Origin of the sequence: Nocardia carnea NBRC 14403 (assembly GCF_000308515.1) — a bacterium.
GTDB lineage: Bacteria > Actinomycetota > Actinomycetes > Mycobacteriales > Mycobacteriaceae > Nocardia > Nocardia carnea.
Window position 1 is genome coordinate 1 of sequence record NZ_BAFV01000123.1, and the last position, 55405, is coordinate 55405.

Below are 55405 nucleotides of genomic sequence, written 5' to 3' on the forward strand. Positions count from 1 at the left end.
GGAGGCCGTCGAACAGCTCGCCGACAAGATCGGCTACCGGATCGACTACGAGGGCGGCGGCCCCTCGGTGCAGCGCGACCGTGGTACCCGCTCCCGGCTGGTCGCCGCCAATGCCGCCGCGCACGAGTTCTATATGTCCCGGCTGCGCGGCCCCGACGCCACGATGGCCCGCAAATATCTCACCGACCGCAATTTCGACGAGGCCGCCTGGACCCAGTTCGGCTGCGGTTACGCCCCCGACGGCTGGGACACCCTCACCAAGCACCTGCTGAACAAGGGTTTCGAATTCAAGGAGCTGGAGGCGGCGGGCCTCTCCCGGCAGGGCCGCCGCGGCCCGATCGACCGATTCCACCGGCGGCTGCTGTGGCCCATCCGCAACCTCGGCGGCGATGTGATCGGTTTCGGAGCGCGCAAACTCTTCGACGACGACACCATGCCGGGCAAATACGTCAACACCCCGGAAACGTTGCTGTACAAGAAGTCCCAGGTGCTGTTCGGTCTCGATCACGCCAAACGGGATATCGCCAAGAGTCATCAGGCCGTGGTTGTCGAGGGCTACACCGATGTGATGGCCATGCACCTGGCCGGTGTGAAAACCGCCGTTGCCGCCTGCGGGACCGCCTTCGGTGACGACCACCTGGGGATCCTGCGCCGCCTGCTCATGGACGATAATTTCTGGCGCGGTGAGATCATCTTCACCTTCGACGGTGACGCCGCCGGTCAGGCCGCCGCCCTGAAGGCCTTCCTCGGTGATCAGAAAGTGGCCGGGCAGACCTATGTGGTGGTGTCCCCGGACGGCCAGGATCCGTGCGAGATGCGGCAGCATTCCGGTGACGCCGCCCTGCGCGATCTGGTCGCCCGCCGCGAACCGCTGTTCGATTTTGCGCTGCGCCAGGAGATCGCCAAACGCGAGGACAGCCGCACCCGCGCCCTGACCTACGACAGCCAGGTCGAGGTGATGCGCTGGGCCGTACCGATCGTCGCCCAGATCAAGGACCACGGCCTGCGTAAACGCTATGCCACCCAGCTCGCCGAATGGACCGGCTGGCAGGACCCGCAGCTCGTCTACCGCCGGGTCGACGAGGAGGCCCGCAAACAACGCGGCGCCGCGGCCGCACCCGCCCGGGCGCCCCGGGTGGAGCACACCGGCCCCACGCCGCCGGCCGCCCGCCCCGATCCGCGCGACCCGGTGCTGCGTTCCCAGCGCCAAGCCCTCGCCGCCGGACTCCAGTACCCGGAAATCGCGGGCCCGGCGTTCGACGCCCTGGAAACCGACGCCTTCACCCACCCCGCCTATATCGCGGTCCGCACTCTGATGGCCGAAGCGGGCGGTGTCTGCTGCGGACTCTCCGGCGCCGACTGGATCGCCGCGATCACCGACCACACCGACGACCTCACCCTGCGCGCACTGGTCTCGGAACTGGCGAGCGAACCGCTGCCGGTGAAAACGAGCAACGATATCCCGCGCTTCATCACCGGCGTCCTCGCCAGCACCCAGGCCGCACTGGTGGGCCGGCAGATCGCGGAACTGAAATCCCGCCTGCACCGTGTTTCCTCCACCGACGACCAGGACACCTATATGGCGCTGTTCGGTGATCTGGTGGCACTCGAGCAGTACCGCAAGAGCCTGCTCGACCAAGCCATGGGCAGCGGCGAATTCGCCGCCACCTGATATTTGCCGCCTACCGGACCGGCTCTACCGCCGGCGCAGCTGATCGTGCGGCACCATGACGGTGGTGCGCTCGTCCAGCGGTTCCATCGGCTCCAGCTTCGGCTGGGTGCTCAACTTCTCCGATAGCTTCTGCCGGCTCACGTTCACCAGCTTGCGGGTCACCGGGCTTCCTGCGACGGCTCGCGCACTGGCACTGATCTGCTCATAGCGCGCTCGCCCGGCCTTACTGCCCATTACATAACCGGCAGCGATACCGATGATCAACCGCAGCATCTCGGTTCGAGCTCCTCCCAGTAGTCCGTGCCGCCCCATCCTGCCCGACCGCACCGACACCTGTCGATCCGACTCCACCACAGCCACGCCGCTCGCACCCACTTTTTGCCCCGCCCACCGAGCTCGACCCCGCGATTTGGGCCCGCGCCCACCCATACGCTAGAGTTTCACCTCGGTCAGCCCGGTACGGGCGAGACCGCCGAGCAATCCCCTATAGCTCAATTGGCAGAGCAGCCGACTGTTAATCGGCAGGTTACTGGTTCGAGTCCAGTTGGGGGAGCAGAAACCAAAGGTCAGGCCGATTTAGTCGGCCTGACCTGCTTCTTTTTCCGGCGTACAACCCCAAGAATATGCCAAAATTTCCGGCCGAACTTCCAATCAGCTGACCGCCTTGGGGGTCGTTCGTCGCAAATTCAGTTCCTCGGCAGGACGCGCAAAGTATGCGCAGCAGGGAAACGGCTGGTGATCGCGGGTTCGTATCCAGCTTGACTGTTCGTGGTGTGTCCGCATGGATCTGTTCTGTGGTGCCTCCGTCGCGTTCAGGGCGGGGCGTTACGTCCGTTGCATCACCGGCAACGCGTCCGGCTCCACGTCTGTCTCGACAGCCTGTGCAAACTCATGGAGACGGGCTCGGTCGAGGACCCGGGCCCAGAACGGATCGCCGAACTCGAAAACGCTATGCGGTATTCGGTTTGGACAGGTCCGGGGCGGACTGAAAACTCCGCAACCCGGGTCCGCTCAGTAACGCCGGTCCTGGCGTCGGCGTCGCGACCACCGATGCCCAGATTCGGCAGGCGCGGTTCGATCGGTTTCTCTCACGCGGTGGGGGTGCTCAGCGGGGGACGGGTTCTGCTCAGATCGAGGCGCGTCCAAGTTGCCGGAATGCCCTCTCAGACCTTCTCCACCCGCACAGGCCGACCCGCCAGAAGTTGGTTCAGGTCGTCGGTGTCGGAGGTGAATACGGTGGTTTCGGACCCTCTGGCGGACTCTCGCTCGGCGACAGCCGCGAGGACGGCGTCGATGGCGTATTTGTGCCCGTGTAGTCCGGCGTTCCGCAACATGTCCCGCGCAGATGCGATTACGTGGTCATCGGTGTGTACCACGCGGATTCGTGACAACGTCCAACTCCACAGGGCCTGCTTGGATCCGTCTCGCGGGTTCCACGCTTCCAGCGTGGTCAGGGCTGACGTGACGATCGGGATATCGAGTTGCGGTGCGGTTTTGATCAGCGCGGCGATCTCCCGGTCACCTTGGACTGCCTTGGCCAATGCCTCGGAGTCGAACACGAAGACACGTTGCCGTGGCTGATGCGCTGCCGCTCGTCGTGTCCGGTTCACGCGGCACTGCCGGGACGTGCGCCGTGTTCGTCATGCCATTCGTCGAGGGCGGCGATCCGATCGAGCGCGGCCTGCTGCTCTTCCTCCGACAGTGGACCGTATTCTTCCTCGATCTGTTCGGCCAGCTCCCGCAGCCGGTCCATGGCATCGCGATGTGCGGCAGCGGCAGCGATGTAGCCGGACACTCCCCGCGAGTCGACCCGGCCCTTGATCGATTCGACGAGTTCTTCCGGCACGGTGACGGTGATCTTCCGGGTTGCCATACTTTAAGTATGGCACACGGGTGGTGTGCTCGACGGCGTAAGCTTCGGATTGTGATCCAGCCTCGTCCCGACGCCGAGGACGGGCCGGTATTTACGGTGCCGCTGCCGAGCGGCCGACAGATCGGCGTCGTCTGGTGACAGCCCTCACCCAACACGTTGCTCCGGTTGGCCGGGTGTCTACGTATCCGGCAGGGTGAACAGGAGACGATCGAGTTGCGGCACGGTGTCATCGAGAATTTTCGTGATCTGGGAGTACCGATCGCGTAGTACCGGCGGGCTGTGTCCAGAGGAAGCGGCAGGGGGCGGCGAGAGCCCGGAAGCAGTGATGCCAACTCGGTGAGACGATTGCGGGCGAGAGCGCGCGCCGACGCGAGTTGATCAGGACTCATGGAATCGAGGAGTTCGCCGAGGCCGTTCCACCGGGTCTCCGCGACGATCGCGTAGGCGGCCCATCCCTCTCGTCCGGGAGGGTTCTTGGAGAGCCCAGCGACTATTCGCGAGGCGAGGGTATGGTCTGGTTGGTGTCGCCGACCGACAACCGTATCCAACCGAACCAGGGTGCGAGTTCACGTTCGGCCTCGCCGACCCGATCCGATCCGATCCGATCCGATCCGGAAGGATAGGTACAGGTGGCAGTACGAGTTCGCCGCCGGTTGACGTGACCTCATCGAGAATTGCTTCGAGGAATGCCCGGTCGTGCTCTCTGAGTAGTTGCAGGGGGCTGTGGAATATCGCTGCCGTTACGCCCCTCTCGGTCCATGGCCGCGATACGAGCGAGATCGAGTAGATCCGCGGATCGGATGAAGGTTTCGGCAACGGTTCCCGTGGCCCGGGTTCCTGAACTGGAGGATATCCAGTTCGTGTGGGCGGCAAGGATATCCCGCAACACGGGTATCGGGAGGTGGTTGAGTAACGGTCTCAGTTCTTCAGGTCTTGCGTACTGACCGAGGCCGCGGGCTTTGATGTATTCGATGCACAGAGCCGCTCGTTCATCATCGCCATCATCTTCGTCGAAGTATCTCTCATCGTAATTCCCGGGCAGTGCCCGATCCGGGTCTACGAACAACCGGTCGGATTGTTTCTGATCGTAGGCCTCGAGCTGGCCAGTCCCCGATAACGCGACCACCCGGTTTCAGAGTCGGTGTCGTTTTGTTGGTTGGTGTTCAGTTGATGTCGCAGCCCACGGGATGGAGGGTGTGGGTGCAGGCCGCAGCGTACTCGGCCGGGGTGCGCTGGCCCAGCGCCGAATGCCGGTGCCTGTGGTTGTGCTCGTGCTTGAAATCCGGGATCACCACCCTCGCTTCGAGCAGGCTGGTCCAGTGGTTGCGGTTGAGGTATTCCATGGGCAGGCGCCGGTTGAACGATTCCACGTACCCGTTGTTCCAGGGGCACCCGGCGGAATATACGAGATCCCGACCCGGTCTCGGCAAAATGTTTGCAGCGCTGCCGAAATCATTTCCGGCCCGTTGTCCAGGCGTAGCACCTTCGGCGCCCCGTGGACGGCGAAGACCCGCTCGAGTTCGGCGACCAGACGCTCGCCGGTGATCGACCGCTCGATCAAGTGCAGTAGGGATTCGCGGGTGTGCTCGTCGATCATCGACGCGATCTTCACCCCCCTGCCGTCGACGGTGGAGTCGAACTGGAAATCCAGCGCCACACCACCTTCGGCGCATCCGCATCCGCCGCCGGCACCGACGAGGCGCCGGCTCGTTTACGCGGGTGATGCGCCCGCACCTGCAGGCCTTCTTCCCGCCAGAGCCGGTGGACTTTCTTGATGTTCATCCGGTGGCCTTCGTCGAACCGCAGCACTGCCCAGGCCCGGCGGAACCCGTGACACGGGTTCTTGGCCGCATAATTCCGCAGCCAGGCCCGCGTCGGCGTCGGCGTCTGCCGGTGTTTGCGTGGCCGGGCACCGGCGGTAAGTCGAGCGAGCGAGCCCAATGACCTTGCACGCGAACCGTTCCGACATGCCCATGACCTCGCTGAGCATGTCCACGGCCCGTCGCTTGGCCGCTGGGCCTAGAATTTTCCCTTCGAAATCTCGCGCAGGGCGTCTTTCTCCAGCTCCGCATCGGCCAGCAGCCGCTTCAATCGGGCGTTCTGTTCCCGCAGCTCCTTGAGTTCTTTGGCGGCGCCGGTGTCCATGCCTCCATATTGGCGACGCCAGTTATAGAGTGTCGCCGCCGAGACTCCCAGGTCAGCGGCGATTTGCTCGCTGGTCAAGCCTTCCGCGGCCAGTTCATCGGCGCGCCGCAGCTTGCGCACGATGTCCTCCGCGGAATGCCGTTTCCGTCCAGCCATGGTTCCCATAGTCCCTTCTGGCGCTGATCAGGGCCAACGAGACTCTAATTCCGGCTGGTCGCATCCAATGGGGGACGGGTCACCACCAGCGAACCGACCCGCCCACGCGAGCCGTTCAACCTGTCCCTCGCGGAAGTCGACTTCACCACCCTCGACCTCGCTGCATGAGTGAGCAGGCATGCAATGGGTCAGGCCTATTGCGCGAGTCCGCCAGCACCGGGCGCCGGAACGTTCCATGCGATACCCGCTCCATCGAGCGTTGCCCGCAACTCGGGGTTCGGTTGCTCGGGGAGGTTGATGTGGTCGACATCGGCTAGTGTCACACCACCGTGAACTTGGGCTTCGGCGAACTGTTTCTGTCGAAACGACTCCCCGCTGTAGTCTCGGTTGATTCCACGCAGCGGCTCATCCTGCTTGTCCGGGGCGGACAGTGACGTCACACCGAACGACTCGGGTTCTGGATCCGTGAGGGGCGACGGAGCAGTTCTCATCTGGCCACCGAACGATTGGCCCGAATAATAGTCGGAATCGCCGATGCAGGCCGTGACACGCTCGCGAACGTCGGACTTGAGCACCACTTCGACTCGTCCGTAGTTCGAGAGCATGTCCGTTTCCGGTAAACCGGCAGGTCGCTCACCATCTATCATCACGTATCCATAGACCGGGCGTTGGTCCGCGGGAAGGTCCTCCGGATGACCGAACCAGTTCGCCTCGTTGCGGAGCCGCCTTGCAGTGGGCTCCGGTTGATAGCGGCCTTTGTCGACAAAGGCCGTGAGCGATTCCGGAGTCATCCGGATGGCAACTGATTTCCCAGCGAATAGGCTGTTCAGCTCGGACTTCATGTGCCCGCGAAGTTCTGGAAGACTGATGCGGAGTTCATTGGCGAGATCGACCATTTTCCTGTGGATGCCGTTGTACAGCCCGAGGTGACGGGCGACGGCTGGCGTCCTGGATTCGGGATACCGCTCCCAAAAGTCTTCGTTGCGCCGCGCGACTTCGGCTTGACGTGCAGGGTTACCGTATGATGCGGCGCCGAAATCGTATAGCCGATTGTATTCGTCGATCATCGGCCGGTCGGGTTGCCGGAAGACGAGCCGAGAGTCTCCGTTTGCGCGGATTCGGTCCCCGCCTGCGTGATCGGCCTCGGGCAGTAGATGCGCTGCTCTCCGCGGTACGCCGGCGACGTCGTCCCCGACACGTTTCCTGTAGCATTCTGCCAATGCTGTCATGTCGCGGGCCAAGCGATTTGTAAGATCGCGGAGCGCTGCAGCAGCTTCGCGGTTCATCCACCATCCGTCCGGGTAGTGCCTCAAAAATTCCGGCGTCAAATCCTCGCTCGGATGCCAGCGCGGGCTAGAGCGCCCTGGGACCCTGCAATGACTGCCGCCGGGAGATCCCTCCTTTGGAATTCCCGCACTCCGATGCATATGATCTTGGGAATCGTATTACAGTTCAATGAAAGCGAGAAACACGTTGTTCATCCCTCAGAGTAGCCCTCGCCACCTGTCGATCGCGGGCGCGGTGATATCCGGTCTCGCGGCCGTGGCGGTATCGACGACCGTCGGCGCGGGGCCTGCTCGAGCCCTGCCACCCGGAGACGCATTCTGCTCAGAGATTCCGGTCGACAGCCGTCTCGATATCGAATGCACGAATACCGATTTCGGCCCGGCAACCGCCGGAACATTTGTCATGTGCAGTGACCTTCGCCCGCTGGTGCAGGAGGTACGGATTCGCCCCGAATCGACAATCCGGTTCAGCCAGGACTGCGGCCCCGGGGCACACCCGATCTCGTGGAACGTGAACGCCAAAACCGACCATCAGCGCGACCGTGAACGCGACGACGAAATCGACCGTGAACGCTACTCTGACGACGATCACATCTAACGCCGCAGCTCGGTCACCGAGCGGCTCCCGTGACGACCGCGACCGCTGGCACGGCTACCGAACCATCAAATCCAGGGGTCCCGCCGTGCTTACGTCGCGTTTCGTGCCACTCGATCACCCTGCAGTTTATCGTTCTCGACCTGGCCCGACCCGTCTCGCCGGCTTCCGGTCAGCAGCGGTCACACCATTGTCGGTAGCCGCATCTACCAGCCAGCAGCGTCTGCGAGCTGGGCTGCGTGTCCATGCCTTCCGCGGGCCAGGCTCAGTAAGGTCCACGCCGGTGTGTGGCGGACATCCCGCTCCGGACGAGCCCGCTGCGAAGGCCGCCGCGATTGTGCCGACCGCTAACTGTCGGATCTCTATACTGCTTCGATCATTTCGATAACGGTGAGTCCGCTCTGCTGGTCGAGGTATCGGTTGGTGACCTGAAATCGCGTGCCAGGCGGAAAGAGGACCTCATCGTCTTCCTTTTTACCAACGGGACGTATGTCAGATCACTGCCGGTTTTACTCTGGATGCGCATCTCGAAATCTGCTCGCTCCCTGTGTTTGGGCACACCGTCGAGATTGCGTGCGGTTGAGGTAAAGGCTACTTCGGTAATAGTTTCCCCTTTCTGGTATCGATCGAGTACCTCCGGTAGAAGGTTGTTGACGTGCCGAACAACGGAGCCCTGGAACTTCGGAACCCTCCGGAGCGCCCTGGTAGCACCGTCGATCTTCTGCTGAATGGCGGGTGTGGGCGGAATATTGTGTTTGTTCCGAGGAGTCGCTTGGATATCCCGGTATACAGTCCAGCGCAAGTGCAGGTCGAGTTCCAGGTAGTCATCTGATTCAGGCGAAACTTGAGCGCAGAGTTCTTCCCATTCGAGTCGAAATGGCCGTGAATCCGGGTCGTTCCAGTCCGGCGGTTTTTCGGGCCATATCAGTGTGGAGCTCAGCTCTGAATCGACGTGACCGGAATGGGTCGCGGATTTTTGTGCGACAGTGGAGCAGGGGATGGTATCGGCGTAGATAGCCTCGGAACCTTGTTTGGAGCTATAGGTCAGCTCGTGCGTCATACTAGTGAACAAGCCGGTCAGCTTTGACATTTCATCTCTATCGCACCGTCGAGCCTCCGGCTTGTCTCATCCGGCTGGCCCGTGTACACGCTCGAGCGCATCAGAGGAATCGGTATCGGATTTACAGAGGGGAGCTAATTCCTGGCGAGGATGCCTACCGCGGCGAATCGCAGGGAGACCGGCGGATCACCCAGTCACGGTCACTTCAAGCCCGCCATCAGGGAACCTCCACTATCCGTCTCCGCCTTCGAATCCTTCGCGGCTGGACACGCGGCGTTCTCCGCAATCCGACCTCGGCCGGCTGCTCATCGGATTCATGTATTCGAACGTGGTCGAGGTGTTCGACAAGAGCATGCGCATACCTTCCTCGGGGTCGATGCCATCAAGGCTCGAGTGTCGATCGCGGTGGGTAAACCACGCAAGGGGAGAGGCCGATCCTGCCCATTGCCCATACTTTGCAGTATGAGAACGTAATTCCGGTGCTCGGGATCGTAGCCATCCGACTCCCGCATGGTTGGCGATGCCGGTGGTGTCGATGGCGCGGAAGCCGGTAGACTTCGTGATCGCAGATCGGTGGGCAGTATTGCGACCCGTCGGCGGACTGTCGGCTCCGGTTCAGCCTCGATCCACCGAAAGATTTGGTTTTTGGGTAGGGGTAGCTGCTGGTCTGCCCAGACCTTTCCACTGTTGCTCCTGGGCGTAGGGGTTTTCGCGGTGTTCAGGCGGTCGAGGTCCGGTGATGGCGGCGTGCCACAGACTGCCGCCAGGGGTAGGCCCAGGGCCAGTGCGCGGGCAGGTGTAGGACAGGTCGGCGTTGCGGGCGGGTGAAACGAGCGGGAACGTTGATGATCTTTCGGCGAAGGGTCACCCCTCGAGCGCGACCCAGTTGCGGATCAGCGAGCCGACCGGCGGCCCGAAGCAGGTTGTGGGCGATCGCCGCGCACAGCGCCCAGGCCGAACTCGAGCCGAAACGCTTTGCACCAGAAGGCCGTCGATCAAATCGCCGAACACGGTTTCGATGACGGCATGGCGGCGGTGAATGAGATCGGCGTCGACGACCGGTTCGGTCGAGTCGGTGAAGAACGGGTGATACCGCCAGACCGGGAACAATTTGTCTTGGCGCGCGGCGTCTTTGACGCGGCGTACAATCAGCCGGGCGGTCACCGCTTCGGGCACGGAAGCGAACCCGGTATACGAGATTTCGGCGACCTCAGCATCGGAAATCCATTCCCCGGTATCCGGATCCTGCACCGCACCTGGATACTCCACCGGCGTCCACGCCCGATCACCGATTGCGTCGATCGCGCGCCGCAGGGCCCGGTTCTTCGTCAACACCACCGAGAGCCGGGCACCTGCGCGCCGACAGGCCGCGATGACCGCGCGGCCACCGAAAGCGGAATCAACCCGAACCAGGATCTCCCCGCTCCCCCATGCCCCGCGGGCGCAGGCGATGGCTTGGGCGACCATCCGGGCGGCGCCTTTGGCCGCAGATCGACCCGCTGACACAGCCGGGACAAGTGCGCACCCAGCACCGACGCCAACTGTCGTCCGTGACCGAAAGTGAACTCACGCAACAAAGTGCCGACCGCCGACGGCGCATACACCCGATGGAACACTCGCGACATTCCACCGCTGCGCAGCACATCGACATCATCGATGCTGTCCTCACCAGCGCACATCCCCGCGATCAGCGTCGTCAACTTCGGACCCGGGTTCGCCGCTGCGGAGCGGATCCGCGGCTCGGTGATCGCTACCTCCTGCGCCCGCAGTTCACCCAGCCCGGTCTGCTCGCCCAGCCGCATCACCGGCACCAGTCCGGCCAGTGACACGAGACTCTGATCATCGAACACCGCTGACTCCGCGGCGAGCCTATGCAAACTTGCACCCGAAGTGCCTTTCCGAGCCGGACCGATCACTGCCCCGACAACAGTGATCTTCCCAGCTCAAAGGGCATTTCTCCATCCACGCCACCCCAACTCGGCAGTAACCGATCGGTGGATCGAGGCCAAGAGATCGGTCCAGAGTGAGTTTCCGGAGGCAGCGGACCGGGCAAGCCAGGGTCAGTGGTGCTTGGTGGATATCGGCGCGCCGTTAGTAGCGGGTCCGCAAAACGTTTGAGGGCGTGCAGCCATGCGACGCCCCGCTCGACCGGCCACCGGAGCTTCCTCAATCGGGAGCCGTGGCCGGTGCTGCGCCGGGCGTCGGTATGCATCGCGAGGGGCCGACGCCCAGGCAATAGGGCGATGCCGCAGCATGCCGGTGTCGGCCGTTACCCCGGGTCGGCTCGGTCATCCGGCTTCCCGAGTGAAGGGGGCTCGCCGTCTACGAGGTGGATTGTTGCGCCGGCGGAGTGCGCTTCGAGAGCCGCGGAAACATCGATCCCCTTCCGTCCAGCACTTTCGATCGCTTCTTCCGGAGCGAGGAAGTCGAACCCTGTGACTTCTTTCTCGTCGACATCGAATTTCATCCCCGACACTCCAGTGCCGGCCGACGCATCGAAGGTCGCCAGGTAGATGTAGTCCGTCAACGGATGATCGCGTCCATGTCCGGGATCTGCGGATTTCCTGTTGGTAGCGAGCAGGCGTTCGATCCTGACGGTTTTCCCGATCTCTTCTCCGAGCTCTTCTCGAACTTCTCGTCGCGCTGCGTCCTCTGGCTGTTCCCTTTTTCGTGGGCCGTTGTCGACGAAGTCTCCGGGCATGGTCCGCTTGCGTTCGTATGGAGACTGCAGCATCAGAACTCGACCATGCTCATCCATGATGACAACCTTGGCTGCCGCCAAGTTCTCGGGGTCGAGGTTCCCTTCGTCGAACTGTCGCCGGAACCATGCCCTGCGGCTGTCGGCTGTGTATTTACCGGCAGCCGCGGACGATGTGGGTGCCGCGGGCGCCCCCTTGGAATTCGGGGTGCCGGCATGAGAGAGGTCACCTCCGGTGGAGGTTCGATCGGCAAGCACCTCAGGCCCCGGCCGTTTCCCCGGCTCGAGACCGGACACGTCGATCTGACGCCGGCCCATCAGATCCTGATCGGGTATCGCCTCCGTGGCTCTCTTCGCGATTCCCCCGGCCTCCCGAATCGGATCATTCACCGCGCCGGCCGCGTCGGGGATGATCTTTTTAGAGAGCTTCGCGGCAACACGCTTGCGGAACCAACCAGCGAGATCTCGCCCGATCACCGCGCGATCACACCGCAGCAAGACTCCGAGAAGCATTCACACTTGCCGAGCTGCAGTATATTCCGATACAGCACTTCGGCGGCCTCGCTCATCGTCGTGAGAGCGAGGCCGATCATGCGACGGCGGGCCGGACTGGGTGTGCTCTCGAGCCGCCGCGCCCAGGAAATGATGTCGTGCCGCCGCATGAGCCGCTGCCCTGGAGGTCGGCGCAGCCGGTTGCCGGTCGCCCGCAACACGGCATCGGCGTGAATGTCGTTCTTGGACGTACTCTCTTCCCGTAATCGGTGGATCAGAGATCGAGTGTCGACTGCTGTGGGTCACCACGCAAAGAGGAGGCCGGATCCTGCCCCACTCCAATATTCGGGAGTTCCGGAACAAAATTTCGGATTTCGGATACATGATTACCGAACCTCTTACACGGCGGCCGAGAAGTGTGCTGTCGATGACACGGAGGCTGGAAACAGCGGGCTCGTAGATCGTTGCGCACCGCGACCGACCGTGCTGGTCCTTCCCGAGCGTGCGCGGCCAGGTCTTCCCACCTGCAGATCTACAGGTCGATCGCTGGCAGGGATCAGGAAGAGGCCAGCGCGATGAACCCGCTCACCGAGCTCGGTCAGGTCCCCAGTGACTCGATCGGGTGCTCGAAGTCAGCCATGCTGACCTCGACGATGGCAAACGGCTCCACCTCGCCGGTAGCGCGCAGTTCGGGGGTTCGGGGGCCTGTCTGTGGTTCTGGCCAGCCGGTAGGAGTCGGGAGCTCACCCGACTCGAAGTGCTTTCGGTCCAGTACATGGACGTGGCCAGAGTATCTCATCTGCGATTCGGGTTCGTCGGCAATCGCTGCGCGATAGGTTATAGTGCCGTCGTCGTTGATTTGGTAACCACATCGCGCGCGGCCCTTGAAAAGCGCCAGGAAAATCGGAACATCGAATCTGGTGTCGGCGCATATGGCAGGTTCACCATCGGGATATCGGCGACCGCCACTGTCGATCCAGTTCATCTGGCGTGGTTCGAGTTTGAAGATGGCATCAGCGCTGCCGTGGAAGACGATCCGGTCGCCATAGATCGACGACAGATCTTCGAGGGCTCGACGGCCTCGCAACATGATCGGTCCATTGCGATCCGGCTCAGGAACAGCGGGGGGGACATGAGACCGGCTCTCGCTTGCGTGATCGAATGAAGACCCGATTCGGTGTTCGAGTTCACCGAACACCTCTCCGACGGTCTTCAACCCACGCGCTGAACCTGTGGTGTGTGCCGCGAGTTTGCTGCATAGATTCCGAAAAGCGCAGTCCAGTCGTTGGACAGCGAAAATCATTCCAGTGCTGGGGGATTGCATGAAGTGTCTCGAGCGCCTTCCTCGCCTCAGCGGCCTCCCGTCGCCGGTGCGCCGATGTGGGCACCTCGATATCCGCCGCATCGTTGCCTTGCACCTCACTGCCCATAGGGCGCAAGGCGATCAGCGATCGAGTTTCGGCTGCCACAGTCGAATACGCAATCGAGGCACCGGTCCCTGCCCCGCACCGATACTTCGGAACACCAGAACATAATTTCGAGCCTTGAGTACGACGGGCTCCCATCGGCCGCCGCATCCTCGCGGTGGGGAGAATATCGTTCTCATGCTGGTCCTCGCGATCGGCCTCGCCACCAGGTGCCGGTGTTCGCGCCACGAAGGTTCGAGAGGCCGATGGCCGGGCCCGCACTCGCGGAGCGCGATGGCGCTCACTGCAACCAAGCTCGGGCAGTCATAGTCCGAGAGTGCGCGGGCGAGCGCCCGTGTCGACAGCTTTGCCGGGGAGCCGATCTGGTCGATTGCGCATCGGCGGCTCACGCGGTGCCGCCGACCACCAGGCCGCGGGTTCGAAGGTGAGGTTCGGCCCGGCCTGCGACCAGACCGCGGCGATCTCGGGATCGAGCAGAAACCCTTGCTGCGCAACAGCCTACGTAGCCCGGCGAGGGCATCGGCGAGGTGTAGCGGGTGGAACGGTGGTCGGCCGTGTGCGGTGTAGGTGAGACTGCTGATGCCGTATTCCTCGGTTTCGGGAATGTACCCGCCCGCCAGTTCCGCATCCCAGCCATCGGCGGTGGCGGCGACGGCCGGGTCGTAGCCTCCGGTTTCGAGCACATCGGTCGATTCCACGATCCCCTTCTGGTGCGGATCAGTTCGGCGCGCGGGTTCATCCGCCGTAGCGTCGCCTCCACCGCGCCGACCATGGTGTCGAGCCGGGCAAGCTCGCCCAGGGAGAACCCGTCACCGCGACGCGCCGCCCGTCCCCAGTGGCCCCGGGCATGTCCGGTTGTGGTGCGTGATCGCCGATCGGACCACGTACATCGAGTGGCCCGAACACCTCGGAACGATCCGGACAGCTTCGGCGGGGTCGTCGGAGTGGCGGACAGCGGCGATCACCGTTCGGTCACCACCGCGGTCCGGTTCAACACCACCCAGTACTGGTCGCCCATCCGCCAATTCGAGCCGTTGGTGGAGTACGCGTCGTAGCCCTGCGCGGCGGCGAAGCGGCCCAGGTCCTCGTAGACAGAATACGCATTCCCCAGCTTCTGGATCTGTGCCGCTGTTTCCGGTGTCGGATCCAATTTTTTGAGCCGCATCCTCTCGGTGAAGATCGCGTGGCGCGCTGCCTCCTGTTCGCGACTCAACTGGGTTATATGTGCGGTTTTGCTATCAGGACGCAACGCCATTCTGATCACACCGTCAGGGTTGTTGTCGGCATAGTCGAGCGCGGACCTGTACAGGTTCGTGGCGTAGGTGCCGTTCCCGGTCGCGAGAAATGCCTCGGGTGAGCTCGAGGTATGCGGCCCGTACTTGAAATCGTGGGCGTACCTCAGGTCGGTGACACCGCGGAACAGTTGCTGGCCACCGGCGGCGACAACCTCGTCCACACCGTGTGCGTCGGTCAGCGTCGGTGGGCCGTCGAAACCCTGTACCCGGTAGATCTCGGCGAGGCCGGGGTCGCTCCGACCCTCGAACCACTGGTCCAGTTTGGTACGAACGACCGCGCAGTCCAACCTGTCCAGCAGATTCCTCCCGCGCGAGTAGTTCGATCGGGACAGCTGCGGCAGGCCGCTGCGCTCACGCCGGGCGAACAAATTCGAAAAGGCGCCGCGCATACCGTGGGGGTTGTCCGCGGCATCCAGTTCCCGTGCGGCGTTCATGGCCGCTTCGCTGATCAGGCGGGTTCTGCCGGCCGAAGCACGCGTGCCCGCTCGCAGCACGCATGCGAGCCGGTTTCCGATCGACTGCATTACGTCGATCAACGAGCGAGACAGCACAGAGGTCCTCGGGCCGGTGCGGTCCGATCCGCGGACCGCCTTCGCCGCATTATTGCCCAGCGGTAGCCGTCTCGCTGTAAAGAGATCAGTTCAGAATGTGTTTGCGGAGGCATATGACCGAGCAGGCCAGGTTCAGTAGTGTTTGGTGGATATCGGCGCGGCGTTCGTAGCGGATTCGTCTCCTCGGCGGGGCACGTCGAACATGGGAACGGGGACGACCTGCGGTTTTCGGGTGGCCGACTGGTGATCGAAGCCGACTACCAACTGTAGGCCGGACCCGGTGACCATGTAGACATCTGGAACTGCAACGGCAGGTTACTGGTTCGAGTCCAGTTGGGGGAGCAATATCAGTATCCCGACCAGCGGTTACATCCGAAAGGTCGAGAGCAATTCGTGCCGCAGTCGCCGGAACCGTAGATGGATCGCTGTAGATTTGCACCGCGTGTGTTGGTTGCGCTGAGCGGAATGTGTCGTGTCCGCCCGCTGAGCGTTGAGTTTTGTTGAACCCGACGTGACCGGCAGGCCGGGGCTTACAGGGCCTATGTTCCGGACCCGCTCGGAGTGGACCTACCGCAGATCGGCCCGGGCGCTCAACAGGCTGCGGAAGCGCGGACCGACATCTACCTGGCAGGCCTGACCTCCTACCGTGAACCGAAACCGCACATCGACGAGTGGATCATCGGGTTCGCTCAGGCCGCCGAGCAAGCAGCGCAAACCGGAGTGAAGCTGGCCCGGGACGCTTCCGCACTCGACGAGCAACTGCTGCAACGCCTCGTCGAGCACCGTCGCAGGCAGGGCACCAGCCCTGATCTACCCCGGCGAGGCGCGGTCGCCCTGAAGATCCTCGCGGACCTGTCCATTCACCCCGTAATCACCACGGAATCTGCCGCCGCCCGGTATGGCGTCTCGGCCGTCGCCGCCCACCGTGCCCTCACTGGGCTCTTCGACGCTGGAGTGCTCGGTCGCTCGAAAAATCACAAGGGCAAAATTGTTTGCTACACCGCCGATGCCCACCTGGGCCGATTGCGTATCGATTCACCGGAATAACTCCGGGCTCGGACAGCCACACCACTGCACCGGCTCCGCAAGGTTCTGGGAAGTGTCAGCGTAACCGCATCGGTATTCCCGCGACGGCCAAAACGACCGACTCCGACGCGGCGGCTATGCGAGAGTTGACCGTTCCCAGGAGGTCTCGGAACAATCGTCCCGAGGCCGAGGCCGGGACCACGCCGCTGCCGACTTCGTTGCTCACCGCGATCACCGGAACCTCGCAGGCCTGCCAGGCGGTGACGAGGTCTTCGATATCGGCGTGGACGGGTGCGAGATCGGCTCCCTCCCAGATGTTGTGGGCGTCGAGGCGGGCGGTCAGCCAGGTGCCGAGGCAGTCGACGAGCAGGGGCTGGGTTGCGGTGGTGAGTGCTGTGGCGACATCGTCGGTTTCGAGGGTGGTCCAAGAGGCGGGGCGGCGTTCGCGGTGCAGGGTGACGCGCCGGTCCCATTCGGCGTCGCCGTCGCGGGTGCCGCCGGTGGCGACGTAGGTGACGGCCGGGTGCGCGGCGAGCAGGTCTTCGGCATGCCGGGATTTGCCGGAGCGCACGCCGCCGAGGACAAGGGTGCGGTGAGGAGCCGGGCGGGGCGGTTCGCCCGCGTACAGCACTTCGCCGTCGCGGCCCGGCCGGGCGCCGTGGGTTCGCAATCGTCGCTCCAGTTCGTCGATCGGTGGATTGTGGTGGCCCAGGTGGACGGCGACCACATCGGTCGCGGCGGTGACGGCCGCGGCGTCGCGCAATCCGGTGAGCAGTTCGGCGAATTCGGGGAGGCCGAGGTGCTGGTCGGAAAGTTCGGACCGGTCGCCGAAAGTCTCCTCCAGGAACACTGCGTCGTAGGCGGCGTCGCGGACCGCGTCGAACCACGATGCCGGCCAAGGCCCGGTATCGCACGCCCACAGCAGGCGTGCACCGCCGGGGGCGGTGAGGTCGTAGAGGACGGTGTCGCCGTCGTGGAAGACCCGGTGCCGGGCGGGCAGGACGGTGATCTCGTAGGCGCCGGCGGACAGGCGGTCCCCGGCTTGCACCGGGCGGAATCGCACCGGGTCGTCCGGCCCGACCCATGGGCGGCAGGCGTCGAGTGCGGCGGCGGGGCCGATCACCTCGAGTTCGAGGCCGGTGTCGATCCAGGACCGGAACAGCAGGGCTTGCGGTCCGAGATGGTCGGGGTGGGCGTGGGTGAGCAGGATATGACGCACTCCGGCGAGGGTGCGGCCGAGGCGCACGGCGGCCCGCGGGGCTTCGGGACCGCAGTCGAGCAGCAGGACGTCGTCGACGAGAGCGGAGGTCTGGCCGCGGATCTGCCCGCGCGCGGCGGCGTCACGGCAGGATTCGCAGCGGCAGAAGGGGGAGGGCCAGCCGTCGGCCGCGCCGGTGCCGAGCAGGACGATCTCCATCAGGGTGACTCCGTTCCCTCGGCGCTGCGCAGAGGCAGGACCGCGCGGCCGTCGCGGCGGTCGAGCACTTCGACGCGCGCTCCGTAGACCTCGGCGATGCGTTGGACGGTCAGCACCTCGGCGGGCGGGCCGTCGGCGACGATTCGACCGCGGTCGAGCAGGATCAGGCGTTCGCCGTAGTGGGCGGCCGACGTGAGGTCGTGCATCGCGGCGACGACGGTCAGTCCTTCCTCCCGGCGCAGCGAGTCGACGAGGTCGAGCACCTGCTGCTGGTGCCCGATATCGAGCGCACTGGTGGGTTCGTCGAGCAGCAGGACCCGGGGCTGCTGGGCGAGCGCGCGGGCAAGGACGACGCGCTGCAATTCGCCGCCGGACAGTTGGGTGGCCGGCCGTGCCGTGAACTCCTCGAGTTCGAGGCGTGCCACGACCCGGTCCACGATCTCCCGGTCGTGCCGGGTCTCGCTGCCGAACCGGGGGATATGCGGTGTGCGGCCGAGGTGGATGAGCTCGCGCACGGTGACGCCTTCGGGGATCACCGGGCGTTGCGGCATCAACGCGACCGCGCGGGCCGTCGCGCGGCGCGACGACCGGCCCGGGATCGCCTCCGCCACCCGGATTTCGCCGGTGGCGGGCACCAGTCCGGCGAGGGCGTGCAGCAGTGTGGTCTTGCCGGAGCCGTTGGGGCCGACCAGCGACACCCACGCGCCCGCGGCGATCGACAGGTCCACCTCGTGCAGCACCTCGATACCGCCACGTTCGGCGCCGACGCCTACGCAAGCCACCGCGGGCAGACGATCCCCGGTCACGACGCCCCCCGGCTCCGGCGCAGCACGAACAGGAAGAACGGCGCGCCGACAGCGGCCGTCACCACACCGATCGGCAGTTCGGCGGGGGACATGACGGTCCGCGCGATCACATCGGCGAACACCAGGAACGCCGCACCGGTGACCAACGACAGCGGCAGCAGCAGGCGGTGCCCGGGCCCGGCGAGCAGCCGCACGGCATGAGGCACCACGATGCCGACGAAGCCGATCAACCCGGCCGCCGAGACGACGGCGGCGGTGCCGAGCGTGGCGACGCAGACCAGCACCAAGCGCGCCCGCGCCGGAGTGATGCCCAGGCTCGCCGCCTCGATATCGCCGACCGCCATCACATCGAGGGTGCGCCGGTGCAGTGCGATAACCACCACGCTCACGAGCACATAGGGCAGCACGACGAGCACTTCGGACCAGCCGTCGGTGGTCAGCCGTCCGAGCATCCAGGAATAGACCTGGCGCAGAGTGTCGTCGTCGAGCTGCATGAAAAAGGTCTGCACGGCATTGGCGAAGGCCGCTACCGCGACCCCGGCCAGAATGACCACCACTTCCGACCGGACACCCCCGATCGTCCGCCCCAGGGTGTAGGTCGCGGCGACGGCGAGCAGGCCGCCGGCGAAGGCGGCAACGGGGACGCCGGCGAAACCGGCCGCGCCGCCGACGACGATGGCCAGCGTGGTCCCGAGCCCGGCGCCGCTGGACACGCCGAGCAGGTAGGGGTCGGCCAGCGGATTGCGGAAAACGCCCTGGTAGGCAGCTCCGGCGATGGCGAGCATCGCGCCGACGAGGATGCCGAGGACGGTACGCGGCATCCGGATGTCCCACAGGATCGCCTGCTGCCGCCGCGACAGACCGGATTCGACGTCCACGAACGGCAGCCGATCGGCCGTATCGAGCAGCACGCCGTGCGGGGTGAGTCCCGACGGGCCGACGAGAATGCTCACCGACACTGCGACCAGCAGCGCGAGCAGCGCGCCGGCTGTCACCAGCGCGTGCCGCCGTGAGATCGCGATCAAGAGGTCGGACGTCCGGCCGGAGCGTCGGCCGCCGCGATCGTGGCGATCTCGCGCACCAGATCCACCACGCGCGGCCCCCACCGGCTCGCGATGTCCTCGTCCAGGACGTGCACGTGACCGTCGCGGACGGCGGCCAGTTCGCCCCAGCCCGCGCGCTGCGCGACGGTCTCTGCGGTGACGCCGCAGCATTGTCCATCGGCCAGGAAGATGACGTCCGGGTTCTGTTCGAGGATGTACTCCGGCGACAGCTGCGGATAGCCGCCCCCGCCGGTGGCGACGGAGCGTAGGCCGAGCATGGCGTAGATCTCGCCGAGGTAGGTGTCGTCGGTGACGGTGTAGTAGGTGTCGTCCAGCTCGTGGTAGTAGCGCAGCGGAGTGTCGCGAGCCGGTACCGTGGCGACGATCTCGTCGATATCGGTGCGCATATCGGCGACGAGTTCGGCCGCGTCGCCGATATGCCCGGTGGCGGCGCCGAGCTGTTCGATCTGGGTGTAGGTGTCGTCCAGGGTGCGCGCGGCGGGCAGGATCAGCGTTTCGACACCCGCGCGCCGGAGTCCGGCGGCCAGGTCTCCGGTGTCGGCGTTGGCGATTACGAGCTCGGGGTCGTAACCGAGGACTGCCTCGACATTCGGGGTGTATCCGGACAGGTCGGTGCGGGGAGCTTCGGCCGGGTGATCGGAACGATCGTCGACGGCGACCACCTGCTCTCCCGCGCCGATCGCGTACAGCATTTCGGTGGCGGTGGGGCTCAGTGACACGATCGCCCGAGGGGGCCCGTCCGGGCCGGTCCCGCCGGTCGAGGATGCCGGGTCGGGGCTGCCGCAGGCCGCGGTCAGCAGCATCAGTGCACCGAACCCGGCGGCGATCAACCGGCGGCAGGTGCCGCGCCGGCGACCGCTGAGCTGCCGGTGGGTTGTGAGTGGCACGACCGTCCTCCGTCCCGTCCTTCGTCCGAGGACAAGTACGCCACCCGCGACGCCGGCCGACCTGACTTACCCGGCGCAACGCCGAGCTCACAGTTGCGGGACAGTGCCGGATTCACACCGGCTTCACCGTGACGCCGCGGTACCCGGCCGGGTTCGGCAGGGCATTCGCAGCGTAGTTCACCCGGGAGACCGGCCGGCCGCGCTGGTCCCCGACACGGTGGATGTCAGATCTACACCCGTCGTCGGCTGCCTGCGCCCGCCGCAAGGAACCGCCGCGACGATCGTGTCGCCGTGGCGGTCCCCAGCGGGGTTCAGGATGCGGGTTGTAGCGGGCCGATGTAGGTGCCCGGGTGGGTGGCGCCGTCCTGACGTTGCACGCTCACACCCGCCGGCCACGGTGTTTCGATCGGGGTGGTGGTGTCCGGCGGGGTGACGACGAGCGTCGCCGGGACCCAGCCGTCCGGGCCGTCCGGCAAGTAGGTGAGCACGCTACTCACTGCGGAACCCGGCTCCACGACCACCGGTGCGAAATCCACGTCCTGGCGGGGCAATTCGTATACCGGGCCGAAGGTGGGATCCTCCGGGCCCACCAGGTCGGCACCCGGGAACCCCTGTACCGCGCAGGCCTGCGCGGAGGTATTGGTCAGCACGACCTCCATCCGGGCCTGGCCGGGGGAGTCGGACGGTCGCTCGCGGGTGCTCAGGTCCAGTGTTTCCGCGGTGCACAGCACCGGTGCGGCCGTAGCGGTCGCCGTCGGGATGATCATCGCCGCCAGGGCTGCCGTCGCGGCGCCGGCCGATCCGGCGACCCGCCATTTCGTCGAAGTCATAGTTCCTTTCGGTTCACGAAACATCACCGGTCCATTCGAACAGATATCGCCCGGATGGGCGGGTCGGATCCCACCCGAGTGGTGGCTCGGCCCGATGGCTTGCGGCGTCGGCGGGATTTCGCGGTTTCCATCCGGCCGGGTGGGGCGAGCCCAGATACTGCTCGAAGGTGCCGATCCGTTGCCGGCGGGCGGCGCGGACGCCGATGCCCTCCTCCGAGGCGAGGAGTTCCGGTACACCGGACGTATCGCCGGCACCGCGCGGCACGTGTCACCGAGGAGAAATATGACCGACGGCAACGACTCGGACACGCTACGGCGAGACGTCCGATACCTGATGGACCGGACCGCGATCCTCGATTGCGTCGCGGGCCATGCGCGCGGCTGTGATCGCCACGACCCCGATCTCGTCACCGCCGCCTACCACCACGACGGGATCGACGAACACGGCGCTGCGGTGAATGCGGGGCCCGGCTACGCCGAGTGGGCCAACCGGACCCACGCGGCGACCTCCCGTGTCCACACCCATCACATCACCACCCACACTTGCGAGATCGACGGCGATACCGCGCATGCGGAGAGCTATGTCCTGGTCGTACTGCTCGGACTCGACGGCCGCAGCGCCCAGGTGATCACCGGCCGCTACCTCGACCGGCTCGAACGGCGCGAGGAGCAGTGGCGCATCGCCTTACGGCGCTCGACCGTCGAGACGATGTTCGCCGCGGACGCTTCGGTGCTGCAATCGGGCTTCTTCAAGAAGGCCGGCTATCTCGTCGGCACCCGTGACGAGTCCGACCTCTCCTACCGGCGCCCGTTGTCCATGGACGACCCGGCTCCGGCACGCTGGTGACCCGGCATACAGGGCCCAGTGCCGGCCCGCCCACTCGTGGACCGGAACAGCCGGCGCGCGAAGCCACGAGGATCGTCAGCCAGCAGCGGTTCGGTGGCCCGGAAGTGCTGGAAGCCGGGCGGGCTCCCGTACCGGTCCCCGGACAGGGGGAAGTTCTCCTGCGGCTGGGGGCCACCGCGGTGAATCCGGTCGACTGCAAACTCCGGGCGGGCCGGGTGCGGTTTCTCGGTGATCCGCCCTTCACGCTGGGGTTCGATATCTCCGGCACGATCGTCGAAGCCGGCGCCGGAGTCACCGGAATGAACCCGGGGGTCGACGTTTTCGGAATGATCCACAGCCGCACCGGGACCTACAGCGAGTTCGTTATCGCGCGAGCGGACGCACTGGCACCCTGCCCACCCGGTGTGGACCACGTGATGGCCGCCGCCCTGCCCACCGCCGCCCTCACCGCCCGGCAGGCAGTGGACGCGGCGGACCCGAAACCGGGGGAGACCGTCCTGGTGCACGCCGCCGCCGGTGGGGTCGGGCATTTCGCCGTGCAGTTCGCCGAACACCGCGGTGCGCATGTCGTCGGTACCGCGCGCCTGAGCAATCATCGGTTCGTGCGCGAACTCGGCGCGACCGAGGTGATCGATTACACGACCACCGATTTCACGGCGGCCCTGGACGGGGTCGATGTGGTGCTGGACCTGGTCGGCGGTGCCTATGGCCAACGATCGTTGCGGGTACTACGGGACAACGGCCGCTACATCACTGTGCAGGGATCCGACGCGGAGGGCGATGCCCGTTTCCGGAGGGTCACCGGCAGACCGTCACCGGCCCTGCTGACCGAGATCGGGGCAGCGGTCGCCGCGGGACGGGTGGGTGTCCACGTCGACCGTGCCCTGACGCTGGACGAGGTACAGGACAGTCATCGGCTGAGCGAATCCGGGCGAGTTCGCGGAAAGCTCGTACTCACGCCGTGGCGGGATCGTCAGGCGCCGTGATCCTCGTCGTGGATCTCGAACTCGGGTGAGGTTCCGCTGATGGGGGTCGGGTCGCTGCCGGGTTTCACGGCGTCACCGAAGTACCGGATCCGGTAGCTGCCGGGTGCCGCGTCGGCGGGGCTGTCCCAGCCGATGGTGATGCGCGAACTCTGGGCGGGGCCGGCGGTCCATTCGAAGGTGGTTTCCCAGTCCCCGTCGTCGGCGATCGTGCGCCAGCGCGTGCCGTCGAATCGTTGCACCATGAGATAGGTGCTGCCGCGGTGCAGGTCGTGGTTGGGGTGTGCGCCGGCGAATTCGACGCTCACCCGGTCCCCGGCACGATACTGCGGCTCCGGCTCCGTGAGTACGTCGCCGAAGTTCTGTCCTACCGGCGGGAAGTCCGGTGGCGGATCGGTTTTCGCGGATTGCCACAGCTCCGACAGGTCGGGGGCCGCGGGTGCGGCGGGTACGGTGCTCTCGTCGTGCAGCGCGGTCGCGAGCTGCGCCGCGATCTGCTGCAGGGCCGGCAACTGCCACCGGCCGAACAGGGTGCTCGCACCCTCGTAACGCTGCGCGGTGTACTCCTCGGGTGTTGTGACGTAGTGGAAATAGGCGTTGCTGTATCCGGCGATCAGGACATTGGCCAGTTCGACGCCGAGGGCGGCCGCTACCGTGCGCCGCAACCGCAGTCCAGCGGCGATCGTCACTTCACCCGGGATGCCGAGCAGATAGAGTTCGGCGATCCGGAACAACTGGACCGGGACGATTTCCTGCACGTACGGTTTGGACCGGTTGAGCAGTCCGCCCGGAGCGACGATCGATTTGGGGGCCTGCGCGTCCCGCAGGCCGGGGGCGAACAGGTACGTCATCCGCGACAGGGAATCCCAGCCCGGATTACGGCCTTCGTGGAATGTCTTCCACTGTGTCGGCCCGTCGTATTCCGCACCGGCGAAGGCGGCTGCGCCCCCGGCCGCCCGGCCGGTGCGGTGTGCGCAACCGTCGCCGGTGAACTCCTCGGACACCGTCACCGCGGACAGATCGACATGCAGGAAGCGGTAATCGATACCGCCGGCCATCCGCGGCATATAGCCCGCGGCGAGTTTCGCCGCGGCCTCGTATTGGCGCAGGCCGAGGAGCCGGGTGTTCTCGCGTTCGTCGCCGGTGGGCCCGTGCCCGGGTTTGCCGTCCAGATTGGGTGACATATCGCCGCTGTTGGTCTGCGCGAAGGCGGCGACGAAATCGGGATCCGGATCCACCAGATAGTTCACGCCCTCGACCACGCGCTCCCAGTGATACGCCGCGTATCCCTTGTTGTCGCCGCTGATCAACGTGTTCCGGTTGGTCATCGACGTGCCGTGGGTAGCGAACCAGTTGACCGCGCCCACCGGTTCACCGTCGCGGTCTACGCGCAGCAGAGTCGTCTGCGGGTCGATGGCTTCCGGGAAGAAATCCTTGTCCTCGTCCGGGTTCAGGTCGAATGCCGCCCGTGAGCGATTGACGCTGGCCTCGTGCAGCTCACCGTGGATCAGGCGCAGGGTGGCCGGTGCGATATCGTCGTGCGCCCGCTCGACCGCTTGGACGATACCGTCGACGATCGCCGCGAAGGTCCGGGGACGGAATCCGTCCGGGCGGTTGTACAGCCGGTGATGCGAATAGCCACCTGGGCCGCAGTGGGTGTGGGTCGCGGTGATCATCACGTTGGACTCGGTGTAGGTGTCGCCGAATCGCTGTGCCAGGCGGCGCAGCACCTCCTGGGTGATACTGGAGAAGATCAGCGGCAGCTCGGCCACGACCAGCAGCACCCGCTGCTCGACGATCGGGTCCACGAAGACGAAAGCGCGGGCGCGGAGCCGCAGGTGTATCCCGGTGGTTTTCTGATCTGCCTTGCCGTAGCCGAGCATGCCGGCTTCGGCCGGTTCACCGGTGATGTCGGCAATGGCACGTCCGACCAGATGGCGGTCGGTCGAATATTTCGTTTCCGGCATCGACCTCAACTTCTGCCCTGTGGGGAATCGGCCCGCCGCGGCGGGCCGGTTTCATTGCACAGACAAACTAGCAAGGACGACACCGGTATTGCCTTGCGCGGCCGACGTGTTCACCGCGACGGTTCACCGCAACCGGGCGCGCTGCCCGGCATCGGCGAAACCCAGTTCCAGCCGTATCGGCAGTTCGCCGACGTCGAGAGCCCGGCGCAGACGTGGTACCGCTTCCTCGTGGATCCGGTCGCGCAGCCGAGGGATATCGGCGCCGGGCTCGGCGGTGACCACCAGATGGAGTTCGGGGGTCGCGCGGGGGCCCGCCAGCCAGGCGTCCGCTGTGCGAACCTCACCGTAGGACTCGATATCGGCGGCCACCGCGGTTGCCGCGGTGCGCGACGACAACACCGTCCGCCCGGCGGACCCGTCGGCCTCCATCCGCCACGACACCGGTCTCGGCATCCGGAACAGCTGTGCCATCAGCCAGCGTAGGCAGAGCAGGCCCAGCACCGTGGCGCCCGTGATCACGAGCCAGAACACCCAGTCCGCTGGGGCCGCGGTCCCCGGAACCAGGGGTGTGTCCGTGTCCACCCAGCCCGGCCATCCCGAGTAGGCGGCGAGGGCGTACGCGCCGGCGGCCAGTAGTGCGATCCCGAGTAATGCGAGCAGTAGGCGATTCAGTCGGGCCGGGCGGTTCGCATATGTCATCCGGGCTCTCCCATTCAGGATCTGTTGTCGAAGACTCTCGGCCCCTGCGGCTCCGGCGTCACCTGCTCGTCTCGGTCGCTCATGGTGCCGACTGGTTCACGGGGCCGGCGTGGCGAGCACAGTGGCACGCCGGCCGCCGGATACCTTCCCGGGGCCCTTCACTCGCACCTGCACGCGCCCTACCGGCCGGCCGAGTTCCTGGACCCGGTTGCTCAGGACCGCACAGACTTCGTCCGCGATCTCCGTATGCCCGCGATGGCGATCGGTATCGACGACGGCCCGGACCGCACCACGCCGGAGGGTGATCCGCGCCGAGTTCACTCCGTCCACTGTTTTCGCGTCACCGCGCAGCAGTGCCCGCAGCTCACCGGTGGGCACCCCGGCGTCCATATCGTCGTCGGTGCGCAACGGCAGCACCCTGGGCCGGCCGGGCAGTATCGCCGTCAGCAGCAGCAGCGCGCCCGCGACGAGCAGTAACGCAGCGGCCACCAGAACCGGCCATTCGCCCCAGGTGGTCGCGTGCAGTTCGCGCGCGACAGTGTCGTAGGAGAGATATTCGGGCGCACCCGCCCAGCGTTGCGCCAGCGAGACGATGACCGCGACGCATACGGCGATCAGTACCAGCGCGACCAGGACGGCGGGTAGCGTGCGCCGGGATCTGCGGATCACCGCACTCTCCCGGCCGGTGCCGCGCCGGCGGTCAGTTCGGTCACCACGATATCGACCCGGGAGATATCGAGCCCGGTCAATTCCCGGGTGCGCCGCAGCAGATGATCACGGCAGATATCGGTGACCCGGCCCACCGGCTCCGGATAGCGCACGGGGAGCCGGATGTCGAGGGCGGCCCGGTCCCCGGAGATATCGGCGTCGGCCTGGACCGGCTCGGCGACTCCGGGGACCTCGCGGGCGGCCTGTGCGGCGATCCGGCGGACGGCCCGGCTGCTGACCGTCGTCACACCCGGGAGGTCGGTGCGCACCGCGGTCACCGCCGGCTCCTGTTCTGCTGCGTCGATCGCAGCACCGCGCCCAGGTCGAGTTCACCGTCGAGCCACCGGCCGGCCAGCAGCCCGACGGCCGCGAATACCAGCACGATCAGGAATGCGCCGAAACCGCCGAAGGCGGCGGCGAAACCGAGCGCGAGACCGACCGCCAGACCTATCGATGTGGCATTCACCGTGTGCTCCTCTCCGCTGCGGCGGCCCGGCTCATTGCACCCGGCCGGTCTCGGTTTCGGGTTCGTCGTCGTCACCGGGGATGAAGACGTCGTTGACGTTGATATTCACCTCGACGACCTCGAGTCCGGTCATCTGCTCGATCGCGGTGATCACATTGCGCCGCACCAGCCGGGCGACCTCGGCGATCGCGACCCCGTACTCGACGACGATCTGCAGATCGACTGCTGCCTGGGTTTCGCCCACTTCCACCGAGACACCTTGACCGCTACTGGCCGAGGCGCCGGGGATCCGTTCCCGCAATGCGCCGAGCGCCCGGGCGGTGCCGCCGCCGAGATCGTGCACACCGCGGACCTCACGCGCCGCCAGCCCGGCCACCTTCTCCACGACGATATCGGCGATGGTGGTGGTGCCCTGGTCGGTCACCAGCGGGTTGGGTTTACGTGCCGTTGTTCCGGTCGCCTTGTCGGCGCCGCGGGCACCCGTATCGTTGCCGGTCTTCTCATCGGTCGGAGCGGTCATCTTCTGCCTCCTGATCTCCTCGGAATTCACAGTCTTCGTTTGTTCGACACCGGAACCGGGCGAATGTCACGCTCCGGCGCCGAGTTGATCGGCTCCTTCCCCGGCGACCGCTGCCGTATCGAGTTCGGTGACCACGAGCCGTAGCTCGGCCGGCTCCCATCGGGTGCCGGTCAGCACCGCGCGGACGGCTTCCCCGGCCCGTTTCAGCAGCGGCGGCAGTGGCAGTGCTGCGGATACGAGGCGTATCTCGACCACCTCCGCGCCGAGATCGACGGCGTATTTCCGGGTGTCCCAAGGCCAGGACTCCTTATCGCCGATGAGGGGCGCGGCCGGCCGGAGGCCGGGCACACTCTCCAGCGCGCCGAGGATGCGGTCGATGATCTGCTCGTCGGCCATCACAGCTCCGGTTCGATATCGAGGATGTGCACGCAGACCGCGTCCACCGGTTGTCCGGTGTGCTCGTCCACTTCCCGGGCCACGTGTTCCTGTACCGCGCGGCCGACCTCGGCGGCCGGCCCGTTCGACCGGACGGCGATATCGACGTGCACGATGAGGCCCGCGCCGGTAACCCGCACGCGCACACCTTCGGTGGGGGCGGGATCGGCATCGGTCCAGCGCTGCCTGCCCGCACGAGTGAGTACGGCCAGCAGGCCGCGCACACCCGGTTCCAGCCGCGCGACACCCGGCGTGCCGGCGGCGGCACGGGCGGCGACCGCGGCGATCACCGGAGGTGCCACGACCATCGAGAGCTTGCCGCCGGTCATTTCGGCCCCTCCGATCCGTCCGGTCCGGCCTCGGCGGGCAGCTCGTAGAGATCACCCACGTGGATATCGAGTCTGCGCAACGTCGTTCCGATGCGGTCGGGTAGCGCCGCGGCGACCCGGGCGCGTACGTCCGGCAGCACCTCGTCCAGCGTGACCGGACCGAACGGCACGGCGATCGTCAGCTCCACATCCACCGGCCCCGGGCCACCGGATTCGGCCGGGGCCTGCCGTACCCGGCAATTCCGTGCCCGGATACCGGGCACGGAATCGGCCGCATACCGCACGATCACCGCTATCGCCTGCTCGCTCACCTCGATCTCGCCGGTATGTGGGGTCGGTAGCTCCAGCATCCGCCCCCGCCGCGCGTCGGCGCGTACGGCCGACATGATGCGTCCGAGCAGGTCCGGTGGGGGTTCTTCGGGTTCGTCGATCAGCTCCCGGGTCGCCGCCCGCAGTGCCAGCAGGCTTTCCCGGGCGGCCCGGCAGTGCGGGCAGGCCGCTTCGTGCGCGTCGGAGTCCCCTTCGTCGAGGTGCTGCCACACCTGCTCCAGGTCCCGCCCGCACGGCAGGAGATGGTTGCGTTCGGTTGTTTCGTTCACCGCCATGGCGTCATCACCTCGGACAATTGGGCGCGCGCCCGCGCGATACGTCCGCGGACTGCCGTGCTGCTCACTCCGATGATCGACGCGATCTCGTCGTAGGCGAGTCCGTCCACTTCCCGCAGCAGCCAGCACGCGCGTTGTTCGGGGGTCAGCTCCTGTAGCGCCGCGTTCAGGGCGGCGAGTTGCGTGCTCACCTGTACCGCGTGCTCGGGCTGGGTATCCGTGCGCGCCGATTCGGTGGCTTCGGGGTCGAGTTCGGCGTGGGGCCGCCGGGTGCGGATCACGTTCAGGCAGCGGTTGGTCGTCATCCGGTACATCCAGCCGACGAATGCGGCGTCGTCGGCGAGCTGATTCAAATGCCGCCATGCCTTCAGGAAAACCTCCTGGACCACGTCTTCGGCCTCACCACGATCGGCCAGCATCTTCGAAGCCAGCCGGAACATCCGGGCCTGATAGCGCACCACCAAGACCTCGTAGGCGCGGACGTCGCCGTCGCGGGCCCGGCTCACCAGGGTGGCGTCGTCGGGACCTGCCTCCGGTGCCGATTCGATCGTGGTCATCTCACCTCCTCCACCGCTCATGGGTAGGACACCGCGGGCGGGAGATCGTCACGCCGATTGCCGAAGAATTTTCGTGGTGTGGCCGAGAGCAGGACGGATGCGCCGTGTGACCGTTGTCACCCGGCCTGCCCCGTGCGGTTCACCGGTCGACCGGGTCGTTATGACCGAGCGCTCTCGGATAACGGAACGACACGGAAGGCTTTGCCCATGGATCACCGAAATGTCCCGAGTGCCCGACATCCGGCGCCCCGGTATCACCGGACCGTCCGGATCGCCGGGATGGAATGGGTGACCGCACTGCTGGCCCTGGCCATGTGCCTGCTGTTCGCCACGGGAATCGCCATGCTGACGCATTCACTGGTGACCACGGCCGCCGCCACGGCCGGTATCGGCGTGGGGCTGGTGGCAGTGTCGAGGATCCTGCGGGCGGGGCGATAACGGTCCGGCCGCTGTGAACTGACAAGGTCGCAGCCATCGTCACTCCTCGCGTCGGTGAAATCGGCACGGCCCGGTGTCGACGGGCGCACGGAACGCTACGGTCCGGGGTCGCGGTGGGTCTTCACACGTTTCGGATGAGAACTGCGGCCGAGTGGGGGTATCACACGTAGCGCTGCAGTGCCGGATGCCGGTCCGGCGTTCGGCGGGGGTTCAGGGGCGCGGTGCCGTCGCCCGGATACCGGCGAGCACCACGGCGACGATGCGCTCCGCATCCGCGCGAGTGAACGGGCGCATACCGCGGTCGACGATGAGGTGCACCGGGCCGGAGATCATCTCGCCCAGGAAGGAACTGTCCACCGGTGGGAGTTCGCCGCGGTCGACGGCGGTGTCGATACGTCGCCGCAATGCGGCCACCCGCTGATCGAGGACTTTGGTGAGTGCTTCGACGGTCGAGTTCTGGCGGGCGGGCTGGACGGCCTGTGCGAGGGTCCGGCCGAACGGCGTCTCGAGGCCGCCGGCGAGTGCCAGCGCGAAGTCCACCAGATCGCGATCGATATCGCCGGTATCGGCGACCGAGGCGAGATTTTCGGCGTAGCGCAGCAGGGCTTCGACGACCAGCTCTTCGCGATCGGGCCAGTTGCGGTAGACGCTGGTCTTGTTCACACCGGCGAGTTCGGCGACCTCTTCGTACCGGAAGCCGGCGATACCGTCGCGCGCGACGAGTTCGGCGGTCGCGGCGAGGATCTGCGCGCGCACCCGGGCGTTGCGGCCGCCGGGGCGCCGTGTGGGCGGCCGGTCGGCGGTCGGTTCGGCCATCGCTCACCTCATGTTCTCTGCTCGGGTGCCGATTGTCGCCAGGTGCGGCGTTGCGGTGCAAGCCGATCGTAGCTACTCTAAAAGCAACAGATTGTTTCTTTTAGTGGGGTCGTTGCGAAACGCCCCGCCGAACTGCCCTGTGGGCTCGCCGCGCGAACTGCCGTCGATTCGCCACCCACCTCAGCAAACCTGGAGCGCACACGTGAACATCCTCGTCTCCGGAGCCGGTATCGCCGGGCTCGCCTGCGCACTCGAGCTCGGCGTCCGCGGCCACGACATCACCGTCGTCGAATATGCCCGCGAGCTCCGGCTCACCGGTACGCCCATCGATATCCGCGGCGATGCGATCGAGGTCGCGGACACGATGGGACTGCTCGCACAGATTCGCGAGCGGCGGGTCCGGATGTCGGAACTCACCCGGTTCGTCGACAGCCGGGGCGAACCGATCGCGCGGATCCCGCTGGCGGAGATCAACGACTCCGACGACGATATCGAGCTTCTCCGTGCGGACCTGGTCCGAATTCTCGCCGATGCGCTGCCCGATACTGCGGTGATCCGGTTCGGCGAATCGATCGAAACGCTCACCCCCGGGGACGAGGGTGTCGCGGTGGGTTTCGCATCGGGCCGCACTGGACGATACGACCTGGTGATCGGCGCCGACGGCCAGTATTCCGCGGTACGCAGGCTGGTGTTCGGTCCCGAGGACGACTACCTCCGGCATCTCGGCGTCTACTTCGCCCTCGCCGATCTTCCCGGCGAGGCGCACAGCGAAAACACCAACTCGATCTACAACGTCCCGGGCCGCATGGCGGGAGTATTCCGGTATCAGGGCAAGGCCGTGGCGAACTTCCAATTCCGCTCGGAACCGATCGACTACGACCACCACGACCCGGCCGCCCAGAAGAAGATCCTGCTCGATGCCTTCGCGGGCCACCGGTCGTGGCGGATCCCGGAGCTGCTCGATGCGGCCTGCGCCGACCCCGCTTTCTATTTCACCGCCGCGAGCCAGATCCACCTGCCGTCCTGGCATCGCGGCCGTGTCGTCCTCGTCGGCGATGCGGGGTACAGCCCGGCCTATCTGTCCGGCCGCGGCACCTCACTCGCGCTCACCGGCGCCCGCTTCCTCGCCGAAGAACTCGAACGGGGTGGTGAGCACACCACCGCGTTCGCGCGGTACGAAGCCCGGCAGCGTCCCTATGTCACCTTCGCGCAGGACCGTGTCGGCAGTGGTCGCGACCGAATAGTGCCGCCCACCTGGGCGGCCATCGCCGCCCGGAACAAGGCGCTGCAAACGCCCGGCGCCGGCGCGTACTGAACCCCGCAATGTGCCGGCTCCCGGAAAACATCCTGTCCCATGACCCGCAGTGGCACTGCTCGCCCCGACTGCACCCCAACGCGCTGAGAGATGCACAGTGACAGACACTTTGGATAACGCCGTCCGCGGCGGGCGAGAGCACCGCTGGAGTACGCGGCTCGTCCTCTGGGCGGCCGTGCTCACTCTCGCCAACGTCCTGGCCGATGTGGCCGTGGGCTCGCCGATGATGGTCCTGCCCCAGTTGCTGGAGCATTTCGACACCGGTCAGGCCGCGTGGCTGAACGCGAGTGCGATGCTCGCCGGGGCGATCTGGTCGCCGCTGCTCGCGAAGAGTTCCGATATCTTCGGAAAGCGCCGGGTACTCATCGGCACGCTGCTCCTGGCCTGCGCCGGGGCGCTGATCTGCCTTGTCGCCCCGAATATCTGGATATTTCTCATCGGGCGCTTCCTGCAAGGTGCCGCATTCGCCGCGGTGTTCTTGACCGTGGCACTCACCCGCGAGATCTGCACCCCACGAGTGGCGATGGCCGTGGTCGGGCTCGTGACCTCCGGTTCGTCGGTCGTCGGGATCCTCGAACCGTTCCTGATGCAGCCGGTCATCGATGCGTTCGGCTACCGGAGCGTATTCGTCACCGCGGCGCTGCTCGCCGCCGCCGCGGCGCTCAGCGTGCGAACCGTCATCCCGGAATCGCCGATCCGGGGCACCGGACGGATCGACCTGGTCGGCGCGCTCCTGCTCGGTGGCGGCCTCGGCGCGGTGCTCGCCTACATCAGCCTCGGGCGAGACCTCGGCTGGCTGTCCGCAGGCATGATCGCGCTGCTCGCCGCCGGTGCCGCCGCACTGGCGGGCTGGGCGCATCTCGCGCTGCGGGCCGACGATCCGCTCATCGATATCCGGGCGCTCAGCCGCCCGATCCTGCTGACATTGCTGGCCGTGGTGCTGGCAGCGGGGTCTTTCCGGAGCATGCTGCAACTGACCAGCCTCATCGCCCAGGTGCCGCCCGGTCTCGGGCTCGGTTACGGGCTGGGTGACGGCGAGACGGTCGCAGTGCTGCTCGCCACCCCCAACCTCGGCATCGTGATCGGCGGTATAGGCGCTGGATGGCTGGCGGGCCGGTTCGGTCCCGCGCTGCCCCTGGCCGGCGGTATCGCTGTCGGAGCACTGGCGACCTTCGCGATGCTGGCAGGCGTATCGGTGCTTCCACTGGCAATCGCCTGCGGTGCCATGGTCGGCATCGCCGCCGGCGCGATCGGCGCCTCCGGATACAACCTGGCGACCGGGATCGCCGCGCCCGAGCGGCACGGCACGTTTGCCGGACTGGTATCGGTGATGATGGCGCTCGGCTCGGTCGTCTTCAGCTTCGCCGGCAACGCAGTGCTCGAGGCGACCCGGGTTCCCGGGATCACGGCGGACGGTGCCCCGGTGAGCACGGCAACCGGCGTGCACCTCTACGTCGCGATGGCGGGCGTGCTCTTCGTCCTGGCTGCCGTACCCGCAATCATGCTGGTACGCAGCCGGACTGCCGCGCCGGTAACGGAAACCCCCACACAGAGCAGTCCCCGGTAGTCTCCATCGGATTCCCGAACCTCAGTCGTCGCTGACTGTTCCGGATTCCGATTGGCTTGCCGGGGGCCTGGCCGGACCTTCGAGGGATGTCACCGCGATTCTCCGAACGTCTTCGTCGAACCCGTCACATTCTTCGTTGTTCCGGTGTATCTCCAGTCTCCTCCGTATCGGCCGCCAGTCAAGACCTGCACCGCAGGTAGTGGCACTGTTCTGCCCCGGCCGGGGGTGGATACGCGATATGTCAGCGCAGTGCCGCGGTGGCAGCGCTGTACATGGTTGTCTTGATGGCGGCCAGTGTTCCGGGGTTCTTGCCGAGCAGGGGAGTGAGCCGGTCCACGGCGCTGGTGAGGACATCGGCTTCGGCGGCGGTGGCGTCGACGAGTCCGGCGGCCAGGGCCTCCTGGCCGCCGAAGCGGTGGCCGGTGGTCATGGCGGTCACCGCGGTCTGGGGGCTGAGTTTGGCCTGGATGAGCGCGGCCATACCGGGGGTGAAGGGGATATTGATATCGACTTCGGGGAAACAGTAGTAGCCGCGGTCGTCGCGCATGACGCGGTAATCGTGGGCGATGGCCAGCATGGCGCCGGCGCCGAACGCGTGGCCGTTGACGGCGGTGACGGTGGGCAGGGGGAAAGTGAGAATTCGGGCGAACAGTTCCTGGACGCGGGCGACATACCATTCGGTGCGGTCGCCGTTGGCCATCAGCCAGTCCAGGTCCAGGCCGTTGGAGTAGAACTTCCCGCTCCCGGTGGTGATCAGGCCCTGGGCATCACTTTCGACGGTGTCGAGGTGAGCGTTGACCGCGTCGAGCCAGTCCGGTGCAAAGCGGTTCTCGTCGTCGCCGAGGGTCAGTACGGCGATTTTGTCCTGGTAGTGCAGGGTCGTGGCCATGGGGTTGCCTTTCACTTCGTCGTGGTCGGGGTGGTGTCGCGGCGGGGCAGCAGGGGTTCCGCAAGAATCGCGCGGACTGCGGCTGCCAGGCGGCGGCGTACTGCGGGATCGGGTTTTCGTCGACCGCGTAGCAATAGTGCGGTGGGAAGCTCCACCACGCAGTCGCGGATGACGGTGACGGCTTCGCGGTCGGCTCGGTCGAATACGCCGCGTGCCAATGCGGTGAACAGTTCGCTCAGGGATAGATCGAGCCGGCGCATCTCCCCGGCGATATCGTCGGGGATCTCGCCGGAACCGAGCAATTCCTGCCGGGGCACGATCAGCAGGAAATGTCCCGAAACCGGTTGCCGCAACAAGAATTCGGCCGGGGCGTCAGCTGCCGCGACGACCGCGTCGACGACATTCTCGGAGGACGCCCCCGCAGCCAGTGCGCGGTCGACCGCCACCCGCTGCACATCGAGGAATCGCTGTGCAGCACGCAACCAGACCCGGCCCATCAGGCCGGGGCGCGAGCCGAACGCGTGATAGATCGCCCCATTGGATACCGAGGTGGCCTCGGACAGTGCCCGGACGGTGACCGCGGCAGGACCGGAATCCACGGCCATCCGCTCGGCGGCATCCAGTAACTGCTCGAGGTCGTGTGTTCGGGGGCGGGGCACGATCGCAGCATAACAGAGCACCTGCTCTGTAACTGGGTCATGGATGCACTGCGGATGCCTTACCGCACGGAAAAGGGTGTTTCGCTCGGCTCGGGGTATAGCTGGTCGCGTCGGTGACCACGAAGGCCGGAAGCTGTCGACTATTCCGGGATCAGGTCCTTACGCGGGTCGACTCCGAAGTGCTCGGCGAGCTCGGTGATCGAGGCGTGTGCGCCCTGGATGCTCACCGAGAGGACGAACGGCTCGTCGTCGACCTGCAGAACGTCTCCCGACAGTCGCTGCCACAGCGGGTTGGCTTCGTAGGAGGCCTGCTGATCGCGGCTGGAATCGCCTTCGTCGCCCGGTGGGGTGTAGGCGGAGACCATGACGATGCCCGCGTCTGCCTTCAAGATCTGTTCCATCGACAGTGGTGTGAAAATGCTGTCGGTGGTGTCGGGAGCGCCGGCCGGGCGCGGAATACCCATATCGGTCATGATCTCGCCGATGAACGAGTTGCTCGAATACAGTCGCGCAGTGTCCTCACCGGCGAAGCGAACCAGTGAGTACGTGACATCGGGTTTCCGGGCCCGGATCTGGTCGCCGACCGCGGCCGCGCGCTCCTCGTAGGAGGTGATCAGCTCTTCGGCCCGGTCCTTACGGCCCAGCGCCTCGCCGAGCAGAACGATGTTCTGCTTCCAGGTCGGTCCGGTGGACTCGGAGAACACGGTGGGCGCAATTTTGGTCAGCTGATCGTAGAGCGATTCGTGCCGCACCTTCGCCGAAACGATGAGGTCGGGTTCGAGCTCCAGGATCTGTTCCAGGTTCGGCTCGGCCGTCGTACCGACATTGACGGAATCGGCAACCTTGTCGTCGATATCGCCCAGGTACTCCGGGAACGGATTGCCCGGGTCCGCGCGGTACTGGACGTAGCCGACGAGGGGAACGCCGAGCAGCAGCGCCGCATCGGCGTAGCTGGGGTCCAGTGCGACAACCCTTTCCGGCGGGCTGTCGATGGTCGTGACGCCCATGGCGTGCTCGACCGAAATCGCGGCGCCGCTCCCGGCGGCCGGCCCCGGGTCCGTCTCGCCGGAACCACTGCAACCGCCCGCGAACACCAGGCCGCATGCCATGAGAGAAATCAGTGATCGCCGCGCGATCGATCGAGTGGACGTTCCTCTCATGAGGTGACCTTTCATCCGGGCCGGGCTGTAGGAAGTAGCCGAATAAGGATAGGCTGCCCAACGTAGGATGACCTTAGCAAGGAGTACCGAGATGCCGATACCGCATGCGCGAGCGCACCGGTGCTGAAGGACACCACCGCGGGTCCGCCCGACTCCCCGGAGACCACCGCGCCTGCGCCGGGAAACAGGCTCCGATCCACAAGTTCACCGCTGGTCATGATCGCTGTACCGATCGCCGCCGTGCTGGCGGCGATTCTGCTGAGCGTCTGCGTCGGCAGCAGTCCCTCGAATCCGGCCGAGGCGTGGCATGCGATCTTCACCCCCACCGGAACCGATATGGACGTGACGATCCGCGAACTCCGCTGGCCCCGCACTCTCATCGGAATCGCTGCCGGAGCCTGCCTGGGAGTCGCCGGAATCCTGACCCAGGGGCATACGCGCAACGCTGTCGCCGAACCGGGTCTGCTCGGTATCAATCAGGGTGCGGCACTCGCGATAGTCGCCGCGACCTTCCTGCTCGGTGGCCTCCCCGTCCACGCCGAAGCCGGCCTGGCCTTCGCCGGTGCCCTGGCGGCCAGCGTGGTGGTATTCGCGGTCGGCACCGCCGCCCGGCACGGGGCGACGCCGGTCACCCTGGTGCTGGCCGGTGCGGCCGTCGCCGCCCTCTGCGGTGGCCTGGTCACCGGACTGGCGCTGCTGGACAGCGCATCCCTGGACACCCTGCGTTTCTGGCAGGTCGGCTCATTGGCGGCGCGCCCGCACACGATCGAAGCGATGTGGCCGTTCGTGGCTGCCGGGTTGCTGCTCGCCGTGCTGAACATCGGTGCGCTCAATACGCTGGCGCTCGGCGAGGATACGGCGCGGTCACTGGGCACCTCGATACCGCTCGCCCGGTGTGCCGGTATCGCCGCGATCACCCTGCTCGCCGGATCCGCCGTCACCATGGCGGGCCCGATCGCCTTCGCTGGACTGCTGGTGCCACATATCGCCAGGGCTCTCGTCGGCGCCGACTACCGGCGTTCGGTACCCGCGGCGGCCGCGTTCGGGATCGTGCTGGTCCTGTTGGCCGATACCGTCGGCCGGGTCATCGCGCGGCCGGGTGAGCTGTCGGTGGGGGTGGTGCTCGCGGTGATCGGGGCGCCGTTCTTCGTACTTCTCGCCCGCCGCCGGCGGCTGGTGACCGTATGAGCGGCGCGGCCCCGAACCTCCTCGCCCCCACACGTGTTGCCCGGTGGGGGCCGGTCTCCGTGCGTATCGCACCGCGCGCGCTGACAGTGGGTGTCTCGCTGTTCCTGCTCGTTCTGGCCGCCGCTGCGATCCATGTGGCCAACGGTGGTTCCGCGTTACCCTTCGACGAGGTCGTCCGGGCGTTGCTCGGCGACGATTCGAATACGCGGGTCCATCTCGCCGTGACGGAATTCCGGGCGCCCCGCACCGTCGGGGCGATCATCGCGGGCGGCTGCCTGGCCATGGCGGGAGCAATCACCCAGACCGTCGCCCGCAATCCCCTCGCCAGCCCCGATATCCTCGGCGTCACCGCCGGTGCATCGCTCGGCGCCGTCTCGGTGCTGGTGCTGGCCGGTGGCGGGGCAGCGGGATTGAGCGGTATCGCCGCGGAGATCGGATTACCGGTTGCCGCGTTCACCGGCGGCGTGCTGACCGGGGTGGTGGTGTACCTGCTCGCCCGGTCCGGGACTCTCGACAGCTACCGCCTCGTACTCGTCGGCCTCGGTATCAACGGACTGGCCGTGAGCCTGACGACATGGCTGCTGACGCTCGGCGATGTCACCAACGCGGCCCAGGCGCTGACCTGGATGTCCGGTTCGCTCAACGGTACGGACTGGCTACTGGTGCAGCCGATGGCCCTGCTGGCACTCGCACTGCTGGCCGGTGCGCTGCTGCTGGCGCAGCGACTGGTGCTGCTCACCATGGACGACGATATCGCGATCGGACTCGGCGTACGGATCGGCGGCCTCCGGCTGTCGGCGTTGATGCTCGCGACACTCCTGGCCTCCACCGGTGTCGTCGTCGCCGGGCCGCTCGTATTCGTCGCCCTGGCGAGCCCGCAGATCGCGCGCCTGCTCACCGGGGCGGCCGTCCCGCCGCTGTTCTTGTCCGGCCTGGTGGGCATGGTGTTCGTCCTGGTCGCCGATACCGTCGCCGCGAACGCGCTGGCGGTATCGCTGCCGGTGGGGGTGGTCACCGCGGTACTGGGCGGGCCCTATCTGATCTATCTCGTCCTGCGGAACCAGAGGAGGCTTACGTGAGTCGTCCGGCCACGGAATCCGTACTGCGCACGGAGAACCTCACCCTTGGCTACGGCGGCGCCGACGTCGTCACCGATATGACCTTCGACGTCCCGGCCGGGTCGGTGACCTCGATCATCGGCCCCAACGGCTGCGGCAAATCGACCTTGCTGCGCGGCCTCGGCCGCCTCATCGCCCCCCGCTCCGGCCGAGTGCTGCTCGACGGCGTGCCCATCGGCAGCCAACCCACCCGGCAGGTCGCCCGCCGCATCAGCATCCTGCCCCAATCGCCCGCCGCCCCACCTGGTCTCACCGTCGCCGATCTCGTCTCCCGCGGCCGCCATCCCCGGCAGCGGTGGTACGAGCAGTTCTCCGTCCTCGACGAGAAGACACTCCGGCACGCCCTGAACAGCACCGGCATCCTCGACCTGGCCGGCACCCGGCTCGAAGAACTCTCCGGCGGGCAACGTCAGCGCGCCTGGATATCCATGACCCTCGCCCAGGAAACCGGCATCATGTTGCTGGACGAGCCGACAACCTACCTGGACCTCGCACATCAGGTGGAACTGCTGGAACTGATCGTGCGCATGAACCGCGAACACCACCGCACCGTCGTCATGGTGCTCCACGACATCTCCCTCGCCGCCCGCTACAGCGATCACCTCGTGGCGATGAAATCCGGTGCCATCGTGACCCAGGGCCCGCCCGCAGAAGTCGTGCGCCCGGAGATCCTGCACGACGTATTCGGGCTCACCGCCCAAGTGATCACCGAACCCATCCACGGCCGCCCGCACGTCATTCCCCTGGGGGCGGTGCCGCCGGGAGCCTGACTCCCGCCGGAATCCTCCCGTCGATGCGCCGCGAACACTGCACGTCGTCCGTTTCGGCGAGGAGGAGGTCATATCTCGGGGCGCGGAATCCGGTCGTGTGCGCTGGGGCACGGTGTGGGTCTGCGCACTGTGCAAGCTCTCGATCCGGCAGTACGCTGAACGAGTTATACGGAGCCGTATAACACGAGGAGGTCGCCATGGCACTTCCACCGGGGCAACGCGCCGTCGATGGATTCCCACGCTTCGGCACACACCTGCATCATCCGCCGCCGCCGGTACCCGAGAACCCGGTGATCGAACTCGTCGGCGCCCTCACCGAGTCGCGCACCCTGCCGGTGGCCGATCTCGCCACTCTGCCGAGGCGGGAGATCGAAGCCGATTTCCACTGCGTCGCGGGGTGGTCGGCAACGGGGTTGCGATGGGAAGGGGTTCCGTTCGAGACGCTCTACCGAACACAGGTCGAGCCGCTGCTCGAGCCCGGCGCGCAGATCAGTCATATCGCCTTCGAAGGTCTCGACGGCTTCCGGTCCGTCGTATCGTTCGACGACGCCGTGGCCGAAGACGTGCTCATCGCGGACCTCCTCGCCGGGCGGCCGCTCGACAGCGATCACGGCACTCCTGCACGGCTCGTCAGCCCTGGCCAGTATGGCTTCATCAATACAAAACACCTCTGCCGCATCGAATTCCACACTGCCGAGCCACCTGTTACCGACCGCTGGTCACCGCTTGCGTCGCATCCGCGAGCGCGGGTATGGCATGAAGAACGGCACCGCTACCTCCCCGGCCGTCTCGTGCGTCCTGTCTACCGTGCGCTGATCGGGCCGATCCGTGCGCTGAGCGCCCGCGGTAGTCACAACCGTCCGCGCTGACCGGCCACGGGGCCGTCCCATCGAGTACAAGAGCACAAGGGAATTCACCGCCCCGCTTGCCATCGGCGCCCGGAGTCGGCAAGGTGGCCCATCGTGCGGCGCCGGCTTCGTCATGGCGGGCGAGCACGGTCAAGCGGAGGGGTTAGTAGTGCTGACGGCGGAGTTACCCGGTGCGGTCGAGGTCTCGGAGAAAGAGCCGGAGCGCCGCGTCAGGTCATGGCCGGCTCCGGTGGCGGCCGTGCTGGGTGGTGCTGTGCTGCTGGGATGGCGTGCGGCCGAATACGGCAGCTGGATCGTCGACGATGCGGGCATCACCTTCGCGTATGCGCGCAGTGCCGCCGAGGGATTCGGGCCGGTGTTACAGCCCGGCGCCGAGCCGGTGGAAGGGTTCTCCAACCCGACCTGGCTTTTCGTGTTGATGGTGGGTAAATGGTGCGGTCTTTTCGACCGCGGTGCCTTGTTCGGCATCCCCGATTACGCCCTCTACCCGAAGGCGGTCGCGCTGATCTGCTGTATGGGGATCCTCGCCGCATGCTATGCCGCCGCCCGCCGGGTATCACGGTGGCCCGCCCTGGTCACCTTTGCGGCAGGCGCTGTCCTGGCATTGATCCCGTCCTTCGTGATCTGGTGCTTTTCCGGTCTGGAGAACGCCTTGTTCGCACTGACGGTCTGTGTTCTGGGTGTGCATCTGCTTCTGGCGGTGCTCGACGACCGATTGTGGACACCGGCGGTCGCGGTGACGGCCGGTGCGCTGGCCGCGTTCGCCGCGTTGACCCGTCCGGACGGCCTGATCTATCTGGCCGCATACCCGCTGATCTCGGTGATCCTGGTGCGGCGCGCGACCTGGCCCACCGCGCTCCGGTGCGGACTGTATTCCGGACTTGCGTTCGCGATTCCCTACGGGGCCTATCTGCTGTGGCGGATCACCGAGTTCGGCCGGTTCGTTCCGAATACCGCTGTCGCCAAACATCAGTCGCTGCCCTCCTTGTTCGACCTGGCCCGAGCAGGGGAGCTGGTGCAGTATGCGGGTGTTCCCGCGGTGCTGGCGGCCGTGGTGGTGGGTGGGCTCGCGTTGTGGCCGCCGAGCAGGTGGCGTGACGGCGCTGTCGCGCTGCTGGTGCCGCTGGTTCTGGCGGTGGTCGCCTACTGCGTACTGGAACCGGACTGGATGGCGCAATTCCGGTTCGCCACCCCGGCGTGGGCACTCGGTGCGGTCGTTCTCGTGCTGTCCGTCGGTCAGCTGGCGGCGCGGCTACGTAAACACGGACGGGCTCTGGTCGCGCTGGGCCTGATCGGTGCCGCGATCCCCTCCGGCTGTGCGTTCGCCGAACAATCCGCGGCATACAGTGCCGACGAGGATGTGCCCGTGTGCTGGATCGCCCTGCGATTCGGCCGCCTGTTCAACGGGTACGCGGATATCCTCCGTCTGCAGCACGGCACCCTGCTCACTCCCGATATGGGCGGAAGTGCGCTGACTTCGCGGTTGCAGCTGATCGATATGGCAGGTCTCACCCATACTCGAATGGCAGACATCATCGCCGGCAACGACCGCACCACCTTCGGCGACTATGTATTCGAGGAACTGCGGCCCACCTTCATCCATACGCACGGACCGTGGCTGGAGAACAACATCACCAGCGACGCCCGCGTCCTGCGCGACTACTACGTATTACAACGCTCCGAGGACCCCACCGTGCCGGACGAGGACTGGGTCCGTAAAGACGTTGTGCACGATCAGCACCAACTCGGGCAGCTGCGCGAGTATGCGGCTACAGCTATCCCACCGCTGGTCGAGAAGCAGCAGACGGTGGGCTGCGGACCGACGCTGCAACCGGGCCAGACGCTCGCCGGCTGAACTGCTCCGCGAGCGCGGGTCCGGCCGGTGTCGGCGGGCGGCTCGCGTGGTCTGCTGCCGCGCCGGAACCCCGGTCCGGAATGCCTACCGCGGAGTGTGTGTTGTGCGAGGAACGTATCCGGTGACGAAGGAGAGTCAGGTGAAGATCCGCTTCGGTATCGGGACCGGCTCGGATACCGAACCCGAGGAACTACCGGCCCTGGTGGATCGGCTGGAAGCCGCGGGCGTCGATTCGCTGTGGTTCTCCGAACTCGTCCATTCCTCGGCCGTCGACCCTTTCGTGGGTATGGCAGTCGCGCTCGCACGGACCGAACGTCTGAAGGTCGGCACGTCGGTGGCGATTCTGCCCGGCCGCCATCCGGTGCTCGTCGCCAAGCAGCTGGCGTCGCTGGCGTTGCTCGCGCCGAAACGGGTGCTGCCGGTGTTCGGGTTGAAGCCGGCACGGCCGAACGAGCTCGATCTGTTCCCGGTCACCGGCCGGCGCGGCAGCGTTTTCGACGAATCACTGGAGCTGCTGCGTGCGGTGCTCCGTACCGACGAAGTGGACTTCGACGGTGCACACTTCTCGGTGCGCGGCGCCGGGATCGGGAAACGCCCCGCCCGCCCACCCGATATCTGGCTCGGTGGGCGCGCACCTGCCGCGTTCCGCCGTATCGGCCGCTACGGCGATGGCTGGCTGGGCAGCTTCCTGACCCCGGCCGAAGCCGCTGCCGGAGTGTCCGCGATCAATACGGCAGCGGCCGCGGCCGGCCGTGAGATCGAGGCAGACCATTTCGGCATCACGCTGCTGATCGCGGAAGACGGCCTCCCGGACCAGTTGGCGGCGCAGCTCCGGCAGCAGCGGCCGGAAACCGACCCGGCGGACCTGGTGGCGGGCAGCTGGCCGGAGCTGCACCGATTGATCGACGACTACGTCGCGGCCGGACTCAGCAAGTTCGTGGTGGTACCCGCGGGTGGTGCGACGTCGAACGGTTTCCTGGATCGTTTCGCTGCCGAGCTGCTGCCGCGCGAGAACTGATCGGCACCTGTGCCGGCGAGTTTGCTGCTCGCCGGCACAGCGCGGAGAACCGATCGTTGGCCGAGGCCGCGACCGGGTGCAGGTTTCGTCTGCTCAGCAGGAGAAAAGCCGTAGTCCTGGGTAGGACTGGGGTATCGCATTGCCGCGCCACGTACCGCTCCGAAGAGTGATGTGTGCCGGTGGCCGGGATTCCTACCGTCGTTTCGTGACCACCGACGAAACGATAAGCCAAGTGCGCCGCCATCATTCGGAACCGGGAACCCGTCCGCGCTGGTGGCGCCGTCCCTGGATTCTCCCGTTGACGGCCGTAGCGGTGTTGTTCGTCGCGATCTCGTTACCCCGCTATCTGACCTTCGACCCCGCTCTGTCCAGAGTTCAGCAACCGGGCGTAGCTGTGCACTATCCGTTCCTGGTGGCGCACGTGATCTTCGGGTCCATCGCCATGCTGACCTGCTGTATCCAGGTATGGCCACGGTTTCGCCGGAAGTATCCGTCCGTACACCGGTACGCCGGGCGCATATACGTCCTGGCGGGTGTGCTGCCCGCCGGTGCAGCGGCGCTCGTCCTCGGTGCCACGACTCCCTTCGGGCCGGTCGCCATGGCGAGCAATCTGCTGCTCGCCGTCATCTGGCTCGGCTGCACGCTGCAGGGCTTCCGCGCAGCCCGGCAGCGCCGTTACGCCGACCACCGCCGGTGGATGATCCGCAGCTTCGCGCTCACCGTCTCGATCATCACCAACCGGGTGTGGGGTGTGCTGGTCGGTATCGCGCTGCAGCCGCAGCTCGACACCACCTTCCGTGGCAGCGAGGAACTGTTCGGTCAAGCCGTCGGCGGGACCGTGGCGTGGCTGGGCTGGACAGTGCCGCTGCTGATCGCGCAGTGGTGGCTCGAGCGCGGAAACTCGACCGGCAATGCCGGTACCTCCGGGAGTAGTGAGGCTCATGGGTCACCCGGTTACATGCGGTGATGGTCCACGCTGTTGCCAGTAGATCATTCTCCCGCTGATGTGGTGAAAATGTCGATATCACTCAACGCATCTTTCGCGCGGCCTCGCATATCGGGATTCGACAACATCTTCTGCAGCGCCGGAACGGCCCGCTCATCGATCTCGCCGTGAAGGCGAGCGATGTGCCCCAGTGCCAACACGGCTGCTCGCCGGATTGCCAAGCTGTTGTCTCCCAGCAGGTTCAGGGCGATCTCGGTGACCCATGGCCCACCCGGATCGTGCAGAGCAAGGCGTAGGATCGTCTCTACGACACTCTGCTCATCTCCTGTTTCGAGTTTCTCGAGCGCATCATTACGGTCGATCGGATCCAATGCCTGGTATTTCACCGAGGCTTTCCTTTCTTGTCTACAATGCCTGCATTCACCAAACCGTTTTGCTGTTCCTCGCTCAGCTGCTCCCATGTGCGTTTATGCCCATGATATATTCCGGTTTGGTCGAAAGTCATATCAAATATAGCAAATTCACCAGTAGTTGGATCGTATCCTACCCGTCGCGTGGTTTCATCGCTGAACCGCACAGAATTATCCAGGGTATGCTGGGGGTTCGTCGGTTCGGGTGCAGCCTTGCCTCTCTGTTTCGGTCCGTGTTTCGAGGATGGCTCGAATATCAGCGCCGGCTTAGAAATGATTGCGGCAAGTTCGGCAGTGATGGGTCCGACGTCGGGCAGCATATTGAATTCTTTGGTATCCCCGGCAGCTCCATCGGCGAGCATGACAAGACCCAGGACTTCGGCGAGTTCACTGATGGCGTAGGCATCCTCGATCGCCTTGAGGGTCCGCAGCACAAGGTTACCGACGGCGGTCGTACCGGCAGCGAGACTGCCGCCGAAACTGAGCCATGACACGGCAACTGAGATGCCGATCGTGATACCGATTTCGTAGAGGAGACCTTCGACTTCGGTTACAACGAGTTCGCTGACATCTATGGTGGCAGTGCGATAGTTGGTCACCAGTCCACCCATGTAGGGAGCCGATTCGACCAGCCTTTGGGCCCCCGCCTTCAAGGTTCCGAAATGGTCCGCGATCCGCTGTGCGGTGACAGGCTCATCCAGGCCGGCCAGTAAGTCGGCGATCGCTGCAATTCGGGAGGCGGCGTTGAGGACGGCCTGATGCTTGCCGAAGGTGTCCCACGTCGTGCCAGCGGTGGCGAGTTTGTCGATGTCTCCGTTGGGCAGTTTGCCGAATTTAGCGGTTACCTTCCAGACGAGTTCGTCGAAGAACGCGCCTACTCCGCCTCCGTCATGGCGCAGGCCGTTGCCGTTGTCGGCGACCGAGGTCGGGATCTGAACGTCGTGGACCGACATCTCAACGATGTAAGGCCGATCAGGTTGGCCGTTGTTCGCTTTTCCATGTATGTATCCGAGGGCGCGTAGCAGGTATCCGAAGTTGGTGAGTGCATCGGCGAGGTTGGTGCACAACTGCATGATTGCTTCTGCGTGTTTGTCGTACGCTTCGCCCCACTGCTTGCATCCGGGGGCGTCGCCCGCCATACCCGCGCATTGCCCCTTGACATCATCGTGAAGGGGCTTGTCCGCGATGCGAAGTTCAGCAGCGAGATCGAGGCATTTCTGCGCTGCGTCGTAGTAGGTATGCCAGTCGACCTCGTACTTTGGATCGCCCACTACTCCAGCAACTTCCGGTTGAACTCGATGGCACTGGTGTATTCGTCATATGCTTCGCGAGCGGCGGTGCTCATATCGGTCACCCCGGTCACGAATTCGCGCGCTCCTACCGACCACAGTGCGTGAGCGTCCCGATACGCGGCTGCGGCGACCGCTTCCCATACGCCGTCGATATTCGCGACCTTGTCGTCGATCAAATCGAGTTGCTCGGTGAGGTGGGACGCAAGGTCGGCCAGGTGGATTGCGAGTTGATCAAGGCGCGCGAGGTCGACTTTGAAAGCTGATTTCATAGATTCAGGCTCGAGATATGCTGTGATGTTGCGGAGTCGGTGGCCTCGTAAGTGTCCGACTGAACACCGAGTTTCTCGGCCATGCCATCCAACGCTTGCAGGATCTTCAATCCGCCGTCACGGAGTTCGGCCCAGCCGCCGAAGAATTCATCCGAACGATCGCCGTTCCAGCCGTCATCGAGCAGAGCATCTACCTCGATGCTGGCTGTTTCCAGTCCGGAGCGGAGATTCTGAGCTATATCGGCGACGAACTGCCCGACCGTTCGAACCTCTTCTGGCACAACAGTAATGCTGGAATATTGCGGTTCTCCCCCTGAATCAACCATGAACTCAAGGCTACGAGGGGCACTTGGTCCGCGCAACCTGTTCAAGTCCGGCATTACGCTGCGGGAGCCGTCATCGCCCCACTCAGAACCCGCTTGCCTCCTACTGGCCCACACCGCACCACGCGGCGAACCCGCGCAGACTCTCTGTACTCCGTGCTTCTTGCCGAGCCAGCACCCGGACGGTTTCGTGCACCATCGGGTGGTATCTGGTTTGGATCGGCGCGATCTTCCGTGCGGTGTTCAACGCGTCCAAGGTCTTGGCCCGGTCACCGTGTAGTAGGAACGCACGGGCAAGGTCGATATACAAGTGGCCGGCGCGGGACTTCGGGGTGTTCGGCGGGAGTATCAGGTTTTCGGCGCGTTTGATCGCTTTGGTTCCGTCGAGCATTTCCACGGCCAAGCCGACCGACCAGATGGCCGTATTCGTCCGGCCGAAGTTCATCACGGGATCATGAAAATCCGCGGTCCCGACTCGCGTGGCCGTCGACTGCGCCTCTGTCAGGTGGGCATCCGCGGCATCACGATTCCGCGAGCGGGCCGCAGCAAGACCGGACTGTAGATGCAGGGTTCCCCAGGAGATCTGGCTTTCGAGGTCGGTTGCGTCGATGTCCGACTCGAGATCACCCCGGCACTGGTCGAGGTAGGCCGTGGCCGTATTCCAATCACCCGCCGAGGTCAGCACCGAAGCCCGATGGAACTGCGCACAGGCTGTCCACAGACGCGACCCCGCCATCGAGGCCGCCCACGCCATACGCTCGACTGCCAGCGTGGCCAGATCGGTGTACCCGAGTTTGTGCGCCAGGCTCCGTGACGAGGTGTACAGCTCGCACAGCAACAGGAAACCTCGTTCCCGCTCCCGTCCCTGCGTGCCGTGGACCAGGGCGCGGACCTCGGTCAGCAGTGCGGGCAGATCGCTGGACAGCCGGTAGAAGTTCGTTTCCCGCCGATGTTTCCGAATCTGTTCGACCTGCGCTGCGATGGCTGCGAACGGTCGGACCACGATTTCGGGCGCCGGTAGATCGTGGGCCGCGAGCTCGACACGGATCACAGCGATACCTGCGGCGACGTCGCTCTGCTCGGTATTGGTTCGGGGATACGGCTGTCCCAGCAACTCGGCAGGCGCCACCTTCAGGGCTCGCGCACACGACGATACGAACGCCGCGCTCGCGGGCGCCCGACCCTGTTCGACCGCGCGCACCAAGGACACCGAGACATGCGCTTCGGTGGCAAGCCGCGGTTGTGACCAGCCGAGGATCTTCCGCATCTCCGCGACGCGCTGGCCGACGCCGATCTGTGTGCTCATGGCTTCCCATCCTGTGTCGTCTCGTGCCAACAGCATGACAAAAAGGCTTGGCAGTTCACAGAGCTCGCTTGATCGAACCTGAAACCAGCCTCGGGGCGGGGCTGGATCAGAGGCCCGCTCCGGGTGCCATCCATACATCGAAGACCGGGGATAGGGGAGCGTCATGAACAGCGAACTGCCGACCAGAGACCGAGGCGCGACCGACATCCCCAGCGGGGAACCCTGGATATCCCCGACCACCATCGGGCAGCTGGAGAACCTCCTGAAGGTAATGTGCCGGTGGGCCGAAGCCGCCGAGAAGCGCCATGTCTGACGGAAAACTCCGGGCTGCGGCGGTCGCGCTGATCCGTCTGGACATCCCGGCACGCGGTATCGACCTGGGGGAACTCGCCGCAAGGCACGGATACCGGCTGGTGTACGCGGTTAAGACCGATACCAGCCCCCTGCTCGCCATCTATGCGCTGGCCAGACATGCGGCCGAGACCGGAGCGGAAGCGGTGGTGGTGCCGAGCTTCGAACATGCCGACGACCTACGTCACCTCATCACCGAGAACGCTGCCTTGATCACGCCGATGCAGCTCTATCCGCGCGGCTATCGCTGGCCCGGTATGAGTTTCGAGCGAGGACAAAGTTGATGACGGCCGACACCGCACTTCTGTTACTGGTGCTCTCGCTGATCGGTCTCACGATCGCGCTGTGCCTGTGCTGATGATCAGTGAGTGCAGGTCACGGCATCTGACGATATTGCCCCCAGCGAGACGCTCATCCTGGGCGCGGCCATCCGATGTGGGATGGTGCCCTGATCGGGCTCATCTTCCTGGTCGTGGGTGCTCTGCCGGGCTGCCTCATCGGTGCCAGTCAACGGCGGCCTGGTGATGAACGGCCAGGGGATTCTGTCGCCTCGGTAATAGAGCCTGTCGGGCACCGAGCCCGAGCTCGTCGCCGAACGCAACTTACCGACAAGCCGGGCCCGGACGAGATCCGCGCAGGTGAGGTATAGCGCCGGTATGGCCGATAGTGCCCATCTGGCCGGCCTCCTATAAGCGTCCTTGTTCGGGGTGGACATGGGTGGTTGATATCAGTTAGAACGAATTGCTATCGTTGATAGCATCTAAAGTCAATCTGTACCAGTGATGGCGTTTGAGAGGGGATGATAGCGGATGAAGAATGTGACGATCCGGAAATTGAGTGACGAGGTACACCGCGCTATCCACCAACGCGCGGCCATGCACGGTCGCAGCATCGAAGCCGAAATGCGCGCGATCCTGACCGAGGCGGTACAGCCGCCCGAGCGGATCAAGCTCGGCACGCTGCTCGCGAGTGTTATCAGCGAAGAGAACCGGATCACCGAAGACGAACAGGCCGCGTATTTCGGCCGCGACAAGACGCCGGCCGAACCAACGGTGTTCGGCCAGTGATCATCCTGGACACCAACGTCATCAGCGAACCCACCACCAAGGCCCCGAACGAACGGGTCACGGGGTGGCTGGATGCTCAGGCAATCGAGACCTTGTACCTGTCGGCGGTCACCGTCGGCGAACTCCGATACGGCATCGCGGCGATGCCCGAAGGCCGCCGTCGCGACGAGTTCGCCGATTGGCTGGAGACCTACACCCTGCCTGCGTTCGCCGGGCGCATCCTGGCCTACGACCTGGACGCCACCGCGGAATACGCTCGCCTCATGTCGCGAGCCCGTGCCACCGGGTCGGCTATCGCCACCGCCGACGGCATGATCGCCGCCACGGCGGCCGCCGCGGGCTTCACCGTCGCCACCCGCGACACCTCGCCGTTCGAGGCCGCCGGAGTGCCCACAATCGACCCTTGGCAATAACGCCCGCAACGCTTTTCGCCGCCGCGGGCAAGCCTCGCGCGAGGGAGTTCGACGGCAACGCGGTACAGCCGGGCCGTGAGGCCATGGGGTGCCGGTGATATGCGGTGACGGCCTACGCTTCTGTCGGCAGTGGCGGGGGTTGCTGATCAGGGGCGATGGAGGGCGTCGAAAGTAATGGCGAGGGTGACCGGCGTATCCAGGACCAAGGCGGTGCGGTGGACTTTGTGGGGCATGTACCGTAATCCGGACCAGTCGAGGCGGTATTCCTCGATACGGTCGATGGTTTCCCAGGTCTTGTCGAAGTGGACGACTAAATAACCGGGAATACCGGTGCGCCCATACAGTCTGTGTTGCTCGGTGGTATCGGAATCGACCGTGCTTTTCGAAGCGACTTCGACAACCAGGGCGATATGGCGCGGACGGTGTTCACGTCGTAGGGTTCGCAGTCCCGGACGAAGATATCCGGGTAGCGGACATTGAGCCGGTGATCGGCCCGGTGATCGTCCGCGTCGGCGAAACGGACAGCGGTATCAGAACCTATCCGCAGACACGGGCCGGTGGGGTCGCGAGCGTCCTCCAGCGCGGCGGCAAGGCGGCGCACTACTCGACTGTGCGCATCGCTCTGTGCCATCAAGCGCACGGCGAGGCCGTCCACGATCTCGACATCGCCGAATGTGCCGCTGAGGTCATCCGGCTCGGCATCCAGGAACTCTTCAGGAGTGATCCGAGGCTGTGATGCTGTCACAGTCAGCTCCTCGTGGATTCAGCGGCTGTCCGCAGGGATCGACCTGCGGAAATGCTGATGGAAGACTACCAGCGGACCTGGATATCAGCTTGTCTCGGTGTACTGGCTGCGACCATGGCCTGCTGGGCACCCGCCGGAATGCCAGGTGCCGTGGCGGCGCGGTTTCATCAAATCGCCGCGATGGGCGCGACCGTCGAGGTTGCGGCCCCGGAAGACCATCGGTGCGGCGATAGCGGGACTGTATCCCCAGAGCTGACAAATTCGAACGGCAGCGTTGTCCGGCGGGAGTTCGAGAAAGACATGGACTACAGGTGTGTCCCGGTACGTGTTGCCTGTCTCTTGTACGCAAATCATGAAGCAGTGAAGGAGATTTCGGTAATGAAACGCTCCGGATATGCGATCATCCACACGATCGATCTGCACTTCGAACACAGATAGGGAAAACAATGAAATTCGCCAAAATCGCCGCAACGGCGTTGCTTTCCACTGCGGCCGTCGGCGTGATGGCCGGTACGGCACACGGTGAGGCGAATATGGTGCATCCGGTAGCCGGGAAAGTGGACGGAAATGTGGGGTACTCGATGGCGTGGTCGCCGGACCGCTCCAGCGCGACCACCACTCTGGCATCGGGGAATTTCGAAGTCACTCCGGATTCGGTCGAGGTTGTCGCGGCCGACGGTGAAGTGCTGGAACAGGTACCCCTGGTGTATCAGGTCGCGGGTCAGGAGGTCCGTCTCGATGCGCAGTTGGATGCGGCCGGAACCTCCCTGACCATCGACCGTCCCGCATCCGCCGCGAGCGGTGCGCCGGTGCCGGCTGCGCCGCTGAAGGATATCGCCAGTAACGAGACGCTCATCCTGGGCGCGGCCATCGGGTGTGGGATCGGTGCCCTGATCGGGCTCGTCCTTCTGATCGTGGGTGCCCTGCCCGGTTGCCTCGTCGGTGCCATCGTCAACGGCGGCCTGGTGATGAACGGCCAGGGGATTCTGCCGCCTCGGTAATCGAGCCTGCCTGGCGGTTCGTCTGAACCTAGCCCCGGCATCCGGTGCTGCTGAGCGCAGGCGTGTGGCATCGGCACCTCGATGAGAGAGATGCCCTCGTCGACCCGAGTCGGCGAGGGCATCACCAGGACTCGGGCTGTCAGATCACCGGAGCCGGCCTCGACGGCTTCGATGATGCGGGCGCACATGACGGCGTCCACCGAGCCGGCCTCGCCGCCCACGCCCAGTAAATAACCCGCCAGCAGGTATGCACGAGATAGTACATGTGCTAAACATGGTACATGTCGATGAAACGGACGAATGTCTATGCCGATGCCGACGACCTTGCCCTGATCAAAGAGGCAGCCAGGCGGCGTGGCCGTTCCGAGGCCGAGATCATCCGCGAGGGCATACACCTGGCGGCATTGTCGTATCGGGTCTGGGATGATCCGGACGAATGGCCGAAGGTCTCCGGTGGCGGCGAGCCGGCGACCAAAGAGGAGATTCGGCGGGCAGTGGCAGACGGTCAGTGCTAGTCGTCGCCGACACCTCCGGTTTGCTGGCGGCGTTCGACCGGGACTCTCCGGATTCCAGCGCTTGTGAAGAGGTGCTGCGTGAGGCCGGAACGGTTGTAGTGTCGCCCATGGTTCTGACCGAACTCGATCATTTGACTCGTCGCAGATTCGGGGGGCCTCAACGTGTCGTGGTGATGAACTTCGTGTTCTCCCAAGTCGACCGCATGCGCTTTCTTGTCCCCGACACCGGTCGTGATGTCCTCGGCGTAGCCAGAGAAGTACAGCAACGCTACGCCGGCCTCGATCTCGACCTGGCGGATGCGGTCAACGTGGCCCTCGCGGCCGAGTTCCGCACCACGGACATTCTCACACTCGACCGGCGTGACTTCCGTGCTATCCGGCCGCTCGTGGCCGCAGAAGCGTTCCGGTTACTTCCCGACGACCGTTGAAGCCCGACGCAGAGACATACGCGGAGAGCGCCACGACCGTCACGTACATCGCGTAACGACTGATGCCCTCGCCGACCAAGGGCCGGCGAGGGCATCAGCGGGACTTCGGCGGTGTACCCGGCCTACCGGGTACACCGCTAGATCAGATCACCGGAGCCGCGCCTCGATGGCTTCGATGATGCGGGGGCGGAGTTCGGCGGCGCGGATGATGGCGTCCACCGACCCGACCTCGACGGCGCGCTGGATGCTGTGCACCCCGTCGAATTCCGCGGCGACTTCACCGAGTTTCTCGGCGCGGACCGAGGAGCGGAGTTCGTCGAGTTCCGCGGTGAGGGCGGCGCGTTCGGTGCCGCCTGCGTTCGCCGCGCGCTGCTCCAGGTCGCGGACCCGGGCGTCGGTGGCGGTGCGTTTGCCCACCTCGCCCGCGAACACGACGGCCGCGGCGGGGGCGCCGCCGAGGACCGAGGCGAAGGAGCCTTCGATGGCCAGGACCGTCATATTCGGGTTCAGGGCCTTCGAGAACACCACGAACGCGCCGCCGTGGTAGCGGGAGATCACGCAGAACACGATCGGGCCGTCGAAATTGACGATGGCGCGGCCGATTTCGGCACCGTATTCGAGTTGCAGTTTGCGCATCGATTCCGGTGAACCGTCGAAGCCGGACAGGTTCGCGAGGACGACCAGCGGGCGGTTACCGCTGGCCGCGTTGATCGCCCGTGCGGCCTTCTTCGACGACTGCGGGAACAGGGTGCCCGCGGTGTAGGTGTCGGGGCCGTCGGTCGCCGGGAAGCCACGCCGCGGAATGTTCTGGGATTCGATACCCAGCAGGCATACCGGGATACCGCCCAGATGGACGTCCTGGACGACGGCGGTTTCGGCGTCGGCCATACCGGCCCAGCGTTCGAGCACATCGTGGTCCTGGTCGGACAGTGCGCGCATGACGGTCCGGATATCGAACGGCTTCTTGCGGTCGGGGTTGGCAGTGGTCGAGAAGATCTCGCCGACGGTGGTGAAACCGCTGTCCGCCAGCACATGCGGGAAGTCGGAGATATCGCGATCCGCCGGGTCGGTGGTGGTGGCCCGGCGCGGAGCCTGCTCACCGGGAGCGACGTAGGTGTGATCGTAATGCGACATCAGGACGCCGCGGGCGGCGGTGAGGTTCGGCGCCCAGTACTGCGCCTGGCCGTTGGGGCCCATCACCCGGTCGTAGCCGCCGATACCGAAGTTGTCCTCGGCGGAGACGCCGCCGGAGAAGTCCAGCGACTGTTTACCGGTGAGCACCATGGCCGAATCCGGGGTCATCACCAGGATGCCCTTGGTGTGCATGAGCATGGTGGCTTCGGCGTTCCAGTACGGCTGGGCGCCGACATTGATACCGGCGACCACGATGTTGATTTCGCGGCCGTCCTGGGTGAATTCGACGATGCGCTTGAGCGCCGCCGCCACCCAGTCCATGTTCTCGGTGCCGGAGCTCATCGAGATCCGGGCGCCGGAGGACAGCGCGTACCACTCGAGCGGAACCTGCATCCGGTCGGCCAGATCGAGCGCGCCGATGATCCGGCGGCATTCGGGTTCCGACAGCGCGCCCAGCGATTTCGTGGGATCGCCGAGCAGCACCACGCGGGTGATGCCCTCGGGGTACCGGTCGGTCGGGGTGGTCACCACACCGGCGACGATCGCGGCGGTGTTGCGGCCCTTCGGCCGGTCGACCGGGACCAGCGTGTGGTCGGCGTCGAGATCGTATTCGGTGAAATCGCCGAGCTGATCGGTCAATTCGTACGGGTACACCGCATTGCGGCCGGCGGCGCGCAGCACCTTCTGGCGGTACTCGTCCAGCGGCTCCACCGGTTCGTCCGAACGCTCACCGACGACGACCTGGGTGCCGCCGATCGCGTCGAAGGTGATCCGCAACGCGAGTTTGACCAGTTCACCGGTTTTCGGGTCGGGCTGGCGGGCGATGAGCAGGATTTCCTCCAACCCGGCGCCGACCGTGGTCGGGCGCACCCGCTCGACGATCTTCTCCAGCTCGCCGCGGGTGATATCGATGGTGGGCCAGATGTACATGACGATGCGGTTGGTCTGCAGCCGTTTGGCCGCCGGCCGCCCGGCCTGCGCCCGCCGGATCGAATCGAGGCAGGTGGCGATGGTGCTTTCGGCAGTCGGCAGGGTGACCAGCCGGCCGTCGTGGTCACGCAGCGCGGTGAGGTCGCGCACCTGGGCGAACGCGACGAGACGTTCGTCGGCGGGGTTCTCCTTGGCCACACACCGGAACAGGTACACCTCCTCGTTGTCCGAGGACGGCAACTGGGTGAGATCGAACTTGTGCAGCCGCTTCATCTGCATCCGCTGCGCGATATACGGGTGCAGTCCGCGGATGAGGTGTTCCTCGTCCAGGCCGGTGGCCGACGGGCGGAAGGTGAAGTGGTGGTGCATGACCGCGTTATCGCTGCCGGCGACGGTGGCGGTGATCCGATGCACCAGATTCGGCAGCGGCGCAGCGTTCAGCACCTCGTGCAGCGCCGCCGCCATACTCTCGAAGTCCTCGGGCTGGTTCTCCCAGGACAGGTAGATATCGGCTTCGATGGAGGCGGTACCGGTGGCCAGCTCGGCCAGCCCGCGGACGGTGTCGGCGAGGGAATCGAAGCTCACCGCGGCCGAGACCAGGTTCACGCCCTTACGTTCGGCGACGACGAAGGTGCAGTCGCCGGCCTGCCGGGTGCGGACATCGGTGAGGTCCTTGTTGCCGTAGTAGCGGCGGGTCAGCACCTCCAGCATCGCCGTATTGTCCGCGGAACCGCGCGACAGCCGCTGCCCCAGCAACCGCACCAGCGGTTCGGTGGCGCTCACCATCTGCGCGATCCGTTCGCCGCGGTCGGCCGCGTCCGGGTTGGCGTCGAGGTAGCTGAGGTTCTTGCGGGCGTCGGTGTAGACGCGGGCCCGGTTGCGGCGCAGCACCGGCTGGCCGTACCAGGCGAAGACCAGGCCGCGGGTGAGGTCGGCGATCACCGGGAACCGCACCTGGGTCGCGGCGACCAGCCGTTCCAGGGCGAGACCGACCGGTTCGCGCAGCACCCCGTCGGGCATCGGTTCGCGCAGCCATTCGCGCAGCAGGGTCGAGACGACCTCGACGGTATCGGCGGGGCGCTGCTGAGCGAGGAAAATCCGGAAGACCGCGGCCTCGAGGTCCGGGGTGCGGTCGAGCTCGGTGACGCCGTAATGACCGAGGGCCGCGGCGAGCTTCGCCCGATACGAATCCGGCAGCCCGGCGCGCTCGACATCGA

Annotated in this window: 59 protein-coding genes, 1 tRNA gene, 3 pseudogenes and 1 riboswitch (1 of these 64 cut by a window edge); of the genes and pseudogenes, 25 read left to right on the forward strand and 38 right to left on the reverse strand. The window is 65.8% G+C overall.

Annotation, left to right across the window (positions count from 1 at the left end; genetic code table 11):
- On the forward strand, positions 1-1672 hold a 1672-nt coding region (locus tag ON22_RS31435; protein ID WP_043740945.1), incomplete at its 5' end, for a DNA primase.
- A gap of 24 nt (positions 1673-1696) precedes the next feature.
- Here ON22_RS31435 and ON22_RS31440 read toward each other — a convergent pair.
- Complete coding sequence (locus ON22_RS31440; protein WP_033244772.1) at positions 1697-1945, reverse strand: hypothetical protein; 249 nt, start codon at positions 1943-1945, stop codon at positions 1697-1699.
- Between the two features lie 207 nt (positions 1946-2152).
- On the opposite strand from ON22_RS31440, the gene ON22_RS31445 reads away from it, so the two are divergent.
- Positions 2153-2225 (forward strand) — tRNA-Asn (locus ON22_RS31445).
- A 610-nt stretch (positions 2226-2835) separates the two neighbouring features.
- Here ON22_RS31445 and ON22_RS31450 read toward each other — a convergent pair.
- From ON22_RS31450 to ON22_RS31470, 4 genes and pseudogenes are all read right to left on the reverse strand, one after another.
- Positions 2836-3231, reverse strand: a complete 396-nt coding sequence (locus ON22_RS31450; protein ID WP_197039674.1) for a DNA-binding protein — start codon at positions 3229-3231, stop codon at positions 2836-2838.
- Between the two features lie 47 nt (positions 3232-3278).
- Positions 3279-3545, reverse strand: coding sequence for a hypothetical protein (locus tag ON22_RS31455; RefSeq protein ID WP_033244774.1), 267 nt, complete (start codon positions 3543-3545; stop codon positions 3279-3281).
- 1163 nt (positions 3546-4708) lie between these two features.
- Positions 4709-5846, reverse strand: a pseudogene (locus ON22_RS35355) (IS3 family transposase).
- A gap of 194 nt (positions 5847-6040) precedes the next feature.
- Positions 6041-7132 carry a hypothetical protein gene (locus ON22_RS31470; protein WP_156052315.1) on the reverse strand — a complete coding sequence of 364 codons (1092 nt, stop codon included), beginning with the start codon at positions 7130-7132 and terminating at the stop codon, positions 6041-6043.
- A gap of 403 nt (positions 7133-7535) precedes the next feature.
- Here ON22_RS31470 and ON22_RS37695 point away from each other — a divergent pair, with 403 nt between their 5' ends.
- Entirely contained in the window at positions 7536-7730 is a 195-nt protein-coding gene (locus tag ON22_RS37695; RefSeq protein WP_218000709.1) for a hypothetical protein, read from the forward strand.
- Positions 7731-8103: 373 nt separating this feature from the next.
- On the opposite strand, the gene ON22_RS37035 is transcribed toward ON22_RS37695, so the two are convergent.
- From ON22_RS37035 to ON22_RS31500, 6 genes and pseudogenes are all read right to left on the reverse strand, one after another.
- The gene (locus tag ON22_RS37035) at positions 8104-8817 is read right to left on the reverse strand and encodes a hypothetical protein (protein WP_156052317.1); all 714 of its coding nucleotides are present in this window, start codon (positions 8815-8817) and stop codon (positions 8104-8106) included.
- A 585-nt stretch (positions 8818-9402) separates the two neighbouring features.
- A pseudogene (locus ON22_RS36130) lies at positions 9403-10664 on the reverse strand (transposase).
- 392 nt (positions 10665-11056) lie between these two features.
- Positions 11057-11962 carry an NUDIX domain-containing protein gene (locus ON22_RS31485; RefSeq protein WP_033244778.1) on the reverse strand — a complete coding sequence of 302 codons (906 nt, stop codon included), beginning with the start codon at positions 11960-11962 and terminating at the stop codon, positions 11057-11059.
- Between the two features lie 613 nt (positions 11963-12575).
- The gene (locus ON22_RS31495; RefSeq protein ID WP_033244780.1) at positions 12576-13067 is read right to left on the reverse strand and encodes a hypothetical protein; all 492 of its coding nucleotides are present in this window, start codon (positions 13065-13067) and stop codon (positions 12576-12578) included.
- A gap of 718 nt (positions 13068-13785) precedes the next feature.
- Positions 13786-14170 (reverse strand): annotated as a pseudogene (locus ON22_RS38725) (GTP-binding protein); the annotation flags it as partial.
- Positions 14171-14365: 195 nt separating this feature from the next.
- A complete protein-coding gene (locus ON22_RS31500; RefSeq protein WP_156052318.1) occupies positions 14366-15133 on the reverse strand; it encodes a hypothetical protein in 768 nt (255 codons plus the stop codon).
- Positions 15134-15811: 678 nt separating this feature from the next.
- On the opposite strand from ON22_RS31500, the gene ON22_RS31505 reads away from it, so the two are divergent.
- A complete protein-coding gene (locus tag ON22_RS31505) occupies positions 15812-16297 on the forward strand; it encodes a Fic family protein (RefSeq protein ID WP_051158337.1) in 486 nt (161 codons plus the stop codon).
- Positions 16298-16352: 55 nt separating this feature from the next.
- On the opposite strand, the gene ON22_RS31510 is transcribed toward ON22_RS31505, so the two are convergent.
- The 6 genes from ON22_RS31510 to ON22_RS31535 all read right to left on the reverse strand — a co-directional run bounded on the left by ON22_RS31510 (position 16353) and on the right by ON22_RS31535 (position 21545).
- Complete coding sequence (locus ON22_RS31510) at positions 16353-17693, reverse strand: bifunctional adenosylcobinamide kinase/adenosylcobinamide-phosphate guanylyltransferase (protein ID WP_033244782.1); 1341 nt, start codon at positions 17691-17693, stop codon at positions 16353-16355.
- Positions 17693-18499, reverse strand: a complete 807-nt coding sequence (locus tag ON22_RS31515) for an ABC transporter ATP-binding protein (protein ID WP_373280901.1) — start codon at positions 18497-18499, stop codon at positions 17693-17695. Before ON22_RS31515 ends, ON22_RS31510 begins: the two co-directional genes overlap by 1 nt.
- A complete protein-coding gene (locus tag ON22_RS31520; RefSeq protein WP_081595984.1) occupies positions 18496-19515 on the reverse strand; it encodes a FecCD family ABC transporter permease in 1020 nt (339 codons plus the stop codon). Before ON22_RS31520 ends, ON22_RS31515 begins: the two co-directional genes overlap by 4 nt.
- 5 nt (positions 19516-19520) lie before the next feature.
- On the reverse strand, positions 19521-20366 hold the full coding sequence (locus ON22_RS31525) for an ABC transporter substrate-binding protein (RefSeq protein ID WP_051158350.1): 846 nt from the start codon (positions 20364-20366) through the stop codon (positions 19521-19523).
- Positions 20367-20484: 118 nt separating this feature from the next.
- Positions 20485-20620, reverse strand: a riboswitch (cobalamin riboswitch).
- 141 nt (positions 20621-20761) lie between these two features.
- Positions 20762-21280 (reverse strand): DUF4232 domain-containing protein, encoded by a 519-nt coding sequence (locus ON22_RS31530; RefSeq protein ID WP_033244784.1) that lies wholly within the window; start codon positions 21278-21280, stop codon positions 20762-20764.
- Between the two features lie 13 nt (positions 21281-21293).
- The gene (locus ON22_RS31535; RefSeq protein WP_033244785.1) at positions 21294-21545 is read right to left on the reverse strand and encodes a hypothetical protein; all 252 of its coding nucleotides are present in this window, start codon (positions 21543-21545) and stop codon (positions 21294-21296) included.
- Positions 21546-21563: 18 nt separating this feature from the next.
- On the opposite strand from ON22_RS31535, the gene ON22_RS31540 reads away from it, so the two are divergent.
- Together ON22_RS31540 and ON22_RS31545 are read left to right on the forward strand one after the other, a co-directional pair.
- Positions 21564-22127, forward strand: a complete 564-nt coding sequence (locus tag ON22_RS31540) for a nuclear transport factor 2 family protein (protein WP_033244786.1) — start codon at positions 21564-21566, stop codon at positions 22125-22127.
- Positions 22124-23113 (forward strand): NADP-dependent oxidoreductase, encoded by a 990-nt coding sequence (locus tag ON22_RS31545; RefSeq protein WP_231508617.1) that lies wholly within the window; start codon positions 22124-22126, stop codon positions 23111-23113. The genes ON22_RS31540 and ON22_RS31545 overlap by 4 nt, the downstream gene beginning before the upstream one ends.
- Here the strand turns inward: ON22_RS31545 and ON22_RS31550 are convergent.
- From ON22_RS31550 to ON22_RS31595, 10 genes are all read right to left on the reverse strand, one after another.
- The gene (locus ON22_RS31550) at positions 23101-25077 is read right to left on the reverse strand and encodes a neutral/alkaline ceramidase (RefSeq protein WP_033244787.1); all 1977 of its coding nucleotides are present in this window, start codon (positions 25075-25077) and stop codon (positions 23101-23103) included. The genes ON22_RS31545 and ON22_RS31550 overlap by 13 nt on opposite strands.
- 123 nt (positions 25078-25200) lie before the next feature.
- On the reverse strand, positions 25201-25776 hold the full coding sequence (locus ON22_RS31555) for an Asp23/Gls24 family envelope stress response protein (protein WP_033244788.1): 576 nt from the start codon (positions 25774-25776) through the stop codon (positions 25201-25203).
- Positions 25777-25872: 96 nt separating this feature from the next.
- Positions 25873-26445 (reverse strand): DUF6286 domain-containing protein, encoded by a 573-nt coding sequence (locus tag ON22_RS31560; RefSeq protein WP_033244789.1) that lies wholly within the window; start codon positions 26443-26445, stop codon positions 25873-25875.
- A complete protein-coding gene (locus ON22_RS31565) occupies positions 26442-26762 on the reverse strand; it encodes an Asp23/Gls24 family envelope stress response protein (protein WP_033244790.1) in 321 nt (106 codons plus the stop codon). Before ON22_RS31565 ends, ON22_RS31560 begins: the two co-directional genes overlap by 4 nt.
- Positions 26759-26950: a hypothetical protein gene (locus tag ON22_RS31570; RefSeq protein WP_033244791.1), complete on the reverse strand. Its 192-nt coding sequence runs from the start codon at positions 26948-26950 to the stop codon at positions 26759-26761. Before ON22_RS31570 ends, ON22_RS31565 begins: the two co-directional genes overlap by 4 nt.
- Before the next feature lie 31 nt (positions 26951-26981).
- The gene (locus ON22_RS31575; protein ID WP_033245300.1) at positions 26982-27470 is read right to left on the reverse strand and encodes an Asp23/Gls24 family envelope stress response protein; all 489 of its coding nucleotides are present in this window, start codon (positions 27468-27470) and stop codon (positions 26982-26984) included.
- 66 nt (positions 27471-27536) lie between these two features.
- Entirely contained in the window at positions 27537-27866 is a 330-nt protein-coding gene (locus ON22_RS31580) for a hypothetical protein (RefSeq protein ID WP_033244792.1), read from the reverse strand.
- Positions 27866-28234, reverse strand: a complete 369-nt coding sequence (locus ON22_RS31585; protein ID WP_033244793.1) for an Asp23/Gls24 family envelope stress response protein — start codon at positions 28232-28234, stop codon at positions 27866-27868. Before ON22_RS31585 ends, ON22_RS31580 begins: the two co-directional genes overlap by 1 nt.
- Positions 28231-28839, reverse strand: a complete 609-nt coding sequence (locus tag ON22_RS31590; RefSeq protein ID WP_033244794.1) for an Asp23/Gls24 family envelope stress response protein — start codon at positions 28837-28839, stop codon at positions 28231-28233. Before ON22_RS31590 ends, ON22_RS31585 begins: the two co-directional genes overlap by 4 nt.
- Positions 28830-29396, reverse strand: coding sequence for an RNA polymerase sigma factor (locus tag ON22_RS31595; protein ID WP_051158351.1), 567 nt, complete (start codon positions 29394-29396; stop codon positions 28830-28832). Before ON22_RS31595 ends, ON22_RS31590 begins: the two co-directional genes overlap by 10 nt.
- Positions 29397-29675: 279 nt before the next feature.
- Here ON22_RS31595 and ON22_RS31600 point away from each other — a divergent pair, with 279 nt between their 5' ends.
- Positions 29676-29834: a hypothetical protein gene (locus ON22_RS31600; protein ID WP_231508618.1), complete on the forward strand. Its 159-nt coding sequence runs from the start codon at positions 29676-29678 to the stop codon at positions 29832-29834.
- Positions 29835-30044: 210 nt separating this feature from the next.
- Here ON22_RS31600 and ON22_RS31605 read toward each other — a convergent pair whose 3' ends face one another.
- On the reverse strand, positions 30045-30650 hold the full coding sequence (locus ON22_RS31605; protein WP_033244796.1) for a TetR/AcrR family transcriptional regulator: 606 nt from the start codon (positions 30648-30650) through the stop codon (positions 30045-30047).
- A gap of 202 nt (positions 30651-30852) precedes the next feature.
- On the opposite strand from ON22_RS31605, the gene ON22_RS31610 reads away from it, so the two are divergent.
- Together ON22_RS31610 and ON22_RS31615 are read left to right on the forward strand one after the other, a co-directional pair.
- On the forward strand, positions 30853-31965 hold the full coding sequence (locus ON22_RS31610) for an FAD-dependent monooxygenase (RefSeq protein ID WP_033244797.1): 1113 nt from the start codon (positions 30853-30855) through the stop codon (positions 31963-31965).
- A 97-nt stretch (positions 31966-32062) separates the two neighbouring features.
- Entirely contained in the window at positions 32063-33532 is a 1470-nt protein-coding gene (locus ON22_RS31615; protein WP_033244798.1) for an MFS transporter, read from the forward strand.
- 241 nt (positions 33533-33773) lie between these two features.
- On the opposite strand, the gene ON22_RS31620 is transcribed toward ON22_RS31615, so the two are convergent.
- From ON22_RS31620 to ON22_RS31630, 3 genes are all read right to left on the reverse strand, one after another.
- Positions 33774-34421, reverse strand: a complete 648-nt coding sequence (locus ON22_RS31620) for an enoyl-CoA hydratase-related protein (protein WP_033244799.1) — start codon at positions 34419-34421, stop codon at positions 33774-33776.
- A gap of 11 nt (positions 34422-34432) precedes the next feature.
- Positions 34433-35080: a TetR/AcrR family transcriptional regulator gene (locus tag ON22_RS31625; protein ID WP_051158352.1), complete on the reverse strand. Its 648-nt coding sequence runs from the start codon at positions 35078-35080 to the stop codon at positions 34433-34435.
- A 140-nt stretch (positions 35081-35220) separates the two neighbouring features.
- A complete protein-coding gene (locus ON22_RS31630; protein ID WP_231508619.1) occupies positions 35221-36189 on the reverse strand; it encodes an ABC transporter substrate-binding protein in 969 nt (322 codons plus the stop codon).
- 267 nt (positions 36190-36456) lie between these two features.
- Between ON22_RS31630 and ON22_RS31635 the strand changes: the two genes are divergently transcribed.
- The 7 genes from ON22_RS31635 to ON22_RS31665 all read left to right on the forward strand — a co-directional run bounded on the left by ON22_RS31635 (position 36457) and on the right by ON22_RS31665 (position 44025).
- A complete protein-coding gene (locus tag ON22_RS31635) occupies positions 36457-37428 on the forward strand; it encodes a FecCD family ABC transporter permease (RefSeq protein ID WP_033244801.1) in 972 nt (323 codons plus the stop codon).
- Entirely contained in the window at positions 37425-38507 is a 1083-nt protein-coding gene (locus tag ON22_RS37700; protein ID WP_033244802.1) for a FecCD family ABC transporter permease, read from the forward strand. The genes ON22_RS31635 and ON22_RS37700 overlap by 4 nt, the downstream gene beginning before the upstream one ends.
- Positions 38504-39316, forward strand: coding sequence for an ABC transporter ATP-binding protein (locus ON22_RS37705; protein WP_033244803.1), 813 nt, complete (start codon positions 38504-38506; stop codon positions 39314-39316). Before ON22_RS37700 ends, ON22_RS37705 begins: the two co-directional genes overlap by 4 nt.
- A 197-nt stretch (positions 39317-39513) precedes the next feature.
- Positions 39514-40185 (forward strand): molybdopterin-dependent oxidoreductase, encoded by a 672-nt coding sequence (locus ON22_RS31650; protein WP_033244804.1) that lies wholly within the window; start codon positions 39514-39516, stop codon positions 40183-40185.
- A 148-nt stretch (positions 40186-40333) separates the two neighbouring features.
- Positions 40334-42040, forward strand: a complete 1707-nt coding sequence (locus ON22_RS31655) for a hypothetical protein (RefSeq protein WP_231508621.1) — start codon at positions 40334-40336, stop codon at positions 42038-42040.
- 139 nt (positions 42041-42179) lie between these two features.
- On the forward strand, positions 42180-43058 hold the full coding sequence (locus tag ON22_RS31660; protein WP_033244806.1) for a TIGR03854 family LLM class F420-dependent oxidoreductase: 879 nt from the start codon (positions 42180-42182) through the stop codon (positions 43056-43058).
- A gap of 205 nt (positions 43059-43263) precedes the next feature.
- On the forward strand, positions 43264-44025 hold the full coding sequence (locus tag ON22_RS31665) for a DUF2306 domain-containing protein (protein WP_063820696.1): 762 nt from the start codon (positions 43264-43266) through the stop codon (positions 44023-44025).
- 23 nt (positions 44026-44048) lie between these two features.
- On the opposite strand, the gene ON22_RS31670 is transcribed toward ON22_RS31665, so the two are convergent.
- The 5 genes from ON22_RS31670 to ON22_RS31695 form a co-directional block, all read right to left on the reverse strand.
- Positions 44049-44390, reverse strand: a complete 342-nt coding sequence (locus ON22_RS31670; RefSeq protein WP_033244807.1) for a hypothetical protein — start codon at positions 44388-44390, stop codon at positions 44049-44051.
- Positions 44387-45685, reverse strand: a complete 1299-nt coding sequence (locus tag ON22_RS31680) for a hypothetical protein (protein WP_051158339.1) — start codon at positions 45683-45685, stop codon at positions 44387-44389. Before ON22_RS31680 ends, ON22_RS31670 begins: the two co-directional genes overlap by 4 nt.
- Positions 45685-45975 carry a WXG100 family type VII secretion target gene (locus ON22_RS31685; protein WP_033244808.1) on the reverse strand — a complete coding sequence of 97 codons (291 nt, stop codon included), beginning with the start codon at positions 45973-45975 and terminating at the stop codon, positions 45685-45687. The genes ON22_RS31680 and ON22_RS31685 overlap by 1 nt, the downstream gene beginning before the upstream one ends.
- The gene (locus tag ON22_RS31690) at positions 45972-46301 is read right to left on the reverse strand and encodes a WXG100 family type VII secretion target (protein ID WP_033244809.1); all 330 of its coding nucleotides are present in this window, start codon (positions 46299-46301) and stop codon (positions 45972-45974) included. Before ON22_RS31690 ends, ON22_RS31685 begins: the two co-directional genes overlap by 4 nt.
- A gap of 100 nt (positions 46302-46401) precedes the next feature.
- The gene (locus tag ON22_RS31695) at positions 46402-47604 is read right to left on the reverse strand and encodes a helix-turn-helix domain-containing protein (protein ID WP_033244810.1); all 1203 of its coding nucleotides are present in this window, start codon (positions 47602-47604) and stop codon (positions 46402-46404) included.
- A gap of 163 nt (positions 47605-47767) precedes the next feature.
- Here ON22_RS31695 and ON22_RS37040 point away from each other — a divergent pair, with 163 nt between their 5' ends.
- The 4 genes from ON22_RS37040 to ON22_RS31715 all read left to right on the forward strand — a co-directional run bounded on the left by ON22_RS37040 (position 47768) and on the right by ON22_RS31715 (position 49435).
- Positions 47768-47917 (forward strand): hypothetical protein, encoded by a 150-nt coding sequence (locus ON22_RS37040; RefSeq protein WP_157170454.1) that lies wholly within the window; start codon positions 47768-47770, stop codon positions 47915-47917.
- Positions 47910-48239: a hypothetical protein gene (locus tag ON22_RS31700; protein ID WP_033244811.1), complete on the forward strand. Its 330-nt coding sequence runs from the start codon at positions 47910-47912 to the stop codon at positions 48237-48239. The genes ON22_RS37040 and ON22_RS31700 overlap by 8 nt, the downstream gene beginning before the upstream one ends.
- Before the next feature lie 525 nt (positions 48240-48764).
- Complete coding sequence (locus ON22_RS38670) at positions 48765-49022, forward strand: FitA-like ribbon-helix-helix domain-containing protein (protein WP_033244813.1); 258 nt, start codon at positions 48765-48767, stop codon at positions 49020-49022.
- Positions 49019-49435, forward strand: a complete 417-nt coding sequence (locus ON22_RS31715) for a type II toxin-antitoxin system VapC family toxin (protein WP_033244814.1) — start codon at positions 49019-49021, stop codon at positions 49433-49435. The genes ON22_RS38670 and ON22_RS31715 overlap by 4 nt, the downstream gene beginning before the upstream one ends.
- A 146-nt stretch (positions 49436-49581) precedes the next feature.
- Here the strand turns inward: ON22_RS31715 and ON22_RS38455 are convergent, their stop codons facing one another.
- Positions 49582-49881, reverse strand: coding sequence for a Uma2 family endonuclease (locus tag ON22_RS38455; protein ID WP_308417358.1), 300 nt, complete (start codon positions 49879-49881; stop codon positions 49582-49584).
- A gap of 38 nt (positions 49882-49919) precedes the next feature.
- On the opposite strand from ON22_RS38455, the gene ON22_RS38280 reads away from it, so the two are divergent.
- The 5 genes from ON22_RS38280 (at position 49920) to ON22_RS31740 (ending at position 52124) form a co-directional block, all read left to right on the forward strand.
- Positions 49920-50171 carry a hypothetical protein gene (locus ON22_RS38280; protein WP_033244815.1) on the forward strand — a complete coding sequence of 84 codons (252 nt, stop codon included), beginning with the start codon at positions 49920-49922 and terminating at the stop codon, positions 50169-50171.
- A 66-nt stretch (positions 50172-50237) separates the two neighbouring features.
- A complete protein-coding gene (locus tag ON22_RS31725) occupies positions 50238-50618 on the forward strand; it encodes a hypothetical protein (RefSeq protein ID WP_156052320.1) in 381 nt (126 codons plus the stop codon).
- A gap of 8 nt (positions 50619-50626) precedes the next feature.
- Positions 50627-51181, forward strand: a complete 555-nt coding sequence (locus tag ON22_RS31730) for a DUF8020 domain-containing protein (RefSeq protein ID WP_033244817.1) — start codon at positions 50627-50629, stop codon at positions 51179-51181.
- A gap of 281 nt (positions 51182-51462) precedes the next feature.
- The gene (locus tag ON22_RS31735) at positions 51463-51696 is read left to right on the forward strand and encodes a ribbon-helix-helix domain-containing protein (protein WP_033244818.1); all 234 of its coding nucleotides are present in this window, start codon (positions 51463-51465) and stop codon (positions 51694-51696) included.
- Positions 51618-52124, forward strand: a complete 507-nt coding sequence (locus tag ON22_RS31740; protein ID WP_231508622.1) for a PIN domain-containing protein — start codon at positions 51618-51620, stop codon at positions 52122-52124. The genes ON22_RS31735 and ON22_RS31740 overlap by 79 nt, the downstream gene beginning before the upstream one ends.
- Before the next feature lie 147 nt (positions 52125-52271).
- Here ON22_RS31740 and ON22_RS31745 read toward each other — a convergent pair whose 3' ends face one another.
- Positions 52272-55405, reverse strand: the 3' portion of a protein-coding gene (locus ON22_RS31745) for an ATP-binding protein (protein ID WP_033244820.1). Its footprint extends 2332 nt past the window's final position; only the last 3134 of its 5466 coding nucleotides appear in the window; the start codon falls outside the window, past its right edge; its stop codon occupies positions 52272-52274.

Excerpts from the sequence above, each read along its gene's own strand:
- ON22_RS31440 (WP_033244772.1), bottom strand. The coding sequence starts at position 1,945 with ATGCTGCGGTTGATCATCGGTATCGCTGCCGGTTATGTAATGGGCAGT.
- ON22_RS31455 (WP_033244774.1), bottom strand. The coding sequence starts at position 3,545 with ATGGCAACCCGGAAGATCACCGTCACCGTGCCGGAAGAACTCGTCGAA.
- ON22_RS31470 (WP_156052315.1), bottom strand. The coding sequence starts at position 7,132 with ATGAACCGCGAAGCTGCTGCAGCGCTCCGCGATCTTACAAATCGCTTG.
- ON22_RS37695 (WP_218000709.1), top strand. The coding sequence starts at position 7,536 with ATGTGCAGTGACCTTCGCCCGCTGGTGCAGGAGGTACGGATTCGCCCC.
- ON22_RS37035 (WP_156052317.1), bottom strand. The coding sequence starts at position 8,817 with ATGTCAAAGCTGACCGGCTTGTTCACTAGTATGACGCACGAGCTGACC.
- ON22_RS31495 (WP_033244780.1), bottom strand. The coding sequence starts at position 13,067 with ATGTTGCGAGGCCGTCGAGCCCTCGAAGATCTGTCGTCGATCTATGGC.
- ON22_RS31500 (WP_156052318.1), bottom strand. The coding sequence starts at position 15,133 with ATGAACGCCGCACGGGAACTGGATGCCGCGGACAACCCCCACGGTATG.
- ON22_RS31510 (WP_033244782.1), bottom strand. The coding sequence starts at position 17,693 with ATGGAGATCGTCCTGCTCGGCACCGGCGCGGCCGACGGCTGGCCCTCC.
- ON22_RS31525 (WP_051158350.1), bottom strand. The coding sequence starts at position 20,366 with ATGCTGCTGACCGCGGCCTGCGGCAGCCCCGACCCGGCATCCTCGACC.
- ON22_RS31530 (WP_033244784.1), bottom strand. The coding sequence starts at position 21,280 with ATGACTTCGACGAAATGGCGGGTCGCCGGATCGGCCGGCGCCGCGACG.
- ON22_RS31540 (WP_033244786.1), top strand. The coding sequence starts at position 21,564 with ATGACCGACGGCAACGACTCGGACACGCTACGGCGAGACGTCCGATAC.
- ON22_RS31550 (WP_033244787.1), bottom strand. The coding sequence starts at position 25,077 with ATGCCGGAAACGAAATATTCGACCGACCGCCATCTGGTCGGACGTGCC.
- ON22_RS31555 (WP_033244788.1), bottom strand. The coding sequence starts at position 25,776 with ATGACATATGCGAACCGCCCGGCCCGACTGAATCGCCTACTGCTCGCA.
- ON22_RS31575 (WP_033245300.1), bottom strand. The coding sequence starts at position 27,470 with ATGACCGCTCCGACCGATGAGAAGACCGGCAACGATACGGGTGCCCGC.
- ON22_RS31580 (WP_033244792.1), bottom strand. The coding sequence starts at position 27,866 with ATGGCCGACGAGCAGATCATCGACCGCATCCTCGGCGCGCTGGAGAGT.
- ON22_RS31585 (WP_033244793.1), bottom strand. The coding sequence starts at position 28,234 with ATGACCGGCGGCAAGCTCTCGATGGTCGTGGCACCTCCGGTGATCGCC.
- ON22_RS31590 (WP_033244794.1), bottom strand. The coding sequence starts at position 28,839 with ATGGCGGTGAACGAAACAACCGAACGCAACCATCTCCTGCCGTGCGGG.
- ON22_RS31595 (WP_051158351.1), bottom strand. The coding sequence starts at position 29,396 with ATGACCACGATCGAATCGGCACCGGAGGCAGGTCCCGACGACGCCACC.
- ON22_RS31600 (WP_231508618.1), top strand. The coding sequence starts at position 29,676 with ATGGAATGGGTGACCGCACTGCTGGCCCTGGCCATGTGCCTGCTGTTC.
- ON22_RS31605 (WP_033244796.1), bottom strand. The coding sequence starts at position 30,650 with ATGGCCGAACCGACCGCCGACCGGCCGCCCACACGGCGCCCCGGCGGC.
- ON22_RS31620 (WP_033244799.1), bottom strand. The coding sequence starts at position 34,421 with ATGGCCACGACCCTGCACTACCAGGACAAAATCGCCGTACTGACCCTC.
- ON22_RS31630 (WP_231508619.1), bottom strand. The coding sequence starts at position 36,189 with ATGGCATGCGGCCTGGTGTTCGCGGGCGGTTGCAGTGGTTCCGGCGAG.
- ON22_RS31635 (WP_033244801.1), top strand. The coding sequence starts at position 36,457 with ATGATCGCTGTACCGATCGCCGCCGTGCTGGCGGCGATTCTGCTGAGC.
- ON22_RS37700 (WP_033244802.1), top strand. The coding sequence starts at position 37,425 with ATGAGCGGCGCGGCCCCGAACCTCCTCGCCCCCACACGTGTTGCCCGG.
- ON22_RS31650 (WP_033244804.1), top strand. The coding sequence starts at position 39,514 with ATGGCACTTCCACCGGGGCAACGCGCCGTCGATGGATTCCCACGCTTC.
- ON22_RS31685 (WP_033244808.1), bottom strand. The coding sequence starts at position 45,975 with ATGAAATCAGCTTTCAAAGTCGACCTCGCGCGCCTTGATCAACTCGCA.
- ON22_RS31690 (WP_033244809.1), bottom strand. The coding sequence starts at position 46,301 with ATGGTTGATTCAGGGGGAGAACCGCAATATTCCAGCATTACTGTTGTG.
- ON22_RS31695 (WP_033244810.1), bottom strand. The coding sequence starts at position 47,604 with ATGAGCACACAGATCGGCGTCGGCCAGCGCGTCGCGGAGATGCGGAAG.
- ON22_RS37040 (WP_157170454.1), top strand. The coding sequence starts at position 47,768 with ATGAACAGCGAACTGCCGACCAGAGACCGAGGCGCGACCGACATCCCC.
- ON22_RS31700 (WP_033244811.1), top strand. The coding sequence starts at position 47,910 with ATGTCTGACGGAAAACTCCGGGCTGCGGCGGTCGCGCTGATCCGTCTG.
- ON22_RS38670 (WP_033244813.1), top strand. The coding sequence starts at position 48,765 with ATGAAGAATGTGACGATCCGGAAATTGAGTGACGAGGTACACCGCGCT.
- ON22_RS31725 (WP_156052320.1), top strand. The coding sequence starts at position 50,238 with ATGGAAGACTACCAGCGGACCTGGATATCAGCTTGTCTCGGTGTACTG.
- ON22_RS31730 (WP_033244817.1), top strand. The coding sequence starts at position 50,627 with ATGAAATTCGCCAAAATCGCCGCAACGGCGTTGCTTTCCACTGCGGCC.
- ON22_RS31735 (WP_033244818.1), top strand. The coding sequence starts at position 51,463 with ATGTCGATGAAACGGACGAATGTCTATGCCGATGCCGACGACCTTGCC.
- ON22_RS31740 (WP_231508622.1), top strand. The coding sequence starts at position 51,618 with ATGGCCGAAGGTCTCCGGTGGCGGCGAGCCGGCGACCAAAGAGGAGAT.